The 57,671-nt window shown below is 72.6% G+C and carries 55 protein-coding genes and 1 tRNA gene (1 of these 56 running past the window's edge); 14 read left to right on the top strand and 42 right to left on the bottom strand.

The features are described 5' to 3' along the window. From VEW93_10200 to VEW93_10185, 4 genes are all read left to right on the top strand, one after another. A protein-coding gene (locus VEW93_10200; protein ID HYI62162.1) for a DUF4247 domain-containing protein crosses the window boundary here: on the top strand, nt 1–184 show its final stretch. 302 nt of this gene lie to the left of the window's left edge; only the last 184 of its 486 coding nucleotides appear in the window; its start codon lies off the left edge, out of view; it ends in the stop codon at nt 182–184. A gap of 141 nt (nt 185–325) precedes the next feature. After that, nucleotides 326–748, top strand: coding sequence for a DUF350 domain-containing protein (locus VEW93_10195; GenBank protein HYI62161.1), 423 nt, complete (start codon nt 326–328; stop codon nt 746–748). Nucleotides 749–788: 40 nt separating this feature from the next. Continuing rightward, nucleotides 789–2,585 carry a polyamine aminopropyltransferase gene (locus VEW93_10190; protein ID HYI62160.1) on the top strand — a complete coding sequence of 599 codons (1,797 nt, stop codon included), beginning with the start codon at nt 789–791 and terminating at the stop codon, nt 2,583–2,585. Nucleotides 2,586–2,783: 198 nt separating this feature from the next. After that, on the top strand, nt 2,784–3,143 hold the full coding sequence (locus tag VEW93_10185) for a TraR/DksA C4-type zinc finger protein (GenBank protein ID HYI62159.1): 360 nt from the start codon (nt 2,784–2,786) through the stop codon (nt 3,141–3,143). 47 nt (nt 3,144–3,190) lie between these two features. Here VEW93_10185 and VEW93_10180 read toward each other — a convergent pair whose 3' ends face one another. Further along, the gene (locus tag VEW93_10180; GenBank protein ID HYI62158.1) at nt 3,191–3,850 is read right to left on the bottom strand and encodes a hypothetical protein; all 660 of its coding nucleotides are present in this window, start codon (nt 3,848–3,850) and stop codon (nt 3,191–3,193) included. 647 nt (nt 3,851–4,497) lie between these two features. Between VEW93_10180 and VEW93_10175 the strand changes: the two genes are divergently transcribed. From VEW93_10175 to VEW93_10160, 4 genes are all read left to right on the top strand, one after another. Further along, the gene (locus VEW93_10175) at nt 4,498–5,520 is read left to right on the top strand and encodes a hypothetical protein (GenBank protein ID HYI62157.1); all 1,023 of its coding nucleotides are present in this window, start codon (nt 4,498–4,500) and stop codon (nt 5,518–5,520) included. An 18-nt stretch (nt 5,521–5,538) separates the two neighbouring features. Next, nucleotides 5,539–6,591: a hypothetical protein gene (locus VEW93_10170; GenBank protein HYI62156.1), complete on the top strand. Its 1,053-nt coding sequence runs from the start codon at nt 5,539–5,541 to the stop codon at nt 6,589–6,591. Between the two features lie 226 nt (nt 6,592–6,817). Next, complete coding sequence (locus VEW93_10165; protein HYI62155.1) at nt 6,818–7,063, top strand: helix-turn-helix transcriptional regulator; 246 nt, start codon at nt 6,818–6,820, stop codon at nt 7,061–7,063. A gap of 432 nt (nt 7,064–7,495) precedes the next feature. Next, nucleotides 7,496–9,079: a hypothetical protein gene (locus tag VEW93_10160; GenBank protein HYI62154.1), complete on the top strand. Its 1,584-nt coding sequence runs from the start codon at nt 7,496–7,498 to the stop codon at nt 9,077–9,079. Between the two features lie 43 nt (nt 9,080–9,122). Here the strand turns inward: VEW93_10160 and VEW93_10155 are convergent, their stop codons facing one another. The 8 genes from VEW93_10155 to VEW93_10120 form a co-directional block, all read right to left on the bottom strand. Next, on the bottom strand, nt 9,123–9,842 hold the full coding sequence (locus VEW93_10155; GenBank protein HYI62153.1) for a M15 family metallopeptidase: 720 nt from the start codon (nt 9,840–9,842) through the stop codon (nt 9,123–9,125). Between the two features lie 98 nt (nt 9,843–9,940). Next, nucleotides 9,941–10,375: a DUF779 domain-containing protein gene (locus VEW93_10150; GenBank protein ID HYI62152.1), complete on the bottom strand. Its 435-nt coding sequence runs from the start codon at nt 10,373–10,375 to the stop codon at nt 9,941–9,943. 18 nt (nt 10,376–10,393) lie between these two features. Next, the gene (locus tag VEW93_10145; protein HYI62151.1) at nt 10,394–11,905 is read right to left on the bottom strand and encodes an aldehyde dehydrogenase family protein; all 1,512 of its coding nucleotides are present in this window, start codon (nt 11,903–11,905) and stop codon (nt 10,394–10,396) included. Nucleotides 11,906–12,058: 153 nt separating this feature from the next. After that, entirely contained in the window at nt 12,059–12,976 is a 918-nt protein-coding gene (locus VEW93_10140; protein HYI62150.1) for an MBL fold metallo-hydrolase, read from the bottom strand. A gap of 10 nt (nt 12,977–12,986) precedes the next feature. Then, nucleotides 12,987–13,868 (bottom strand): NUDIX domain-containing protein, encoded by an 882-nt coding sequence (locus VEW93_10135; protein HYI62149.1) that lies wholly within the window; start codon nt 13,866–13,868, stop codon nt 12,987–12,989. Nucleotides 13,869–13,899: 31 nt separating this feature from the next. Beyond that, nucleotides 13,900–14,403 (bottom strand): FxsA family protein, encoded by a 504-nt coding sequence (locus VEW93_10130; protein ID HYI62148.1) that lies wholly within the window; start codon nt 14,401–14,403, stop codon nt 13,900–13,902. Between the two features lie 91 nt (nt 14,404–14,494). Then, nucleotides 14,495–14,755, bottom strand: coding sequence for a WhiB family transcriptional regulator (locus VEW93_10125; GenBank protein ID HYI62147.1), 261 nt, complete (start codon nt 14,753–14,755; stop codon nt 14,495–14,497). 216 nt (nt 14,756–14,971) lie between these two features. Then, on the bottom strand, nt 14,972–16,324 hold the full coding sequence (locus VEW93_10120; GenBank protein HYI62146.1) for an NfeD family protein: 1,353 nt from the start codon (nt 16,322–16,324) through the stop codon (nt 14,972–14,974). A gap of 40 nt (nt 16,325–16,364) precedes the next feature. Between VEW93_10120 and VEW93_10115 the strand changes: the two genes are divergently transcribed. Both VEW93_10115 and VEW93_10110 read left to right on the top strand, forming a co-directional pair. After that, entirely contained in the window at nt 16,365–17,363 is a 999-nt protein-coding gene (locus VEW93_10115; protein HYI62145.1) for an ArsA-related P-loop ATPase, read from the top strand. After that, entirely contained in the window at nt 17,360–18,508 is a 1,149-nt protein-coding gene (locus VEW93_10110; protein HYI62144.1) for an ArsA family ATPase, read from the top strand. The genes VEW93_10115 and VEW93_10110 overlap by 4 nt, the downstream gene beginning before the upstream one ends. A gap of 47 nt (nt 18,509–18,555) precedes the next feature. Here VEW93_10110 and VEW93_10105 read toward each other — a convergent pair whose 3' ends face one another. Continuing rightward, nucleotides 18,556–18,903, bottom strand: a complete 348-nt coding sequence (locus tag VEW93_10105; GenBank protein HYI62143.1) for an STAS domain-containing protein — start codon at nt 18,901–18,903, stop codon at nt 18,556–18,558. Nucleotides 18,904–19,077: 174 nt separating this feature from the next. Between VEW93_10105 and VEW93_10100 the strand changes: the two genes are divergently transcribed. The 3 genes from VEW93_10100 (at nt 19,078) to VEW93_10090 (ending at nt 20,346) form a co-directional block, all read left to right on the top strand. Then, nucleotides 19,078–19,503 (top strand): response regulator, encoded by a 426-nt coding sequence (locus tag VEW93_10100; GenBank protein HYI62142.1) that lies wholly within the window; start codon nt 19,078–19,080, stop codon nt 19,501–19,503. 94 nt (nt 19,504–19,597) lie between these two features. Then, nucleotides 19,598–19,674 (top strand) — tRNA-Pro (locus VEW93_10095). A 198-nt stretch (nt 19,675–19,872) separates the two neighbouring features. Beyond that, a complete protein-coding gene (locus VEW93_10090) occupies nt 19,873–20,346 on the top strand; it encodes a VOC family protein (GenBank protein ID HYI62141.1) in 474 nt (157 codons plus the stop codon). A 51-nt stretch (nt 20,347–20,397) separates the two neighbouring features. On the opposite strand, the gene VEW93_10085 is transcribed toward VEW93_10090, so the two are convergent. Continuing rightward, nucleotides 20,398–22,512, bottom strand: a complete 2,115-nt coding sequence (locus VEW93_10085) for a YceI family protein (protein HYI62140.1) — start codon at nt 22,510–22,512, stop codon at nt 20,398–20,400. A gap of 136 nt (nt 22,513–22,648) precedes the next feature. On the opposite strand from VEW93_10085, the gene VEW93_10080 reads away from it, so the two are divergent. Further along, the gene (locus VEW93_10080) at nt 22,649–22,930 is read left to right on the top strand and encodes a MazG nucleotide pyrophosphohydrolase domain-containing protein (GenBank protein HYI62139.1); all 282 of its coding nucleotides are present in this window, start codon (nt 22,649–22,651) and stop codon (nt 22,928–22,930) included. Nucleotides 22,931–23,083: 153 nt separating this feature from the next. On the opposite strand, the gene VEW93_10075 is transcribed toward VEW93_10080, so the two are convergent. The 31 genes from VEW93_10075 to VEW93_09925 all read right to left on the bottom strand — a co-directional run. Beyond that, entirely contained in the window at nt 23,084–23,887 is an 804-nt protein-coding gene (locus VEW93_10075) for a CoA pyrophosphatase (protein ID HYI62138.1), read from the bottom strand. Nucleotides 23,888–23,894: 7 nt separating this feature from the next. Continuing rightward, nucleotides 23,895–24,224, bottom strand: coding sequence for a hypothetical protein (locus VEW93_10070; GenBank protein ID HYI62137.1), 330 nt, complete (start codon nt 24,222–24,224; stop codon nt 23,895–23,897). 240 nt (nt 24,225–24,464) lie between these two features. Next, on the bottom strand, nt 24,465–26,111 hold the full coding sequence (gene groL, locus VEW93_10065) for a chaperonin GroEL (GenBank protein ID HYI62136.1): 1,647 nt from the start codon (nt 26,109–26,111) through the stop codon (nt 24,465–24,467). Nucleotides 26,112–26,119: 8 nt separating this feature from the next. Continuing rightward, nucleotides 26,120–26,413 carry a co-chaperone GroES gene (groES, locus tag VEW93_10060; protein ID HYI62135.1) on the bottom strand — a complete coding sequence of 98 codons (294 nt, stop codon included), beginning with the start codon at nt 26,411–26,413 and terminating at the stop codon, nt 26,120–26,122. Between the two features lie 374 nt (nt 26,414–26,787). Continuing rightward, the gene (locus VEW93_10055; GenBank protein HYI62134.1) at nt 26,788–28,302 is read right to left on the bottom strand and encodes a DUF4214 domain-containing protein; all 1,515 of its coding nucleotides are present in this window, start codon (nt 28,300–28,302) and stop codon (nt 26,788–26,790) included. Next, complete coding sequence (locus VEW93_10050; protein ID HYI62133.1) at nt 28,299–28,712, bottom strand: hypothetical protein; 414 nt, start codon at nt 28,710–28,712, stop codon at nt 28,299–28,301. The genes VEW93_10055 and VEW93_10050 overlap by 4 nt, the downstream gene beginning before the upstream one ends. Next, nucleotides 28,658–29,968 (bottom strand): Ig-like domain repeat protein, encoded by a 1,311-nt coding sequence (locus VEW93_10045; protein HYI62132.1) that lies wholly within the window; start codon nt 29,966–29,968, stop codon nt 28,658–28,660. The genes VEW93_10050 and VEW93_10045 overlap by 55 nt, the downstream gene beginning before the upstream one ends. A gap of 578 nt (nt 29,969–30,546) precedes the next feature. Next, nucleotides 30,547–31,038, bottom strand: a complete 492-nt coding sequence (locus tag VEW93_10040; GenBank protein HYI62131.1) for a sigma-70 family RNA polymerase sigma factor — start codon at nt 31,036–31,038, stop codon at nt 30,547–30,549. 312 nt (nt 31,039–31,350) lie between these two features. Then, on the bottom strand, nt 31,351–32,031 hold the full coding sequence (locus VEW93_10035; protein ID HYI62130.1) for a response regulator transcription factor: 681 nt from the start codon (nt 32,029–32,031) through the stop codon (nt 31,351–31,353). 167 nt (nt 32,032–32,198) lie between these two features. Next, nucleotides 32,199–33,041 (bottom strand): response regulator transcription factor, encoded by an 843-nt coding sequence (locus VEW93_10030; protein ID HYI62129.1) that lies wholly within the window; start codon nt 33,039–33,041, stop codon nt 32,199–32,201. Between the two features lie 205 nt (nt 33,042–33,246). Next, a complete protein-coding gene (locus tag VEW93_10025; GenBank protein ID HYI62128.1) occupies nt 33,247–34,239 on the bottom strand; it encodes an ATP-binding protein in 993 nt (330 codons plus the stop codon). A gap of 171 nt (nt 34,240–34,410) precedes the next feature. Beyond that, nucleotides 34,411–35,106, bottom strand: coding sequence for a response regulator transcription factor (locus tag VEW93_10020; protein HYI62127.1), 696 nt, complete (start codon nt 35,104–35,106; stop codon nt 34,411–34,413). Between the two features lie 11 nt (nt 35,107–35,117). Next, entirely contained in the window at nt 35,118–35,999 is an 882-nt protein-coding gene (locus tag VEW93_10015; protein ID HYI62126.1) for a HAMP domain-containing sensor histidine kinase, read from the bottom strand. Nucleotides 36,000–36,521: 522 nt separating this feature from the next. After that, on the bottom strand, nt 36,522–37,223 hold the full coding sequence (locus VEW93_10010) for a sensor domain-containing protein (GenBank protein ID HYI62125.1): 702 nt from the start codon (nt 37,221–37,223) through the stop codon (nt 36,522–36,524). Between the two features lie 102 nt (nt 37,224–37,325). Next, nucleotides 37,326–37,985 (bottom strand): hypothetical protein, encoded by a 660-nt coding sequence (locus tag VEW93_10005; GenBank protein ID HYI62124.1) that lies wholly within the window; start codon nt 37,983–37,985, stop codon nt 37,326–37,328. Between the two features lie 275 nt (nt 37,986–38,260). Continuing rightward, nucleotides 38,261–38,923, bottom strand: coding sequence for a hypothetical protein (locus tag VEW93_10000; protein ID HYI62123.1), 663 nt, complete (start codon nt 38,921–38,923; stop codon nt 38,261–38,263). Nucleotides 38,924–39,121: 198 nt separating this feature from the next. Continuing rightward, the gene (locus tag VEW93_09995; GenBank protein ID HYI62122.1) at nt 39,122–42,382 is read right to left on the bottom strand and encodes a DUF4214 domain-containing protein; all 3,261 of its coding nucleotides are present in this window, start codon (nt 42,380–42,382) and stop codon (nt 39,122–39,124) included. Nucleotides 42,383–42,646: 264 nt separating this feature from the next. Continuing rightward, nucleotides 42,647–43,741 (bottom strand): SAM-dependent methyltransferase, encoded by a 1,095-nt coding sequence (locus VEW93_09990; protein ID HYI62121.1) that lies wholly within the window; start codon nt 43,739–43,741, stop codon nt 42,647–42,649. Nucleotides 43,742–43,978: 237 nt separating this feature from the next. Then, the gene (locus tag VEW93_09985) at nt 43,979–45,502 is read right to left on the bottom strand and encodes an NADH-quinone oxidoreductase subunit N (protein ID HYI62120.1); all 1,524 of its coding nucleotides are present in this window, start codon (nt 45,500–45,502) and stop codon (nt 43,979–43,981) included. 4 nt (nt 45,503–45,506) lie between these two features. Continuing rightward, nucleotides 45,507–47,054 carry an NADH-quinone oxidoreductase subunit M gene (locus tag VEW93_09980; GenBank protein HYI62119.1) on the bottom strand — a complete coding sequence of 516 codons (1,548 nt, stop codon included), beginning with the start codon at nt 47,052–47,054 and terminating at the stop codon, nt 45,507–45,509. Nucleotides 47,055–47,067: 13 nt separating this feature from the next. Then, entirely contained in the window at nt 47,068–49,440 is a 2,373-nt protein-coding gene (nuoL, locus tag VEW93_09975; protein HYI62118.1) for an NADH-quinone oxidoreductase subunit L, read from the bottom strand. A gap of 4 nt (nt 49,441–49,444) precedes the next feature. Then, entirely contained in the window at nt 49,445–49,744 is a 300-nt protein-coding gene (nuoK, locus tag VEW93_09970) for an NADH-quinone oxidoreductase subunit NuoK (protein ID HYI62117.1), read from the bottom strand. A gap of 2 nt (nt 49,745–49,746) precedes the next feature. Beyond that, entirely contained in the window at nt 49,747–50,328 is a 582-nt protein-coding gene (locus VEW93_09965; GenBank protein HYI62116.1) for an NADH-quinone oxidoreductase subunit J, read from the bottom strand. 24 nt (nt 50,329–50,352) lie between these two features. Next, entirely contained in the window at nt 50,353–50,898 is a 546-nt protein-coding gene (locus VEW93_09960; protein HYI62115.1) for a 4Fe-4S binding protein, read from the bottom strand. After that, complete coding sequence (locus VEW93_09955; GenBank protein HYI62114.1) at nt 50,898–51,941, bottom strand: complex I subunit 1 family protein; 1,044 nt, start codon at nt 51,939–51,941, stop codon at nt 50,898–50,900. Before VEW93_09955 ends, VEW93_09960 begins: the two co-directional genes overlap by 1 nt. A 118-nt stretch (nt 51,942–52,059) precedes the next feature. Continuing rightward, nucleotides 52,060–53,232, bottom strand: a complete 1,173-nt coding sequence (locus tag VEW93_09950; protein HYI62113.1) for an NADH-quinone oxidoreductase subunit D 1 — start codon at nt 53,230–53,232, stop codon at nt 52,060–52,062. Then, nucleotides 53,229–53,990: an NADH-quinone oxidoreductase subunit C gene (locus tag VEW93_09945; protein ID HYI62112.1), complete on the bottom strand. Its 762-nt coding sequence runs from the start codon at nt 53,988–53,990 to the stop codon at nt 53,229–53,231. Before VEW93_09945 ends, VEW93_09950 begins: the two co-directional genes overlap by 4 nt. Continuing rightward, nucleotides 53,980–54,531, bottom strand: a complete 552-nt coding sequence (locus VEW93_09940) for an NADH-quinone oxidoreductase subunit B family protein (protein ID HYI62111.1) — start codon at nt 54,529–54,531, stop codon at nt 53,980–53,982. The genes VEW93_09945 and VEW93_09940 overlap by 11 nt, the downstream gene beginning before the upstream one ends. A 4-nt stretch (nt 54,532–54,535) precedes the next feature. Further along, nucleotides 54,536–54,901, bottom strand: a complete 366-nt coding sequence (gene ndhC, locus VEW93_09935) for an NADH-quinone oxidoreductase subunit A (protein ID HYI62110.1) — start codon at nt 54,899–54,901, stop codon at nt 54,536–54,538. A gap of 79 nt (nt 54,902–54,980) precedes the next feature. Beyond that, nucleotides 54,981–56,525, bottom strand: coding sequence for an NADH-quinone oxidoreductase subunit N (locus VEW93_09930; protein ID HYI62109.1), 1,545 nt, complete (start codon nt 56,523–56,525; stop codon nt 54,981–54,983). Continuing rightward, a partial coding sequence (locus tag VEW93_09925; protein HYI62108.1) for an NADH-quinone oxidoreductase subunit M occupies nt 56,522–57,671 on the bottom strand: 1,150 nt, incomplete at its 5' end. The genes VEW93_09925 and VEW93_09930, both read right to left, overlap by 4 nt.

The raw sequence follows: 57,671 nt of genomic DNA, 5'->3' as shown, positions 1-57,671 counted from the left end.
CCCGGGCGCCCCGACCACGGCCAGCACCCCGCGCCTGCCCACGTCCGGCGGCCGGACCACCATCGAGATCGACGGTGCCCGCACCGGCCGCCAGCGGCACTTCTTCTTCATCGGCAACCGCTGGGGCCGCTACCAGAGCTACACCGACGTGGCCCGCGGCGGCGGCCCGGGGTCCGGCAAGTGACCGGCCCTCGTCCGGGCCGGCCCGGCTCGGCCCGCCACCCGGCCTGACACCGCGTCGCACCCCGACCCCGCACGCCCCCTCGCCCCGACCCCGCACCACCGCCTCTCCACCCCGACCGACGTCCCGACGAAAGCAGCGCCCATGTCCGACGTGCTCAACGACATCCTCGATGCCCTGGCCTTCGGCGCCGTCGGCATCGCCGTGCTCGGCCTCGGCTACCTGGCCCTGGACCTCCTGACCCCCGGCAAGCTGGGTGAGCTCATCTGGGGCCGGCGAAACCTCAACGCCGCCATCGTCCTGGCCTCGGGCCTCACCGCCCTGGGCGGGGTCGTGGCCACCGGCATCTGGAGCGCGGACGGCGACCTGGGTGAGGGCCTGGCCCGGGCCGCGGGCTACGGCATCCTGGGCGTGGTCCTGCTCTCGGTGGCCTTCCTGCTCATCGACCTGCTCACGCCGGGGAAGCTGGGCGACATCATCACCGAGGAGCGCTTCCACCCCGCCTCGCTGGTCACCGCGGCCAGCCACCTGGCCATCGGCGCGGTGGTCGCCGCCTCCGTCACCTGACCGTCGTGGCCGGACCCGACCCCCGCTCGGGAGAGGCCCGGTGACCGACGCGCCCCGGGGGCCGGCGGCGCCGCCTCCCGACCGGGACGCGCCGACGGCTCCCTCCGGGGGCCCGTCGAGCCATCCCGGCGACGAGGACGACGGCCCCCCGGAGGTCACCGCGGTGGCCGCCGGCGGCGTGGCCGTGGCCGCCGACACCCCGGCCGGCGACGGGCCGGCGGCGGGGCCGGCCGGCGACCCGCCCCTGCGGCTGCCGGTGGGGCGGCGCATCTCGCGGTCGGTCGTGCTGGGGGCGGTGTTCGTGTGCGCGGCGTGCGGGCTGGTCTACGAGCTGGCCCTGGTGGCCCTGGGCAGCTACCTCATCGGCAACAGCGTCCACCAGGCATCCATCGTCATCTCGGTCTTCGTCTTCGCCATGGGCATCGGCTCGCTGGCGGCCAAGCGCCTGGCCCGGTGGCCGGTGGCGTCCTTCGCCGTCATCGAGCTGGCCCTGGCCCTGCTGGGCGGCCTGTCGGTCATGGCCCTGTACGCCTCCTTCGCCTGGCTGGACCTCTACCAGCCGGTCCTGGTCGTCGTGGCCAGCGCCATCGGCGTGCTCATCGGGGCCGAGATCCCGGTGCTCATGGCCCTGGTCCAGCGCATCCGGGCCCAGGCCGCGGCCGATGCCGCCGCCGACCTGTTCGCCGTGGACTACATCGGCGCCCTGGTGGGAGGCCTGGCCTTCCCGTTCCTGTTGCTGCCGGCCTTCGGCCAGATCCAGGGGGCGATGCTGGCCGGCGCGGTGAACGCCCTGGCCGCCGCGGTGGTGTGCCTGTGGCTGTTCCGCGCCGAGCTGTCCCGGCGAGGCCTGGCCGGGGCGGTGGCGGCCTTCGCCGCCGTGATCGGCGTGCTGGGGCTGGCCGCGGCGCGCGCCGACCAGTTCGAGGCCTCGGCCCGCCAGGCCCTCTACGGCGACCCGATCGTGCACGCCGAGCGGAGCCCGTACCAGGACATCGTGCTCACCGAGCGGGGTGCCATCCTCGGGGGGCGGAGCGACGTGCGCCTGTTCCTCAACGGCGACCTCCAGTTCTCCAGCGTCGACGAGTACCGCTACCACGAGGCCCTGGTGCACCCGGCCATGGCCGGGCCCCGGGACCGGGTGCTGGTGCTGGGCGGGGGCGACGGCCTGGCCCTGCGGGAGGTCCTCCGCTACGACGACGTCGACGAGGTGGTCGAGGTGGAGCTCGACCCGGCGGTGATCGAGCTGGCCCGCACCGACCCGCGGGTCCGGGACCTGAACCAGGGCTCCCTGGACGACCCCCGGGTGTCGGTGGTGACCCGGGACGCCTTCTCCTGGCTCCGGGACCGGCCCTGGCTCGACGGTGCCGGGGACGGCGCCGGCCGGACGGGGGCGGCGGGCTTCGACGTGATCGTGGTCGACATGCCCGACCCCGACGATGCCGCCACGGCCAAGCTCTACTCGGTCGAGTTCTACGGGCTGGCGGCCCGGGCCCTGGCCCCCGGGGGCCGGATGGTGGTCCAGGCCGGCTCGCCCTACTTCGCCCGGGACGCCTACTGGTCGATCGGCGCCTCGATCGACGAGGCCGGCCTGGAGGCGGTGCCGTACCACGTCGACGTGCCCAGCTTCGGCGACTGGGGCTTCTTCCTGGCCGGCCCGGACCGGCCCGAGCCGGGTGTCGACCCGGCCGTGGCGGACGAGCTGCGCTTCGTCGACGAGGCCCTGCTGGAGGCGGCCCGGGTGTTCCCGCAGGACCAGGGGCCGACCGACGTCGAGGCCTCCACCCTGGTCGACCCGGCCATCCTCGAGTACGAGCGGGACGGCTGGAAGGACTACTGAGCCGGACCCGGGCCGGCGGGGTGGGCCTCGGTCTCGGGGTGGGCCAGGGCGATCCGGCGCACGTCGTCCTCGGTGGCCAAGGGCCGAGCCCACGGCTGCCCGGGGCCACCGGGCCGACGCCGAGAGCCGCAGTGGCCCGGCCGGGCGATAGGTTGCCCGTCCCCCCTCATCCCCGGAGCCCCCTCCTTGACCACGCAGATGACCGTCTCCCACCACCGGCGCCGCCTCGATGACCTGCGGGCCGCCACCGAATCCCGCATCTCCCGCCTCACCGCCGACTACGACGCCCTGGCCGAGGCCGGCACCGATGTCGGGTCCGGGGACGACGAGGGCGGGTCGGAGTCCGACGGCACGTTCGTGGAGCGAGACCGCATCCGAGCCCAGATCCAGGAGGACCAGGAGCTGCTGGACCAGATCGAGGCCGCGACCGAGCGATCGCGCACGAAGGCGTGGCGCCTCTGCACCCGCTGCTCGGAGCCCATCGGCGAGGCCCGGCTCGAGGCCCTGCCCACCACCACCGTCTGCGTCTCCTGCAAGGCCTCCGGCACCAGCTGGTGAGCGGCGGCAGCTGGTGAACGGCCGCCACGTCGCCCCGGGGCGGGCTATCAGCCGAAGCGGGACCGGAGCTCGGGGATGAGGGCCGGGAGGACGTAGGCGTCATCGGCGGCGATGGACACCTCTATGGGCGGGCCCGAGGTCGGGATGACCACGGACCGGCGCTCGACCACGGGATCGCCGATGTGGCCCCAGGGCTCGATCGGGTTCTTCTTCCAGGCCACGCCGATGCGGGTCAGGCGCAGGCCACCCACCACCACCTCGGCCCCCTGGCCGATGCGCTCGATCACGCGGGCCCGAGGACGGGACCCGGCGGCGTCGCCGAAGACGTCCCACAGGTAGCCGAGGGCGCTGACGATCTGCTCGGCCCGCCGGGTCGAGAGGGCGTTGCGGGCCGTGGCCCGCACGGTGGTCCCGTCGATGCGGGTGAGGGCGATCGACATGCGGGCCGATGCCGCCCGGCGGAACAGGGCGGCCTCGACCTCGAGCTTGAACCGCACCGACTCGACCTCGTCGAAGGCGACCGCGGCGCCCTCCAGCTCCACCCCGGTCGAGCCGACCCGGATGGTGGTGGTGCGGCCGATGGCGCTGGGGAGCGTGACCTCCCACCGGTACGGCCCGTCGCAGGGCACGAAGGGCGGCTCGGGGGCGACGGGCAGCCGGCGGGCCCCGAAGGAGCGGGTCAGGGCATCGGTGATGCCGACCGTCATCTCGGGGCGACCGGGCGCCACGGCCGGCGCAACCGAGGCCGGTGCCGGGACCGGGGGGCTCGGGTGGTGGGGCGCCGCTCCGGCTCGTCGGAACGGGGAGCGCCGGGCCGGCCGCTCACCCTCGGGCGCGGCCATCACCGACGCTCCGGCCCGGTCCGACCGGGGATCGGAGGGACCGGCCGACTCGGACCGGACGGTCGACGCGCTGGCCGCCTCCGGCCCGGCGACGGGGGCTCCGGTGGGCTCAGGACCGCCGGCCGGGTCGCCGACGGCCTGGGGCTGCGGCTCCGCGGGACGCCGCTGGTCGCTCGCACGGCGGGCCGGGGGGGTGGCACCGGTCCGGGGCGGGCTCCCGAGGCCCCGACGGGCCACAGCCGGGGGCCGACCGTCGACGCGCGGTCGCGGCCGATCGTCGTCGGCGGCCCCTGACGGCCGGCTCTCGTCCCCGTCGCGGTCGATCACCTCCGGCCATCGGCACGACCTGGCCGACTTCCACCCTCCGCACCGAAAAGATCCGGACCACGGCCAGCCAGACCGCCCCGGGCGGACCGGCGCCGGCCGTCCACGAGGCGGGTAGCCTCGCGTCCCCTCACACCCCCCGTCGGCGACGACGGGGGGTGCCGCCGCGCGTCTCCCGGAGAGTCACGATGCCCCCGCCGCACCCGCCCGACCCGATCCATCCCGAGCTCGCCCTCGAACAGGCCCACGTCCACGCCAGCTACGCCGGCCTGGCCGCCATGGCCGCCGCCACCCGCAGCGCCCTCGATGCCGCCAACCGGGCCGGCAGCGCGGGCGAGACCGACAGCACCATCGCCGCCGGCCACCTCGCCCAGCGCCTCCGCCACCTCGACCCTGACGTGCCCGGCCTGGTCTTCGGGCGCATCGACGGCGACGACGGCTCGTCGTGGCACGTGGGCCGGCGCCACGTCGAGGACGGGGCCGGCGACCCGTTGGTGGTCGACTGGCGGGCCCCGGTCTCGGTCCCCTTCTACCGGGCCACGCCGGCCGACCCGCTCGAGCTGGCCCGTCGGCGGCGCCTGCTGTTGGACGGCGCGACGGTGACCGACCTCTTCGACGAGGTGTTCGACGACCCCGACCTGGCCGGCGAGGTCCGGGCCGCCGGGATCCCCGACCCGCTGCTGGCCGAGCTGGAGCGGGCCCGGACCGGCGCCATGCGGGACATCGTGGCCACCATCGCCGCCGAGCAGGACGAGGTCATCAGGGCCGACCTCGGCACCTGCCTGATCGTGCAGGGCGGACCGGGGACGGGGAAGACCGCGGTCGGCCTCCACCGGGCCGCCTTCCTGCTCTACGAGCACCGCCAGCAGCTCGACCGCGACGGCGTGCTGGTGGTGGGCCCGAACCCGGTCTTCCTCCGCTACATCAGCCAGGTGCTGCCCTCCCTGGGGGAGGCCGCGGCCCGCCAGTCGACCATCGAGAGGCTGGTGGCGGGCACGGTCGGGGGACGGGTCCGCGACGTCGACCGTCGGGACCGGGCCCGCCTGCTGGGCGACGCCCGCATGGCCGAGGTGGTGCGCCGGGCCGTGACCGGGCAGCGCCGGGACCCGGCCGAGGACCTCGTGGTGTCCACGCCCTGGGCCCGGGTCACGCTCCGGGCCGACGCGGTGAGGGCAGTGCTGGACGAGGTGGCCGCCCGCGACGTGCCGTAGTCCGTCGGGCGGGCCGCGGTGCGGACCCGGCTGGTGGCCATGGCCGTCGAGGCCCACGGGGACCGGGGCGCCGCCGACGGGCTGGACGCCACGGTGCGGAGCTCCGAGGACCTGCGCCGGGCCCTGGCCCGCTGGTGGCCGTCGGCCAGCGCCGTCGCCCTCGTCCGCCGGCTCCTGACCAGCCCCACCGCCCTGCGCCGGTCCGCAGCCGGTGTCCTCGACACCGACGAGCAGGCCCGGCTGCTCAGGTCGGCCGCCGCCCGCCTGGAAGCCGAGCGCTGGACCGTCGGTGAGGCGGTGGTGGTCGACGAGGCCGTGGCCCAGGTCGACGGCGTGCCCCCCACCTACGGCCACATCGTGGCCGACGAGGCCCAGGACCTCTCGGCCATGGCCCTGCGAGCCCTGGCCCGGCGGTGCCCGTCGGGGTCGATGACCATCCTGGGCAACCTGGCCCAGGCCACCGAACCGGGGGCGGTGACGTCGTGGGAGGGAGCCCGGGCCCACCTGGGTACCGGCGCGCCGGTCCGGCGTGAGGACCTCACGGTGGGCTACCGGGTGCCGGCCGCGGTGATGGACCTGGCCAACCGCCTGCTGCCCCGGGTGGCGCCCGGCCTGGCCCCCGCCCGCTCCGTCCGAGCGGAGGGCCGGCCCCCGGAGCGCCGGGCCACCACGGCCGAGGGGCTGGTGCCGACGACGGTGGCCGCGGCGGCGGACCTGGCCGAGGAGTGGGCCTCGGTGGGGGTGATCGTCCCACCGGCCGGCGGGTTGGACGACGAGGTGGCCGCGGCCCTGGCCGATGCCGGGATCGAGGTGGGGCGGGGGTCTCGGGCCGTGACCGGCGCCGTGGTGAGCCTGGTGGCCCCGGCCGAGGCCAAGGGCCTGGAGTTCGACGGGGTGGTGGTGGTGGAGCCGGCGGCCTTCGCCCCCAGCGGCGACGGGGCGGACCGTGACCACGCGGGGGGCGGCGACGAGGACGGCGCCGCGGGCCGCCTCCTCTACATCGCCCTGACCCGGGCCGTGCAGGAGCTGGTGGTGGTCCACCACCGCGACCTGCCGGTCGAGCTCGCCTGACGGCGGGCCGTGGTGCCAGCGGGCGCGGGTGGGCCCGCCGTGCCAGACGGGTGGATCTACCACTCGGGATGGTGGCCAGGGCCGATCGCGCAGGGGACGCAATGCTTGCTACTCAAGAGTAGCGCTCCGTCGACCGAGCGGGACCGTCCCCTGGCAGAGAGGCAGATCAGCGCGTGCGGTGCACAGATCCCAGGCATCCCACCCCCCGGCGGATGGGAGGGCGGAGATGAGCGACGTCGGCGACGACGACGACGAGCCCGACATCCCCCTCGACCTGTGGGCCGCCCTCGTCTACGAGGCGCGGCGGGGCCGGAGGATGACACAGCCCCAGCTGGCCCGGGCCGCCGGCGTGGCCCAGCAGACCATCAGCAAGCTGGAGCGAGGCCGGCTGTGCCCGCACGACCGGGTCAAGCTCCGGCTCGCGCCGCCCTCGACGTCCAGCCCTCGATCCTGTTCCCCTGGCCGTCCCTGAGCGAGCTGGGCGTGAGCCCCCGGTCCGAGTGAGGTGAGGCAGGCCGCCCCCCGACCTCGAGGCGGGCCCCTGTCGCCACACAGGGTGAGAAACGCCCGCCGAACATTGCATCGCGCATGAACGACAACCTATGACAGGGTAAGGGTGGCCGGCGTGCCCGCAGCGCCCCCGCCCACCGCTCCGGGCGCTGGGGACCTGGCCGCCGATCTGGTTCCCGGCCCCCGTCCCGGCGGCGACGGTGAGCCCGAGCCCGATCCGGTCGGAGCCGACCCAGTCGGAGCCGAAGCGGTCAGGGCTGACGTCGCCACGGGCGGCCGAGCGGGGGCAACTCGCGCCAGGGAGTCGGGGCCGAGCCCGGTCGGGGCCGAGGTCGCCGCGGCCACGCTCGAGCCGACGCCCGAGGGCGCCCATGCCGCCAGGCGACGCCGGCAGGTGTGGGCCTGCGCGCTGGTGGCCGCCGCCCCGGCGCTGGTCCTGGCCTTGGCCTCGGTGGGGTCCGACTGGGTGCCGATCGGCGACTACGGGCCCCTGGAGGTCCGGGTCCGGGACGTCTTCAGCACCCACCCGCCGATCCTGGGGGCCTTCTCCCGCCTGGGGGCCAACCACCCCGGACCGGCGGTCTTCTACGCGCTGGCCGTCCCCTACCGCCTGCTCGGCTCCGAGCCGTGGGCCCTCGTCACCGGAGCCGCGCTGCTCAACGCCGCCGGCATCGCCCTGGCCGTCCGCATCGCCGGCCGCCGAGGCCGGGTGGGCTCGGCCGCGCTGCTGGCCGGGCTGGTCCTGGCCTGCATGTGGGGGCTCGACATCGACGTCCTGCGCGACCCCTGGAACCCTCACCTGGCCCTGGTCCCCTTCCTGGTCGCCGTGGTCGCCACCTGGGCGGTGGGCGTCGGGTCCCGGCGGAGCCTCCCCGTCGCGGTGGCCGCCACCTCGTTCTGCGCCCAGGCCCACGTGGGTTACACCCTGTTGGCCGCCGTCCTGGCCGCCTGGTGGGTCGTCGCCCTGGTGCGGGAGCGGCGGGACCTCCAGGCCTGGCGCTCGGCCCTGGTCGCCTCCGCCGGCGTCCTGGGCCTGATGTGGGCCCTGCCGGTGGCCCAGCAGCTCGTGGGCGACGAAGGCAACCTGGCCCGCATCGTGACCCGGGCCGGCACCGAGGAGGGCGAGGCCCGTTACGGGTGGCAGGGCGTCCACGACTTCGTCCTCCCCCACCTCGGCCCCACCCCGGCCTGGCACCGGTGGTCGCCGGCCGACCCGTTCGAGCTGGGCGGGCGGAGCGGCCTGCCCTGGCCGCCCCTCGGCCTGGTGGCGGCGGGCGCCGGGTGGGTGGTGGCCCGGCGGCGCCGGGACCGTGACGCGCTCCGCCTGCTGGCCCTCACCGCGTCGCTGTGGGTGGCCGGGGCGGTGAGCATCAGCCGGCTCAACGGGCTCCCGGCCCAGTACCTGTACCGCTGGGTGCGGGTGCTCGGGGTGGTCCTGTGGTGGGCGGCCCTGTGGCCCCTGGGCCGGGCCCTGCTGGCCACGGCCCGCCCACGCGTCGCGGCGCTCGTCCCCGGCCCGGCCCGGCCCGCCGTGAGGCGAGGGGCCGCCGGGGCGGCAGCGGTCCTGCTGGCCGGCACCGCCATCGTGGTGGCGGCCCGGGGCGACGTCGCCCCGTTCGCGGCGTGGCGGGACCGCGACGCCGGGGCGGGCGTGCTGGCCGACGAGGTGCAGGAGGCGGTCGACGCCCACCCGGGCCCGGCCGACGTCGTGCAGGTCACGTGGTCCGGTCCTCTGACCTGGGCCGTCCCGGTGGTGATCGCCGAGCTCGAGCGGCACGGCACCCACGTCCTCGTCGATCCCGGCGGCGGGCCGGGCTGGGGGGCGGCGCGCGTGCCCGGTCAGGCCCGACCGGACCTCACCGTGGCCATGGGCATCGAGGCCCGGGGCCGGCCCCCCGGGGGCCGCCAGGTGGCCGTGGTGCCCGATGTCGGCCCCGGTGGCGAGCAGGCCATCGCCTGGCTGGTCCCGGGCTCCTGAGCCTTCGCCGCTCGGGCCGGGAGCCGCCAGGCGGCCCCGCGGGTCAGCGGCCGGTGGTGCTGAAGTGCTGGTAGTCCTTCGACGACTGCCAGTAGCCGCCCCACCGCCAGCCCTGCTGGGCGAAGGCCCGGACCACGGCGTCGCCGTCCACGATCATCCCGGGGACCACCGAGCCCCGGTTGGTCCAGTCCCGGCCGGCCGGCGGGTCGACCGACGATCCCTTCACGTAGGGGTTCTGGACCGGGTTGATGTCGATGGCTCGCCCGTAGCTGTGCTCGGACCACGAGGACGTGCCGGCCACCGGCCGGCAGTTGAAGGCCGAGGTGTTGTTGGCGGCCATGGACCGGTCGTCGTCGGCCCCGTAGCGGTCCACGGGGTGGATGCGCCGGACCTGGAACCGGGCGGCGTAGAGGGAGCCGAAGACGCTGCGGATGGCGGTGGCCCGGCTGTCGTGGACCACGACGTGTCCCACGTGCCGGGCCCCGTCGTAGCCCCAGTGAGCCACGCTGAGGACGCTCAGGTCGTGCCAGTGGACGGGGCAGCCCGGGCGCCACGACAGGGCCACGTCGTCCTGGGTGGCGGCCCGCACCGACGAGGAGTAGCCGGGGCCCCGTCCCGGAGCCGGCGGCCGCCGGCCGTCGGTGGGGTCGGGGTTGCACGCCACCAGCGCCACGACGGCCAGGACCCCGGCCAGCAGGGCGAAGGCCCGGCGCCGGATCGGCCTCGACGGCGCGGGGGGTGCGGCTCGGGGGAGGTCCGCCATGGGACCATGGTCGGCCGCCACCCCGCCCCGGTCAAGGAAACGGGCCGGAGGGGCGGGCCGTGGCTGTCCCCGGGGCCACGCCCTGCACGACGAGATCGTCAGCGGAGGCGGAGGCCCTGCAGCTCGGGAGGCGGGCGACCCACCACCGAGCGCTGCACGGCCGGTCCCGACGGTGGGGCCGACACCGCGCACTCCTCCGGCTCCCCGGTCGAGTCGAGTCCGGTGCCCCGCAGGACGAGGCGCACCCCGAGCTCGGTCTCCACCGACAACGACTCGGCCAGCTCGTCAGCCACCTCCAGGCGGGGGCCCTGGTCGCCGGGGTAGAGCCGGCGCAGGTACTCCGGGGCCCAGATGGCCACGTCCTCGACCTCGCCCACCGGCGCCATGTCGGCGCCGGGCAGGAAGTCCTCGTACAGGAACGGGGCGGTGGACTCGCAGCACCCGGTCCCGATGGTGACGGTCAGCGTCCCGGCCCGCCGGGTCGCCATCTCGGCGACGACCTCGGCGGCCCGGGCGCTGGCGGTGATCCTCATGGCCCAGCGGCGCCGAGGTCAGATGTTGCCGCTGAGTGCGGCGAAGTGCATGTAGCCGTCGCGGCCCGTCGACGGGTTGGTGTGGATGTGCTTGGCCTGCCGGTAGATCTCGTAGCCGGCGGTGCCCAGCTCCCGGCCGATGCCGGACTGCTTGTAGCCGCCGAAGGGACGCTCGGGCGAGATCATGTGGTAGTCGTTGATCCACACGGTGCCGGTCTGGAGGCGGGCGGCGATGGCCTTGGCCCGCTCCACGTCGCCGGCCTGCACGCCGCCGCCGAGGCCGTAGATCGAGTCGTTGGCGATGGCCACGGCCTCGTCGTCGGTCTCGAAGGGGATGACGCACAGCACCGGGCCGAAGATCTCCTCCTGGGCGATCCGGGCCGAGTTGTCGACCCCGGCGAAGATGGTGGGGCGGTAGAAGTTCTCGGTGACCAGGCCGTCGGCCAGGCCCTCGGGCTCGCTGCCGCCGCACACCGGCTCGCCGATCTCCTCGCGGCCCAGGGCCACGTAGCGCCGCACGGTGTCGGCCTGGGCCCGGGACACCAGGGGCCCGAGGTCGGAGTTGAAGTCGAGCTGGTTGCCGATGACCATCTTCCCGGCCCGGTCCACCAGCAGGGACACGAACTCGTCGTAGATGCTCTTGTGGACCAGCGCCCGGGTGCCGGACTCGCAGACCTGGCCGTTGTGGAAGAACGTGCCGAACAGCACGGCGGCGGCGGCGATGTCCAGGTCGGCGTCGTCGAGGATGATGTTGGCCGACTTGCCGCCCAGCTCCAGGGTGACCGGCTTGATGGTGCCGGAGGCCAGCTGCATGATCCGGCGCCCGACCTCGGTGGAGCCGGTGAAGGCCACCTTGTCGACCATCTCGTTGGAGGCCAGCTCCTCGCCAGCGGTGCCGCCGGGCCCGGCGATGACGTTGAGCACGCCGGGGGGCAGGTCGGCCTCCTGGGCCAGCTCACCGAGCATGAGGGCGGTGATGGAGGTGTACGACGCCGGCTTCAGCACCGAGGTGTTGCCGGCGGCCAGGGCCGGGCCCAGCTTCCAGCAGGCCATGAGCAGCGGGAAGTTGAAGGGCACGATGCCGGTGCACACGCCGTAGGGCTCGTAGCGGACGTAGTTCTCCGACGGCGGGAAGGGCGAGCCCTCCAGGACCTGCTCGTTGGGGCGCTCCTCGGCCATGCGGGCGAACCAGCGCAGGGCGCCGGCCGAGCCGGGCACATCGGCGAAGGTGGCCTTCTTGATGGTGCCGCCCGAGTCGCGGGCCTCGGCCTCGGCGAAGCGCTCGGCGTTGGCCTCCAGCAGCTCGGCCAGCTTGTTCAGCTTGGCCCCCCGCTCGGCGCCGGAGAGCTTGGGCCAGGGACCCTCGTCGAAGGCCTTGCGGGCGGCGGCGATGGCCCGGGCCGCGTCGGCGCGGTCGGCCTTGGCCACCTCACCGATGGGCTGCTCGGTGGCGGGGTCGGTGGTGGTGAACGTCTCGCCGGATGCGGCGTCGACGTACTCGCCGTCGATGAAGAGCTGGTAGTCGGCCATCGGGGTCCCCTTGGATCGATACTTGACCTGTCGGTCAAGCAACCTACACCGGCCGCTGCACCGGCGACAGGGGCCCCGGACGGCCCGGGCGCCGGGCGCCGGGCGTGCGGCCCGGCAGCCTGGCGACAGGGGCGGCCGCCGCTCCAGTCGGCCTCAGCCCGAGGCTCCGGCTCCCGTTCCGGCGGCGGTGGCGTCGGTGGCGACCCACGTGGTGTCGGGGTCCTCCACCTCCGCGCCGTGGGCCCGGCCCTCGGTGGCCAACTTGCGCAGGTGGGCCCACACGCTGAAGCGGGCCACCGGGTGCAGCAGCTCGTGGACGTCGACGTACACCGCCTTGACCAGGGCCTCGGTGTCGGCCCCGGCGGGCCCGGCGGCGGCCAGGGCCGCAGCCACGCTGGCCTCCCGGGCCAGGCGGTGGTCGATGTAGTGCTGGAGGTAGGCGTCGGGCTCGGTCAGGAGGGGCCCGTGGGCCGGGGCCAGGGCCTCGGGCTGCAGGTCGCGGACCCGCCGGAGCGAGGCCAGGTAGGCCCCCATGTCCCCGTCGGGCGGGGCGATGACCACGGTGGAGCCCGACATCACGTGGTCACCGGTGAACAGCAGGCGCCGACCCTCGTCCCAGAAGCACAGGTGGTTGGAGGCGTGGCCCGGGGTGTGCACGGCCCGCAGGGCGCCGTCGCCGGCGCCCGCCACCTCGCCGTCGCCCACCAGCCGGTCGGCCTCCAGGCCGTCCCGGGAGGCGAAGGCCACCACCTCGGCCCCGGTGCGCCGGGCCAGGGCCGGGGCCGCGGGCCAGTGGTCGATGTGGGTGTGGGTCAGGGCGATGGTCCGGATCCGCCCCTGCCCGGCGGCCACCAGCCTGTCGAGGTGACCGGTGTCGTCGGGGCCGGGGTCGACCACGGTGACGGCCTCGGTGCCGACCAGGTAGCAGTTGGTGCCGGGCCCGGTCATCATCCCGGGGTTGGGCGCGGTGAGGCGCCGGACCCCGGGGCGCAGCTCGTCCAGGCGGCCGGCCACCACGTCGCCGACCATGCCCTCGGGCATCGAGGGGAGGGCGGTGCGGTCGTCGCTCACGGCGGGCTGCTCAGGCCCGGGCGCTGCGGTCGTCGACCGAGGGCCAGGAGCCGATCGAGCCGTCCCCCCGGTAGGCCTCGTCGTACTCGGGGTCGCCGGGCATGACGATGCGGACCCCGCCCTGGTCCTTGATGACCCGGGGCTGGACGGTGGGCACGTCGACCAGCTCGGCCGCCGCGGCCAGGGCCTCGGCCGCGGTGGCGCTGGGCTCGATGGCCCGCAGGGAGGCCAGGGTGGGCGGCAGCATGGCCAGCTCGCCGGCGGCGTGACGGGCCAGGGCATCGGCCGGGCGGATCCACAGGTTGGCGATGACCTCGCGGTCGTCGTGCACCGGGGTCTGCCCCGGGGGGGCGGCGGCCAGGAAGAAGCGGGTGTCGTAGCGGCGGGGGGCGCCCTCGGGGGTGATCCAGTGGCCGAAGTACCACATGGTGTCGACGGCCAGGGTCAGGCCCTCCTCCTCGCACACCGAGACCAGGCTGCGCTCGCCCCGGTCCACGGCCCGGCGGTGGGCCACGAAGCGCTCGGCGGTGGCCGGGTCGTCCAGGCGCACCAGCTCGCCGGCCCCGTCGTAGGCCAGCAGCACGCCCGACTCCTCGAACGACTCGCGGATGGCCGCCACCCAGAAGGCCAGGCCGCCCTCGGCGATGCCCAGCCGCTGCGAGGCCTCGGCGTCGGTGCGGCCCCGGCACCACCGCTCCAGGTCGAGGCCCCGGTCGGGGGGGTCGACGGCGCCGCCGGGGAACACGTAGGCGCCCCCCACGAAGTCGGACTGGAGGTTGCGGCGCAGCATGAACACCTCGAGGCCGCCGCCGTCGTGCTCGTCGCGCACGATCAGGACGGTGGCCGCGTCCCGCAGGGGCACGGTGTCGCCGGGGGCCGGATGGGCACTCATCGGGCCGTCGGGCCCGGGGCCGGAGCCGGGCTCATCGCGCCCCGTCACCGGGGCCGAGGGGGGTGGTCCCCGGGCGGGGTCGGGGCCGCTCGGTGGCGGTGGTGTCGACGGGACCGTCGCCGCCCCGGCCGGGGCCCCGGCCGAAGCGAGGGGCCGACACGAAGGCGAAGCCCTCGCCCAGGCGGGCGGTGAAGCGGCGCAGCAGCGCCGCTCGGGCCACGGCCCGGGTCGGGGGGAACAGGAGGGCGAAGCCGACCAGGTCGGTGAGGAACCCGGGGGTGAGCATGAGCACCCCGGCCACCAGGACCAGGAAGCCGTCGGCCAGCTCCTTGGTGGGCAGCTCGTGGCTGCGCAGCCGCTCGTCGAGGCGGCGGACCACGGCCCGGCCCTGACGCTTGATGAGCCACCCGCCGAGCGCCCCCTCGACCAGCAGCAGGGCCAGGGTCTCCCACCCCCCGATGAGCTCGGCGGTCTGCAGGATCACCCACAGCTCGGCGATGGGCCCGACGACGAGGAGGAGCACGACCCACAGCACCCGGCCAGGGTACCGGCGCCCGCCCTCCCCGGACCGAGCACGACACAGCCGATGTCCCGGCTCTTCCGTGCCCGGTTGCCGGGACCGGGGGTCAGGTCCGGCTGGCGATGATGTTGCGGCGCTCGCTCTCGCTCAGGCCGCCCCAGATGCCGTGGTTCTCACGGATCTTGAGGGCGTAGTCGAGGCACGGGGACTTGACCGGGCAGGTGCGGCAGATCTCCTTGGCCCGCACCTCGCGGGCGGCCTTCTCGTCCCGGCGCTCGAAGGTGGTCGGGGGATAGAAGACGGCGGAGTGGGGACCCCGGCACGCAGCCCGGAGCTGCCACTCGTCGTCGACTCTCAATGCGCTCACTGACGAACCCCTCTCGGAGCTCTCGGCCTCACGGCAGGAGGCTCCCAACGGGTGGGGGAGACGGGTGGCGTCTCCTGCTGGCGGTTCGACGTTAGGACTGCGGTCTGACCCTTACAAGGGAAACCTTCGCGAGCGCGCCGCTGCCTGGCGCGAGCCTTCGGCAAGGTTCATTGCCTGGTCGGGGCCACCCGGTTCCCGGGATGGCCGGAGGGCCCGTCAGGACGGGTCGCGACGCTGGCGATGGTCCCGGGCCGCCCCCTCCACGGGCTCCACCTCCAGCAGCAGGCCGTCGACCTCGACCACCCGCACCGCCTCCCCCGCCGGGACCGGGGTGGCCCGGTTGGTCCGGGCCCGCCACGGCGCCCCCCGCACCTCGACCACGCCGTCGGGGTCGATGGCGGTGACCGCAGATCCCTGCTCCCCCACCATCCAGCCCCGCCCGATGGTCGGGGTCGAGAACCGGGTGCGGACCATGGCCGGCATGGCCCCGATGACGAACAGGAGCATGCCTCCGATCCCGGCCAGCAGCGTGATCCACGACAGGGCCAGGCCGTCGTAGAGGGCCAGGGAGCCCACGACCAGGGCCACGGTGCCGAGGGCGGTCCACAGCCGGGGCACACCGGTCTGGACGTCGACGGCGTAGGCCACCACGGTGGCCACCAGGAGGGCCACCGCCCATCCTCGGGCCGGCAGGGCGGCCAGGCCGTGGCAGGCCAGCACCGTGCACCCCGCCCCCACCAGGCCGGCCACGCCGATCCCGGCGGTGTAGAGCTCGAACACGATGAGGGCCAGGCCGGCCAGCAGCAGCAGGTAGGCCACTGCCGGGCTGGACACGGTGTGGAGGAGCTGGTCGAAGATCGGCAGCTTGGAGAACACCGGCACCGACGGCTCGGCCACCGCGGTCTGGTCCCGCCCCTCGTCGTCCTTCACGGTGCGGGTCTCGACCCCGTCGAGCTGGATCAGGAACGGCCCCAGCACCTCCGAGGCCCGCAGGGACAGGCCCAGGTCCTCGGCCGTGGCCGCGTCCACCGAGCCGGTGGTCAGCCGGTCCAGGTGGCGCTGGAAGGGCTCGCTGAAGCGGGAGGGGTCGACCACCGGGTCGCCCAGGCGGCCCAGCCGGCTGCCGGGGGCGACGCCCACCCGGCAGGCCACCGCCGCGATCTGGGCCACGCCCTCGAAGGCCCGGGTGCCGGAGGGCCCGACCCACACCGCCACCGGGACGGTCGAGGCCCGGACCCGCTCCACCATCTCGGCCACCCGGGAGTCGGGGACCACGGTGCCCTTGCTGTTGACCTGGAGGACCAGCCAGGCCACGTCGGCCTCCTCGGCGGCGTCGATGCTGTCCTCCACGAAGCGGGCCAGCACCGGGTCGAGCAGGCCGCTGACGGTCACGATGGAGAGCCGGCCGGCCTCCCGGCGGGGGGCCTCGGCGCAGGCCCGGCCCTGCCCCCCGGCGTCGTCCTGGGCCCCGGCCGGGCTCCCCACGGCCCCCCCGGCCAGCAGGGCGGCGACGCCCAGCGCGACCAGCGGAGCGCCGATGGCTCGGGCGATGGTCGATAGCCTGCGCACCGAGATGCCTCCACGGGACCGACGACGGTGAGGGACACGAGTGGACCCTGAGCGGTTCTTCACCGCCTCTCGGGTCGTCATCGTCGCCGGGAAGGGGGGCGTCGGCAAAACGACGGTGACCGCGGCGCTGGCCCGGGCCGCCTCCCGCTCGGGGCTGACCCCGCTGATCGTGGAGCTGGAGGGCAAGTCGGGGATGGCCTCCATGTTCGGTCGGGAGCCGCTGGACTACACCGAGGTGGAGCTGGCCGGGGCCGGCGGCGGCCACGGCGCCATCCGGGCCCGGACCCTCACCCCCGACGACGCCCTCCTGGAGTACCTCCAGGACACGGGGCTCAAGCGGCTCTCGAAGCGCCTGGTGTCCTCCGGGGTGATCGACATGGTGGCCACCGCCATCCCCGGCATCCGCGACATCATCGTCCTGGGCAAGGTCAAGCAGATCGAGCGGGCCATGGCCGCCGGCGCCGACGGGTCGCCGGACCTGGTGCTGATCGACGCCCCCGCCGCCGGCCACGCCATCACGTTCCTGCGCTCGGCCCGAGGCCTGCTCGACGCCGTGCGGGTCGGGCCCATCCGCTCGCAGGCCACCGACGTGCAGGAGATGCTCACCGAGCCGGCCTCGGCCCAGGTGGTGCTGGTCACCCTGCCCGAGGAGACGCCGGTGAACGAGCTGGTGGAGACCGCCTTCAGCCTGGAGGACGAGGTGGGGGTGAGCCTGGGCCCGGTGGTGGTCAACGGCCTGTACCCCGACGTGGCGGGGCTCGACGCCGACCCCGAGGAGGCCGCCGGCGCCGCCGGGGCGTCGCTCCGGGGCGGCGAGGCCGGTGAGCTGGAGGCGGCCGCCGCCTTCCGCCGCCACCGCATCGCCCTCCAGGAGGAGCAGGTCGAGCGCCTGGCCGAGTCCCTGCCGCTGCCCCAGCTGCGCCTGCCGTTCCTGTTCACCTCCGAGCTGGACCCGACCGGCCTGGAGCGCTTGGCCGACGCCGTCCTGGCCGGCGTCGGGGCCACCCCCGACCTGGACGAGGCCGAGGCCGCCCCGTGACCGGCACCGAGGGGAACGAGGAGACCGGGAAGACCGAGGGGCCCGAGGCGGCGCGGGCGGTGCCGGGGTCGGTGGCCGAGCTGGTCCGCGACGCCGAGATCGTCATCTGCTGCGGCTCCGGTGGCGTGGGCAAGACCACCACCGCCGCCGTCCTGGCCCTCCAGGCGGCCCGCGACGGGCGGAGGGCGGTGGTGGTCACCATCGACCCGGCCCGCCGCCTGGCCGACGCCCTGGGCCTGGAGGGCATCGGCAACACGCCGACCCCGATCGACGGCCCGTGGCCGGGCCAGCTCTCGGCGGTCATGCTCGACACCAAGTCGACCTTCGACTCGGTGGTGCAGCGCTACGCCGCCGACGACGAGCAGGCCGAGCGCATCCTGGCCAACCGCTTCTACCGCAACATCTCCGGCGCCCTGTCCGGCACCCAGGAGTACATGGCCATGGAGAAGCTCTACGAGCTCCAGGCCGACGACGCCTTCGACCTGGTGGTGGTGGACACGCCGCCCACCCGGCACGCCCTCGACTTCCTCGACGCCCCCGCCAACCTGACCCGGTTCCTCGACCACCGGCTCTACCGGGTGCTCACGGCCCCCACCCGGGGGGTGATGAAGGCGGTCAACGCTGCCGCCGTCACCTTCGTCCGGTCGGTCTCGAAGGTGGTGGGAGCCGAGGTGTTCGACGACGCCATCGCCTTCTTCCAGGCCTTCGAGGGCATGGAGGCCGGGTTCCGGGAGCGGGCCGCCGCCGTGCTGCAGCTCCTCGACGACCCCCGCACCGCCTTCGTGCTGGTCGCCTCGCCCCGCCGGGACGCGGTGGCCGAAGCCCGCTTCTTCGCCGACCGGCTGGAGGAGGGGGCCATCCCGGTGGCGGCCCTGGTGGTGAACCGGGTCCACCCGACCTTCGGCGACGGGGACCCAGACACGCTCCGGGCCCGGGCCGAGACCTTCGCCGGCACCGACCTGGGCGGCCTCTACGCCAACCTGGCCGACTTCGCCGCCGTGGGGCGCCGGGAGGCGGGCCACCTCGCCGGCCTGGCCGAGCAGGTGGCCCCGGCCCCGGTGGCCCGGGTGCCGTTCCTGCGCTCCGACGTGCACGACCTGGACGGCCTGACCGAGATCGCCGGCCACCTGTTCGCCCCGGCCTGACTGGCCCGGCGCTTCACCCCCGGGCGACGGCGCCCGGGCGACGTCGCCTAGCTGCTCTCCACCGCGGCCAGGACGGCGGCCGCGCTCTCCAACGTGTCCTCCACCGGGACGATGCGGTCGAAGCCGGTGGTGTGCAGCAGCCGGGTCAGGGTGGGGCGCCCGCAGGCCACCGCCACCTCGCCCCCGGACTCCCGGGTGCGCCGGATGCCCCCGATGAGGGCGCCCAGGCCGGCCGAGTCCATGAACGGCACGTTGGACAGGTCGATGAGCACCCGGTCGGCCCCGGTGACCGCGCCCAGCGCCTCCCGGAAGTCGTTGACGGTGTAGGCGTCCAGCTCCCCGACGGGACGGCACAGCGTGTAGGCGTCGGTCGTGGCGACCTCGATCTCGAGCACGGAGAACTCCTCGGCCGGGGCGGTGCGGTCGACGGCCCGGGAGGGGCGCCGCGTCGATGCGACTGTCGGGGGGCCCCGCACCACCGGGACGGCCGCATGGTACCGGTCCGGCCGTCCCCGCCCCATCGCCCGAGCACGTGGAGCGGGGCGCCGATGCCCGGGTAGCCTCCGGCCGTGCCCGCCGCCCGGACCGTCCTCCTCGCCACCGACGCCGACTGGATCGCCGACGAGGTCGACGCCGCCCTGGCCGACGAGGCCACGGAGGTGCTCCGGGTCCGCACCGGGGCCGAGGTGGTGCCCGTGACCGCCGACATCGAGCCCGACCTGGTGATCCTCGACCTCCAGATCGGCAACATGGGGGGCATGGCCACCTGCATGGCCCTCCGCCTGGAGGAGGGCGCGGGCCGGCTGGAGCCCGTGGCCGTGCTCATGCTCCTGGACCGGGTCCACGACGCCTTCCTGGCCCGCCGGTCCCAGGCCGACGGGTGGATCACCAAGCCGCTCGACCCCTTCCGCCTCCGCCGGGCCGCCACCACCCTGCTGGGCGGGGGCGAGTGGCACGACGGCGAGGAGCCCGTCGCCGACGCCGTCGCCCCCTGACCACCGGTGGTCCGGCCCTCCGGGCGACCGACCGGAGCGGCCGCCGAGACGCGTTGGAGGGCGGCCCCCCGACGCGGGTAACGTCGACGGTTCACGGGGTGTGGCGCAGCTTGGCAGCGCGCTTCGTTCGGGACGAAGAGGCCGTGGGTTCAAATCCCGCCACCCCGACCAGGAGGCTCACGTGCGCACACCGTCCGGACCTCCGGGCGGTGTGCGCCTCTTCCGGGCCGGCCGCCGCCCCCGGCCCCGGCACAGGACCGATGACGGCCACCGGCGCTCCGCCACGGTGAGCCACCGGCGATGAGTTCCGGGCCCGGACCCCGTCGGAAGGGGTGGCACCCACGCCGCCCCGAGTGACAGGAGAGTCCCGTGCCCCAGATCACCCCCAACCTCTGGTTCGACACCCAGGCCCAGGAGGCCGCCGAGTTCTACGTGTCGGTCTTCCCCAACTCGAAGATCACCGACGTCACCTACTACGGGGAGGCCGGCCCCGGTCCGGCCGGGACGGTGCTGACCGTGGCCTTCGAGCTCGACGGCCAGGCCTTCGTGGCCATCAACGGCGGGCCCCACTTCACCTTCGACGAGGCCGTCTCGTTCGAGATCGCCTGCCACGACCAGGCCGAGGTCGACCGCTACTGGGAGACGCTCCTCGACGGCGGGGAGGCGAGCCAGTGCGGGTGGCTGAAGGACCGATACGGCCTGTCGTGGCAGGTCGTCCCCACCGGCATGATCGAGCTCCTGAACGACCCCGACCGCGAGCGGACCGATCGGGCCATGCGGGCCATGCTCGGCATGGTCAAGATCGACCTGGCCGCCGTCCGAGCTGCGGCCGACGCCGCCTGAGGCCGCGAGAGGCCCCGACCGCCCCGGCCGCCGGGCGGTCGGGGGCTCGGGTCACTCCTCGTCGGACCGCGTCTCCTCGTCGGGGAGCAGCGTGTAGGTGCTGAAGCACATCTCGTCCTCGGTGCCCTCGGCGAAGAGCAGGTACTTGGGCTCCTCGTCGTAGCGGAGGCCCCGGTCCCAGGTGCACTCGATGCGGAGGGTGTCGCCCTCCTCCACCCGGATCTCCTCGACGGGCTGGTAGTTCAGCTGCCAGTCGAAGTTCCAGGTCGGGATGTCGAGCAGGACCTTCTCGCCCGGCGTGCCGGGGTTGAGGGTCATGCGGAAGCTCCGGCCCAGCTCGTGCATGTGGCCCAGCACGTCGATGATCTCGCCGCTGCCGTGGACGTCGTAGTCGCACGACGTCGACCCGATGCCGTCGGTCTGGCCGGCGTACTCCTCGATCTCGCGATCGCAGGCCTCGAGCACGGCGCCGGGGATGGCGGCGGCGATGCCGTCGTAGTCCTCGAGGATGCGCTCCAGGGCGGCGTCCCGGTCGCACAGGGGGCCGTCGTCGGCGCCCTCGGGGCACGGGATCTCCACCGGGGCGATGGGGTTGGCCACCTCGAGGGCCCGCACCTCGGCGTCGTCCGGCGCCAGCTGGAGGCGCAGCTCGGACTGGTCGGCCGGGGTGTCGGCGTGGTCGTAGTGGTAGTGGATCTGGGCGATCAGCACGTCGCCGGGCTCGAACAGGAAGCCCCGGTCGTCACCGAAGTCGAGGGGCCGCTGGCCCGGCACCCATCCGGCCACCAGGTCGGACTTGCCCTCCAGGCCGCCGTCGAGGGCCGGCGCGGTGCGCAACCCGGTGCCCACGTAGCACTCCCAGCCGGGCCGGCCGCCCTCGCCCTCCTTCTCCATGGCCTCCTGGTGGGCCTCGGCGTCCACCTTGTAGACGAGGGCGTGGTGCACCACCGACATCTCGTCGGGCACGAAGGAGTAGCCCGTCATGTAGGTGGGCTCGGTGAAGCCGGGGTCGAGGGTGAAGCAGCGGTAGTCGTTGGGGTTGTCGATGGAGCCGGCGTAGGGCTCGGCCATCTTCAGGGCCAGGTCCGTGCGGGGGGTGGGGACATCGGCGTCGGGCACCGGCTCCAGCGGGGTGCGGGCGGCCACGTCCAGCGGGGCCCCGGCATCGGCCCAGGCCTTGACGGTGGCGATGTCCTCGTCGGAGAGGGTGCGGGGGTGCCGGAGGGGGATGCCCTCGTCGGAGGCCGGCCACGGCGGCATGTAGCCGGCGTTGACGGCCACGGAGATGCCATCGGCGTACTCGGCGGCGTCGCCGGCGGTGTCGAGGCCCAGGACGTGCGAGCCGATCTGGCCCTCGTTGTGGCACGAGGCGCAGTTGGCCTCCAGGATGGGCTGGACGGCCCGGGCGAACGACGGCCCACCGGTGGCCCGCTCGTCCTCGGGGAGGGGCGGCAGCTCGGTGGGGATGTCCCGCTTGGTGGGATCGGCGGCCACCAGCTCCAGGGTCAGGGTCACCTCGTCCTCGGTGCGGACCAGGCCGGCGATGCTGATGGGGCCGATCTCGTAGTCGGACATGGCGATGGTGGTGGTGGCGGTGGCGGTGAGCTCGTCGCCCACCATGTGGCCGGTGACGTCCCACTCCGCCGGGAGGGTGGTCTCCTTCACCGTGAGGTCGCCGGCCAGGGTGAAGGACACCTCACCGCTCTCGGGCAGCGAGGCGGGCAGGTCCTCGACCGAGGTGGTGGCGAACCGGGCCAGGGGGTGGTCGTCGGAGGCCAGGAAGTCGGCCCGGAGGCGCCGGTCGCGCAGCGAGTTGTCCGAGCGGAGCTGGCGCAGGTCGATGACGATGTCGCCCACTCGGCTGCGGGCCGGCCGCCCCCGGTTCAGGGCGATGTCGCCGGCGATGGCCTGCGTGGTGCCTTCGGCCGTGCCCGCGCCCCGACCGACGATGGTCTCCGCCACCGCGTAGGTGGCCGAGGACTCGGTGGCGTCGATGCGGTAGATCGTCTCGCCCGGCTCGGCCGTGAGGCGGGGGGCCTCGGGCAGCGTGCGGCTGACCTCACCGTCGGGCAGGCCCACGAACGGGCGGACCTGGTTCCAGGCGTAGCCGCACCCGGCGAGCAGGACGACGAGCGCCAGCGCGGCACGGATGGGATGGGTCCGCACCCCTCGACCGATCTTCGTCCCGACACGGCGCACCACGTCGCCAATCATCGCACGAACCATGCAAACACCGGAGGGGTCGCCGTTCAGCCCCGGTTCAGGCGCCCGGCGCCGATGACGCCGGCCATAGGGTGCGGCGGTGGACATCGCCGACTTCCAGCGCCGGATCGGTGAGGCCTTCGGAAGCCGCGACGCGGCCCGGGGCCGGCCGGCCACCGTGGCCTGGCTGGCCGAGGAGGTGGGCGAGCTGGCCCAGGCGGCCCGCAAGGGCACCCCCGAGCAGCAGCTCCACGAGCTGGGCGACGTGCTGGCCTGGCTGGCCTCGCTGGCCGAGCAGCTGGGCCTGTCCCTCGACGACGCCGCCCAGCGCTACGCCGCCGGCTGCCCCACCTGCTCCTACACCCCCTGCGCCTGCCCCTGACCCCCGCTTCCCGTTCTGAGGCGCCACCGCACGCTCCCACGGGCCGTGGCGCCTCAGAATCGAGGCCGGGCGGGTGTCCCGCTCTTCTGAGGCGCCAGCGCACGTCCCGATGTGCGCTGGCGCCTCAGAAGTGACCTGGACCGGTCGTCGCCCTCAGTCGTGGCCCATCTCGCCCCGGGCCACGGTGCCGGTGACGAGGCCGAGGAGCTGGCGGAGCATGGCCGCGGTGGCGCCCCACACCGTGTCGCCCACGATGTCGAAGAAGACGATGGGCCGGCTGGTGGTGGGCCCGAACGACCAGCGCTCCTCCCGGAAGACCCCGGGGCTCATCAGCTCCGAGAGGGGGACGTGGAGCACGGTGTCGACCTCGGACGACTCGGGTCGCAGCTCCGGCGGGCCGGCCATGACCCCCACCCACGGGACGATGAAGGAGCCGCTGGTGAGGGTGGCCAGGTGGTCCAGCTCCCCCACCACCTCCACGGTGGCGGGATCGAGGCCGATCTCCTCCTCGGCCTCCCGCAGGGCGGTGGCGACCAGGTCCGCGTCGCCGACCTCGGCCCGGCCGCCCGGGAAGCTGACCTCGCCGGCGTGGGCCCGCATGGCCAGGCTGCGCCGGGTGAGCACCACCCAGGCCTCGCCGTCCCGGTCGTAGAGCGGGGCCAGCACGGCCGAGGGCACGGCGGCCACGTCCTCGGCCCGGGCCAGGGCCCGCACCTCGGCCGGCAGGCTGGCGACCGAGAAGCCGTGCCGCTCGACCGGTGACGGGCGGGCCGGGCCGGCCGCGGCCAGGGCCCGACGGACGTCGTCCACCGAGGGGCGGCGAGCCTCGTCGGGCAGGTCCGCCCACGGGGCCGGCGCTCCCGGGCCGACACCGCCGGGTGGCCGGGGGATGCGCTGGGGGCCACCCCGTCCGGCCAGGGGGACGGCCAGGGCCGGAGCCTCCTCCCGGGCGCTCATCCGCGGCTCACCCCTCGGGCGGGGCACTGGCCGCAGCCGCCACGGCGGCGTCGACCAGCGCGTCGAGCAGGCCGCGGCCCCCGGCCTCGGCCATGGCCACCAGCACCGCACCGGGTGGGGTGTCGCCGGTCTCCCACTCCATCCAGACCGCCAGCAGCCGGGTGGCGTCGGCCCCGCCCGGGGCCTCGGTGCCGGCCTCGGCGGCCAGGTGCTCCAGCACGACCCGGAACCCGCCGGTCTTCAGGTTGCTGACGACGCGGCCGGGTGGCGTCTCGCCCGTCTCCCACTCGATCCAGGCCGTGCGGAGCTTGGCCGGGTCGGCCGGGGGTCGGTCCATGGCCGCCGATCCTACGGCCACCCCCGGCGCTCCTCCGACCCGGATGCCGGCACCTGTCCTGTCATGGCCGCGCCGGTGACGGCGCTCCCGTGGACCGAACCGATGTGGCCGCTCGCCGCCCTCGGTGCCCAGGGCCACGCCCGGACGGTGCGTTCGGTGGGCAGAACGGACGAGGCCCGGGCGCTGGGCCCGGGCCTCGTCGTGGATCAGGTGCTCAGGTGAGCGGCGTCCCGGGGGACGTCACATCATCCCGCCCATGCCTCCCATGCCACCCATGCCTCCGGCGCCACCGGGCATGGCCGGCTCGTCCTCGGGCTTGTCGGCCACGATGGCCTCGGTGGTGAGCAGGAGGCCGGCGATGGACGCTGCGTTCTGCAGCGCGGCCCGGGTCACCTTGGCCGGGTCGAGCACGCCGGCCTTGAGCAGGTCCTCGAACTCGCCGGTGGCGGCGTTGAAGCCGTGGGCGCCCTTCTTGGCCTCCACGTCGCGCACGATGACCGCACCCTCGAAGCCGGCGTTGTCGGCGATGAGCCGGGCCGGGGCCTCCAGGGCGGTGAAGACGGACTTGGCTCCGGTGGCCTCGTCGCCGTCGAGCTTCTCGGCCACGTCGGCCACCCGGGGGCGGCTGCGCAGCAGGGCGGTGCCACCACCGGGCACCACGCCCTCCTCGATGGCGGCGCGGGTGGCGGAGAGGGCGTCCTCGATGCGGTGCTTCTTCTCCTTGAGCTCCACCTCGGTGGCGGCGCCGACCTTCACCACGGCCACGCCGCCGGCCAGCTTGGCCAGGCGCTCCTGGAGCTTCTCGCGGTCCCAGTCGGAGTCGGTGTCCTCGATCTCGCGCTTGATCTGGTTGATCCGACCCTTGACGTCGTCCTCGGAACCGGCCCCTTCGACGATGGTGGTGTCGTCCTTGGTGACCACGATCTTCCGGGCCCGGCCCAGCAGGTCGATGGTGACGCCGTCGAGCTTGAGGCCCACGGTCTCGGAGATGACCTGGCCGCCGGTGAGGACGGCCATGTCGGCCAGCATGGCCTTGCGGCGCTCGCCGAAGCCGGGGGCCTTGACGGCCACCGAGTTGAAGGTTCCGCGGATCTTGTTGACCACCAGGGTGGCCAGGGCCTCGCCCTCGACGTCCTCGGCCACGATCAGCAGCGGCTTGCCGGTCTGCATGACCTTCTCCAGCACCGGGAGCATGTCCTGGACCGAGGAGATCTTGCCCTCCACGTAGAGCACGTAGGCGTCCTCGATGACGGCCTCCTGGCGCTCGGCGTCGGTGACGAAGTACGGCGAGAGGTAGCCCTTGTCGAACTGCATGCCCTCGGTGAACTCGAGGTCCATGCCGAAGGTGTTGGACTCCTCGATGGTGACGACACCGTCCTTGCCCACCTTGTCGATGGCGTCGGCCAGGACCTCGCCGATGGCGCTGTCGTTGTTGGCCGAGATGGTGGCCACCTGGGCGATCTCGGAGCGGTCGTCGATGTCGCGGGCCTGGTCGCGGACGGCCTCGACGGCGGCCTCGACGGCCTTGTCGATGCCCCGCTTCAGGGCCATGGGGTTGGCCCCGGCGGCCACGTTGCGGAGGCCCTCCTTCACGAGGGCCTGGGCCAGGACGGTGGCGGTGGTGGTGCCGTCACCGGCGACGTCGTTGGTCTTGGTGGCGACCTCCTTCACCAGCTGGGCGCCCATGTTCTCGTAGGGGTCCTCCAGCTCGACCTCGCGGGCGATGGACACGCCGTCGTTGGTGATGGTGGGGGCGCCGAACTTCTTCTCCAGCACCACGTTGCGGCCTCGCGGGCCGAGGGTGACCTTGACCGCGTCGGCCAGCTTGTTGACGCCGGCCTCCAGGCCGCGGCGGGCCTCGTCGTCGAACTTGAGCATCTTGGGCATGGGGGCTCCTACTTGGTGATCTTGGCGAGCACGTCACGGGCGTTGAGGATCAGCAGGTCCTCACCGTCCGAGGTGATCTCGGTGCCGCCGTACTTGGAGTAGACGACGGTGTCGCCCACCTCGATGCCCACGGGGATGCGCTCGTCGCCATCCTCGTTCCAGCGACCCTCGCCCACGGCCAGGACCTCGCCCTGCTGGGGCTTCTCCTTGGCGGTGTCGGGGATGACCAGCCCACTGGCGGTCGTGGCCTCGGCATCACCGGGGCGGACGACGATGCGATCGTCGAGCGGCTGAAGGTTCATTGCGCCTCCGTAGTCGGCTGGGCCCCCACGCTGGGGACCGAGGTTCATCTCCCCGAGATCGGGGCGGCTGGCACTCTCTCGTGCCGAGTGCCAACCCTACGACCGCCGTTTGGCACTCGCAAGCCCCGAGTGCCAAAGGTCCGCCGACCGTTCCCCTCCGGGGGGGCCGGCACGGGAGGGCCGCCCGCCCCGGGGGATGGGGCGGGCGGCCGGTCCGTGAGCCGCTGGTGGTCCGGCGCCGGCAGGAACGCACGGACCGGGCTCGATCGGTGGGCCGGCACAGGAGGCCGACCCACCGAGATCACATCGCCCCCCAGGCGGTCGCCCGGTCGAGGAACGGGCCTCGACCAGGCCACCCGGCGGGGGGACGGGGTTCAGTCCTCGGGGTTGGGGAGCCTCTGGGCCCGGGTGACGAACTCGGCGGTGCCGATGAGGCGGCCGTAGAGGGCGGAGCGGTTGCCGTCGGCCCGGAACCGCTCGACCTGGTTCTCGATCTCGGTTGCGGTGGGGGCCCGGTCCAGGATCTCGTCGTAGGACTGGACCACGATCACCCGGGCCGGCTCCACCAGGCGGGTGAACGTGCGCAACAGCACGAACCGAGCCTCACCACCATCGAGGCGGCTGGTCCAGTAGGCCAGGCCCGCGGCATCGGGATCCCGTTGCAGGACCCGCTGGTAGGTCCGGGTCACGAACCCCTCGTTGGTGGAACCAGCCTGGGACCAGTACTCCTCGGTGTCACCGATGGCGGTCAGCAGCTCGTCGTAGCGACCCGTCCGCAACCGCTCGGCCCAGAACGCCAGGCCGGCCGGGTCGCCGTCGCGGCCGAGCATGGTCCGGTAGGCGTCGTTGGCCACCACCCGCCGCGCCTCGGCCGATGCCGAGATCACATCAGCGAACGCCTGCTGCGACGTCCCACCCTCCAAACGGGCCAGCCAGTGATCGAACCCGGCCTGATCCGGGCAACGGCCCAACAGTTCCAGGTACACCAGGCGCACCACTGCCCCGGAGCCCTCGGCCACGAAGCCCGGGCACTCGTGCTCGGGCAGAACGGTGAGGGGCACCGTCTCGGAGGAGGTGGAGGCGGCCAGGAGGCCCCCGACGTGACGAGCCCGCAGCTGATGCTCACCGGCAGCCAGGTCCGTGGTGACCAGCGAGGCAGCGCCGCCCTCCACGGCCACGAACCCGATGGTGGTGTCCCCATCCAGGAACTCGACGTACCCGTCGTCCGGCGCCGTCGTGGCGGTGAGGGTCACCGGGTCGCCGCCCCGGGTGGGCCGCGGCGCGTCCACCACCAGAGTCGTCCCGGCGATGGTGACCCGACCCAGGACGGTCGCCTCGTCCCGCGGCGTGCAGGTGATGGTGCTCGGCAACTCGAAGCTGTCGATGGTCTCGATGGTCACCGAGGCCAGCTCCACCGGCGCCACCTCACCGGGAGCCCCTTCGATCACCGGCGCCCCCGTCTCCCCCAGGAACCCGATGATCGCATCGGGGTTGGCCGGATCGGCATTGTTCATCTGGGTGCCGGTGCGATCGACGTGGGTAGCCGTGCCCGTCCCTCCAGGCTCGAAGCCGAAGGTCACTCGCTGGACGCCCGTCACGCCGTCAGGTTCCGCCGGGTTGGGCCCGGTCTCGAGGACATCGGTCGCCAGGCTCTGAGTGTTGACGCCCCGCCCGTAGAAAAGGGCCACGCTCAGGTGGTCGACCGGGACGGCCCCGGCGGGGGCCGTCCCCGGCAGGTTGCCCAGGGCGACGAGGTTGGCGTTGAACCGGTTGGCGGCCGATCCGACGATGCGGCAGGTGTAGATCGGGCCGATCGAGGGCTGCACCGTGAGGGTGGCCGTGTTCTGGCCGGGCAGGAACAGGGCGTCACCGGAGTACTTGAACGTCACCTGGTACGAGCCCGGGACGATGTCGGCCGGCAGGTCGAGTTCCCCTTGATGGTGCCGTTCACCACGGGGATGTCGCGCCGGACGTCATCGGTGGTGTTGGCCACCTGGACGTCGATCCGCCGCCCGTTCAGCCAGATCTCTGCCGTCCCCGAGGCTCCGGCCCCCCCGATGCCGGTGACATTCGCCAACACTTGGACCGTGTTGCCCTGGCGGACGACCGGAGGAGAGACCGGGCCGCCGAAGAAGGGGGCGGGGAAGGTGATGGTGGCGGGCCGCCGGTTGGCCTCGACCAGGAGGGAGGGGCTCTGGGCGGTGGCCACGGTCCGGACGGCGTTCCCGCCCCCGTCCAGCTCGGTCACGGCGTAGGTGAGGCGGACAGGGCCGGGGCTGGTGGCGACGGTCCGGCCCACGGCGATGCGCAGGGTCTCGACCGCGTCCGCGCCGGCGGCCAGGTCGGTACCGCTGCTGTCACCGACCTCGAAGGCCCCGGTGAGGGTCCCGGACCCGTCGAGCGGCAGGGCCACCCAGGCGTCGCCGACCTTGCGTTCCACGGTGACCCGGTCAGGGGTGAGGGACCGTTCCCCAGCGTGCGGGCCAGGGTGAGGTCCAGGCGGGCCCGCTCGATGCCGGCGCCGAGATCGACGTTGCGGGCGGTGACCTGGAGCTCGACGGGGGCGGCGCCGATCTCGATGAAGGCCGGCAACGTGGACGTGATCGTCGGCGGCGCGGCCACCAGGTAGGGCACGGCCGGCGAGGCCGAGCCGGAGAACGGTTCCTGGCCCCGGTAGGAGGCCCGCAGGGAGCGGTGCCCGGCCAACAGGTCCTCGGTGGTCAGGGTGGCGGTGCCGTCGGCGGCCAGGGCCAGCGTCTCGACCAGGGTGGCCCCGTCGTAGAGGTCCACGAACCCGGCGGGGGCACCCTCGGCCTCGACGCACTCGGGCACCGCCGCCGCGGCCGGGTCCTCGATCACGGTGGCGGTGAGCGTGACCGGGTCGTCCAGGCGCGAGCCGGTCGCGGGATCCACGGCCAGGGTGGTCACCGTCGGGCACCCGGGTGGGGGCGGCAGCTCGATCTCACCGGCCAGGGTCATGGTCAGGGCGTGGCCGGCGCCGGCCAGCTGCGCGTTGATGGTGGGGCTGACCTGGGTGTTGCAGTCGGGGGTGGTCGGGATGGTGGGGATGGTGAAGTCCGGGTCGGCCAGGGTCACCTGCCCGCTGTCGGGGTCGTAGGGAGCGGTGGATTGCAGGGCCAGGTGCACCGGGGTGGCCGCGCAGTCGGCCCAGTAGAAGGCCGGGTCACCGATCTCGATGTGGAGATCGACCCGCACGTCCACGTTCACCAGGACCGCGCCCTCGGGGGTGATGGAGCCGGTGATGGCGCCGACCTGGGTGAAGGAGGCGTCGATGTACGCGGTCTCCACCAACGGGGAGGTGATGTCCTGCTCGATCGACAGCGTCGGCGTCGAGAACGTCGCGCCGGAGATCACCCCGGTGCCGCCCAGGCCGGTGTCGTAGGTGCCGGCGATGGTCGTCGGCTGCTCGAGAGCGCGGGGCTCCTCGGCGTCTCGGAGGAGGATCTGACCGTCGACCAGGGAGAGGGAGAGCTCCTCTGCGACCCGGGCGTCAGACCCTTCGGAACCTACCGCCAGTCCAGGGGGGGAGGGCAAAAGCGAAGGCGCGCATCGCGACCACGAGCGTGGTCAATGCGATGAGCGAACGTCTGGACAACATGATTAGGGATCCCCCCTGTCGATGAACACTTCCGCACGACACCACCCCCGGAACCACAGTCCGGGAGAAGTGCCTGCACTCACCATGTCCGAGCCAACCTTGCCGAACCTGCGCCTAATGGTCTCCGCAGCGAAGTTTCGGCGGCTGCCAGGTGAGGGAGCCGCCCGCACCCGGGGGAAAGGTGGGTACGGGCGGCCGCCCCTGAGCCATGGACGGTCCGACGCCGGCAGGAACGCACGGACCTGGCTCATCGGTACCCCGACGCGACAGGACGGAGCACCGAGGCCTATGAGGGTCGAGGGGGAGGCACCGCTCAACCAATCGGAAGGGTACCAACCAGGGATGTCGGCGGCCAGTGCCTCGCCTGTGGCCCCACCCATCCACGGCCCGATCGCCGCCCGCTCGGGGACGAGCGTGCCGGCCTCGCCCCTGGCCGGCTGGGGCGGGGTTCGACTGTGGACGGGCGCGCCGAGCGGGCGGCGACGGCAGATCGCCCCCGCCGGCCCGCGGCGCGTCAGAGGGAGTTGACCTCGGCGGCCAGGCGGCGGCGGGCGCGGCTGAGCCGCGACCGCACGGTGCCCACCGGGATGCCCAGGTGCTCAGCGATGGCCCGGTAGGTCACGTCGGGCTGGGCGGCCAGCACCAGGACCTCGCGGTCGGCCCCGTCGACCTGGCCCAGGGCGACCTGGACGGCTGCGGTCCTCTCCACGGTCGACATGGCGTCGGACACCTCGTCCTGCAGCGAGTCGGCCAGCGTGGTGAAGCGGCGTTGGGCGGCCAGGGCCATGTGGGCCCGGGCTCGGCGCCGCTCCTGGCGGAGGTGGTGGCGCAGGACGTTGGTGGCGATGCCCAGCAACCAGGCCACCTGCGAGCCCCGCTCGGGGTCGAAGGCGTCCCGGCGGGCCCACGCCTCGACGAAGGTCTGAGCCGTCAGCTCCTCCCCCATCTCGAAGCCGACCCGCGAGGCCAGGTAACGGTGCACCGTGGCCACGTGGGCGCGGTACACCTCCTCACCGTCCTCGCTCGGCGGGCGCCCGCGCGCCAGGCCGGGACGGGTCCCGTGCTGTCGTCGGCCACACGGGACCGACCGATCGATTGGCTCTGTCCGGCCGCCGCCCCGCACCAGGCTCATTCCCGGCGCACCCACTCAGCAACCTGCCGACGAACTCGAGCTACTGCCTTGCATCGTCTACCCCCTGGCTTGCCGCCACTCCTCTGACGGGTCCGCTCGCCATCAGACCATGCCAGACCTTGCCGGATGTGCGCGGCGGAAGGTCCATGTACCCACCCTAGGGGTACGACGAGCCATCCGTCACGCTCAGAAGCCGGAAGGAGACGCTTCGGGGTCGACGACCCGCAGTCGGTAGCCCACGCCCCGGGTGGACTCGATCCGCACCGCTCCCTGGAACGCCTTCCGCAACCGCGAGATCTGCGGCGGCAGGGGGTTGGCCCGAGCCGGATGGTTCCAGTCCCAGCAGTGCTGGAGCAGCTCGGCGGCGCTGACGATGCGGCTCCGGTTGGCCAGCAGGTACTCGAACAAGGCGTATTGGATCGGCGTCAGGCCGATGCGCCGGCCGTCCACGGTGACCTCCCGGCGGCCGCGGTGGAGGGCCACCCGGCCGAGGCGCTCGGCGGCGTCGGCGGGCCGGGGCGACGACCCCCGGACGATCAGCTTGCGGACCCGCAGGGACAGCTCGTCGAGCGACACCGGCCGGGCGATGGAGTCGTCGGCCCCGGCCTCCAGGGCCTCGATCCGCCGATCGGCGTCGTCGCCTCCCGACACGACCAGGACCGGGCGGGTGGGCCTCTGCCGGCGCGCCTCGGCGATCATCTCTCGGGGGCCGCCGTCCGCCGCCAGGGTGCCGACCACGACGCAGTCGTAGTCCACGTCCACCAAGGCGGCCCGGGCCCCGGGCAGGCTGCGCGCCTCGTCCACCGCGTGGCCGTCGGCCCGCAGCCGCGCCGAGTAGCTCCGGCACACGCGCATCTCGTCATCCACCACCAAGACCCTCACCGCCTGGCCCTCCACCCGACGATCATGGGCCTACCTGCTCGTCCGACCCGGCGGTGCGACGTCTCTCACCTCGACGTCGGTCCCGCGGGGGCGTCGGCGGGCATGGCCCCGGCCCGAGACCACGATGGTCGTCGGACCGCCCTCGCTCCCGGTCATTCTCCTGTGTGCCGGTGCCGCCCGTCAGAGGTCACCCGGACCCTCCCCCGGCACGGGGTCGCTGGCGGCGCCACCTCGTCCACCTTCAGGACGTAGCCCGCGCCCCGCACCGACTCGATCCGGAGCCGGCCGGCGAAGATGCGCCGCAGCCGGGTCACCTGCGAGTGGAGCGGGTTGGCGAACAGCGGGCGACCGCCGTCCCAGCAGTGCTCCAGCAGCTCCTCGGTGGCGATCATGCGCTCCCGGTGGGCGACCAGGTAGTCGAGCACGGCGTGTTGATGTGGGGTCAGGTGCACCTCGGCCCCGTCCATGGTGACCCGATCCCGCTCGCGGTCGACCACGACCCCTCCGAGGTGCACCGGACCCCACTCCGACGACTCGGCCTTCTCGGCCAGGTTCCGTACCCGGAGAGCGAGCTCCTTGAGCCGCACCGGCTTGGACACGTAGTCGTCGGCGCCCACCGCCAGGCCCTTGACGCGCTGGTCGACGGCCCCCAGGCCCGACAGGACCAGCACCGGGGCCCGGCCCGGTTGGTCGCGCTGCTCGGCCACCAGCTCGAGGGCATCGCCGTCGGGGACGATGCGATCGAGGACGAGGCAGCCGTACTCGGCCTCGGCCAGAGCAGCCCGGGCGCCGGCCAGCGTCGAGGCCTCGTCGACGACGTGGCCCTCGCTGCGCAGCCGGTTGGCGAAGGACCGGCGGAGCACCGGATCGTCCTCCAGCACCAGGACGCGCAGGGCGTCCGGGTCGACGAAGGTCGCGTCGTCCGAACCCGGATCGGGGATGGGAGAGGAGGAGGAGGCTACGTCGTGCAAGGCGCTCGAGAGATGGGGAGCCATCGTGTTGCGTCGTCCTGGTTCGTCGGCGGGTAGCTCGGTCGCGCCCCACGCTGGTGCGCCGCAGCACACCCGAGGGGTGCGGAGTGCGTCACCCGCCCGTCGGCGGGTGACAGCCTTCACATCCGTATTGCCCGAAGTGCTCAGGTGGTTCGCAACTCGCCTCTGACCTGCGACAACAGGAGGGCGGCGGGACCCCTGGGAGTGGTCAGGGGCCGGCCGGCGGCGGCTCGCCGGCGGGCTCGGCCACAGCCTCCCGCAGCTCGACGGGCACCACCAGCTGAGCCTCCAGACCACCCTCGGCCCGGTTGGCCAGCTCGAGGTGACCGCCGTGGACGTCCGACACCCAGCCGGCCAGCGCCAGGCCCAGGCCCGAGCGGGCCCGCCGCAGGCCCCGGGGGATGTCACGCCGCAGCTCGTCCAGGCGCTCGGGTGGGATCCCCGCGCCCTCGTCGGTGACCGTCACGCCGTCCGCTGTGACCTCGATGTGCACCACCCCGCCCCGACCCCCGTAGGCGTGGCGGATCGAGTTGCGCACCAGGTTGCTCACCGCCAGCCGCAGGAGGCGCGGGCTGCCGACCAGGGTGGTGGGAGGGGCCTCGACCACGATGCGCACGTCGCCCCTCGTGTGGCTCCGGGCCACCGCGCCGACGACCTCGTCCACCCGCACCACCTCGGACGGCAGGACCATCGCCCCCGACATCACCCGGGCCGCCTCCATGAGGTCGTCGATCAGCTCGCTGAGCGTCGACGCGTCGATGGCTGCCTCCTTGACCGCCAGCTCAGTCGGCACGGTCCCGTCGATGCCCTCGTCCAGCCTCACCAGCAGCCGGGCCAGCGGGCTGCGGATCTCGTGGGCGACGGCCAGCATCAGACGGTCCTCGTGGCGGAAGACGTCCTCGACCACCCGGGTGCTGCGGCGGGCCACCGCATAGGCCAGCAGCCCGAGCCCGGCGAAGACCACGAGCTGGGTCAGGCCGAGGGCCACGACCAGGTCACCCATGGCCTCGCCGTCGGAGTCGGACCGGCCGATGACGCGCCGGCCGACGACCGCGCCGGCGACCCACGACGCCAGCGCGGCCAGGCCCAGGAGGGCCAGCAGCACGGCCAGGGCGGACCGCCGGACCCAAGCCAGGAGCCGGGGTCGGGCGGGTGCCGGACCGATGGGGTCGGCCTGGGAGAGCCGTGAACGAGGGGCCATGCGCCCTATCCGAGTGTCGTGGGTCCGGGGACGAGCCCCGGGACTGGTGCGATGGAGGAGGTGGCCGTCGGGGGGAGGAGCCCGCCCGCGCCAGCCGCCACGTAGGTGTTGCCCGCATGTCCGGGAGCGGTTCCCGATCTCGCCGGTCCGCTCCTCATGAGAGGCATCCGCTTACGAGGCCTCGCTGGACGCGATCTCGTCGTCGGCACCGTCGTCCTTGCTGATGACCCGCATCTCGTAGCCCTGCCCCCGCACGGAGGCGAAGACGATGTGACCCCGGAACGTCGAGCGCAGCCGGGTGATCTGCGAGTGCAGCGGGTTGGCGAACAGGTGCCGGTTGCAGTCCCAGCAGTGCTCCAGCAGCTCCTCGGTGGTGACCAGGCGGTGCCGGTTGACCACCAGGTGGTCGAGCACCGAGTACTGCTGCCGGGTGAGGTGCACTGTCCGCCCCTCGATCTCGACGTGGTGGCGAGACCGGTCGATGGTGACCCGGCCCAGGCGGACCGGCGCCGCCGAGCCGCCCGTCGAGCGGACCATGAGGTTGGACACCCGCAGGGCGAGCTCGTCGAGGCGCACCGGCTTGGGGACGTAGTCGGCCGCCCCGGCCTGCAGGCCCCGGACCCGTTCGTCACCGTCGCCCAGCGCCGACAGCAGCAGGATCGGGGGCCGCTGGCCCGCCTCCCACATCTCGGCCAGGAGCTCGAGCGAGTCCCCGTCCGGCACCAACCGGTCGAAGACCAGGCAGTCGTAATCGACGTCCATCATCGCCGTGCGGGCCCCCTCGAGCGTGTCGACCTCGTCGACCGCGTGCCCCTCGGACCGCAACCGACGGGCGTAGGGGCCACGCAGGTCGGGATCGTCTTCCAACAGCAGAAGTCTCACAGGACGTCGTCTCCTTCTCCGGACATGTCGCCGACGAGCTGCGTCGGCAGCTCGATGTGGGCGCGGAAGCCCGCGCCGTCCGGTCGGTTGGCCAGCACGAGGCGTCCGCCGTGCAACTCGGCCACCCACCCGGTCAGTCCCAGGCCGAGGCCCGAGGTTCGATGCTTCAACGGGGTCTCGTAGCGCAGGGCGTCCAGCTTCTCCTCCGGGACGCCGGGGCCGTCGTCCTCGACGACCACCCCACCGGCCCGGACCTGGACCCGGATGGAGCCCGGGCCCGCGGAGTAGGCGTGCTGGGCGGCGTTGCGCACCAGGTTGCTCACCGCTCGGCGCATGAGCCGGGGGCTACCGACCACCGTGTGGGGCTCGAGGTCGAGCTCCACGGTGGCGGCGCCGAAGGAGCCGGTGTGGACGATCCGGGTCGACACCTCGTCCAGCCGCACCTCCTCGGACGGCATGGGCAGGGCGCCGGACATCACCCGCGCCGTCTCCAGCAGGTCGTCGATGAGCTCGGCCAGGGCCTCGCCCTGGCCCATGGCCTGCTTCATGGCCGCGTCGGGCACCAGGTCGCCGGAGCTGCCCTCGTCCAACGCCACCAGCATGCGGCTCAGGGGGCTGCGCACCTCGTGGGCCACGGCCAGCATGAGCTTGTCCTCCTGCTGGAAGACCGACTCGACCACCTTGGTGCTGCGCCGGGCCACCAGCAGGGCGACGGCCCCCATGACGAGGAAGGCGGCCACGTGGGCCAGCGTGAAGCGGGTCATCAGGGCGGCGTCGGGGCGGCCCACGAACTGGGCGATGGCCACGCTCACCAAGGTGGCCACCCCGAGGACGGCGATGAGGGCGACGAAGGCCGAACGACGGACACGGGTGATCAACCGGGGCCGAGCGGGCGTGGGAGCATGCGGTGGGGGCGCCCCGGGGTCGCCATCGAGTCCACCGTGTCCACGCGCCATGGTCGAGCTCCCTGCGTCAGCCGTCATGCGTTGCAGGTCAGCACGGTGGCGGATGCTTCCCCCGATGTGAGTACCTGCTGAGGAGAACCAGCCCCCGCGACCGGCGAACTGCCAGCCCACCCCCCCGCAGGGGAACGGCCGCGCGGCCTGCTGTTGTGACAAGTGTACCTTGCCGAAGATGCGCGATGCACCGTTTTCTTGCATCTCGTCATCGAGTGGCGCTAAAGAGCCTGGTGAGGGCGTCGTGCTGACGGCAGTTCGCCGCCGAGCAAGGGGCCCGTGCGGTCAGGCCGTCAGGCGATCCCGTGCGGCTCACGCCGGCTGCGCCGCAAGCCGCGGGGCCACCGGTCGGCGATCGGCGATCGGCGATGCAGCGCCAGCGGGCGCGGGCAGCGGGCAGCGGCCGGGTTCAGCGCCGCCCTGCTCGGGCGGCGGGCGCGGCGCCTACTCGGGCAGGAGCTCGGCCATCTGGGTCAGGAGCTCGGGGTCGACCACGGCGTTGAAGTCGACCTCGGGCGCCCCTGAGGCCTCCAGGTAGGCCACGTGGGACCCCTGGCGCAGCAGGGCACCGGCGGCCGTCGGAGGGCCGCCCTGGGCCGCGGTGAACCGGGAGGTCCGCTCGGCCACGTCGGGCACGTCCTCGATCTGCACCGAGGGGTCGCAGGCCCGCACCGCGGCCACCATCGAGTCGACGAAGGTGTCGGCCACATCGGCCGAGGAGAAGGCCAGCACCGACTGCTTGACGATCAGGGTGCCGGCGCCACCGGTGCGCAGCAGGGATTGGGAGGCCTGGTCGTCCCAGGTCACCTCGATCTCCTGGCCCGGGCACACATCGGGGCGGAAGTCGCCGGCACCGATGGTGTCGGACACCTCCAGGCCCTCGGCCACCGCGGCGGGCTCGACCAGCGAATCGACCAGGTCGCTCTCGTTCAACGGGCGGCCGGAGCCGCCCTCGGTCGTGGTCGACGAGTCCGACCCGCCGGCGGTGGTGCTGGCCGCGGTGGTCGTCGTGCCGTCCCCCTTGGGCTCGTCGTCGTCGCTGCACGCCGCCGTGAGCAGCAGCAGCCCGGCCACCCCCCCGACGAGCAGCCGGCGAGCCGGTCGAGAGCGGACAGAGCGGGCGGAGGGGTCGCGCAGCACGTCCACCTGTCTAGAGCCTCCAACCCTGCCGGTTCTGCGCGGCCCCCGACGGGCGGTGCCGGCCCCCGTCGAGGCCGGCACCGGGAGCGATTGGAGGTATCGGGCGCCTCACTCCTGTTCGAAGATCGCACCGGGCGGGGTGGGAGACGCTCCTGTGTTAGGTCCGAGCGTCAAGGAGGCTCCATTGAGCAAGAAGAACCACACGAAGCTCGGGCACGTGGCGAACGTGACGTTGCTGATCTCCCCGGCTCCGTTGATGTAGATTTGTTCACCTGTCGACAACGGCAACGTTGCTCCGTTGTGCAGTCCTCCGTCGAAGGTGAAGGTCGACGTGCCCATGCACACCTCGGTCGAGGGCTGGCAGGTCTCCGTGTCGAACTCCGAGATCGTGAACGTGTTGTCCCCGAACTCCAATCCGGTGAATTGCTCCGCCCCAGCGTTGTAGGTCCCGTGTGAGGTCGAGGTGCCGATGACTTCGGCGACATAGGGCTGGCTGTCCACGGGAGAGACGAACGGCACGAAGACCTCGTACGTCCCGGCCACTGTGCCCGTTGTGTCATCGATGGTGCCTGTGATCTCGGTGGAACCAGGGCACTCCTCGATGCCGAAACCTGGCGTTTCGATCATCAAGTCATTGACGTCCAAGGACCCTTCGACCATAACGACATCGAAGCCGTGCACCGTAGCCCCTCCAGGATGAGCCATCGCCCATGACAGGGTTGCCACGAGGAGGGCAATCAGTACACCAAAGGTCGGTGGCTTCTTCATGTCTGGCTCCGTTTACAATTGAGGGTTAGAGGTGCTTCGTCTGCCCGAGGCACGTAGCCAGGCGCCGACAGCGAATCTGAGTCCACTTAGCCTCAGACGTCAGGGCCGCAAGAGCGCGCCACGGCCCTCAAATTTCAACATATGACGCCTTGCATTCCGTGCGCGGGGGGTGAGGACTGGGCGGAAACTCGCTCGGAGCCCGACGATGGGCCCGAGGATCGTCCCTCGGGCCCATCGCCATTGCCTCGTTCAGAGGCGTTTCAATTGATCAACGATCACAGCTGCTCGAAGATGGCTCCGGGCGGGGTGGGGGTCACGTCTGTGTTCTCACCAATCGACAGGTCCGCCCCACTCAGCAGGAAGAACCAGACGAAGCTGGGGCAGGAGCTGAACGTGACGTTGGTCACGCCACCCTCACCGTTCACGTACATCTGCTCCCCTGTGGCGAAGGGCAGGGTGGCCCCGTTGTGCAGGCCGCCACCGACGTTCAGTGTGGCGGTGCCGGTGCACACCTGGGTGCCTGTGGTGCAGGTCTCTGTGTTGAACTCGGCGATCACGAAGGTGATGTTCGTGAAGTGCAGGTTGGCAAAGGTGCCCGCACCCGCGTTGTAGGTGCCGTGTGTATCGGCAGTGCCGGTCGCCTCAAGGACGTAGTCCTCGCTGTCGATGGGCGACACGAACGGTGACTCGATGTCCAGGACACCGGTCACTGTGTTGGTTGTCGTGTTGACGGTGCCGGTGATCGAGGTGCCACCGGGGCACTCCTCGATACCGACACCCGGGGTCTGGAACATGGTGTCGTTGACGTTGATCGACCCCTCAACCATCTCCATGTTGTAGCTGTGCACGGTGGCACCGCTGGGGGCCGCCATCATGACGGACACAGCGGCCGTCATGACCAGGGCCAGGAACGCGTAGCGTCCAGAGCGCATCTTCATTGGTTCTCCTCCAAGGAGTGTTGGATGTGTGTGATGGACCGGGTGAAAGCCGGTCCATCACGCATTACATAGGAGAACTGATTGCAGTCCATGCGCGAAGCGGGAGAGTGCCACTTTCGTGCCAGAACAGGACGAGCCCGGGACCTGACCCCCGGGCTCGTTCCCCTGTCTGGTGGACGGAGGGATCCTCCGCTGGAGCTAGAAGGTGGGGAAACCTTGGGCTCGGGTGTCGAACTCCGGCGTCCCGATCAGCTGGGCGTAGAGGGCAGCCAGATCCCCGTTGATCCCCAGCTCATCAGTGGCGTCGGCCAGCTCGGCAGGCGAGGGCGGCCGATCCAGGATCTCCTGGTAGGCGCCGATGACCAGCCGCTCACGAGGCTCGACCTGAGTGGTGAACGATCGGGCGACCTGGCCGCGGTTCCTCCCGGCCTCCAGCCGGGCCACCCAGTAGGCCAGGCCCTCGGCATCAGGGGCCCGCTCCAGCACCCGGTCGTACAACCGGGTGACGAAGCCCTCGTTGGTGGAACCGGCCTGGACCCAGAACTCGTCCTCCCCCGCCAGCGCAGCCAACAGGTGGTCGTACCGGTCACCTCCCTGGAGGCGGCCGACCCAGTAGGCCTGCCCAGCGGCTTCCGGATCCCGGCCCAGCATCATCTGATACGCCTTGGCCACCAGGCGGCCCTGGGCCTCGTCCGTGTTCGAGATCGCCGCCGCGAACGCCTCGGGTGACGTCCCTCCGGCCAGACGACCGACCCAGTAGTCGAAGCCAGCCTGGTCCGGGCAGCGGTGGAGGAGCTCGATGTAGACGAGACGCACCACCGCGCCGTCCCCCTCGATGGCGAAGGGCTGGCAGTCGAACTCGGTCAGCACCACCAGCTCGACGGGCTCCGAGGTGGTCGAGATCGACCCGAGGTTGCCGAAGAAGCGGGCGGTCAGGGTGTGAGTGCCCGCCTCCAGGCTGTCGGTGATCATCGATGCCGTGCCGCCGGTCCCCAGCTGGCGCACACCGATGGTCTCGGTCCCGTCCCGGAACTCGACGGTGCCCACCGCTCCGACCGGTGCCACGGAGGCGTTCAGGGTGACCTCGTCACCGGCACGGGTGGGGTCAGGGGCCTCGACGGTGAGGGTCGTCCCGGCCACGGTGACCTGGCCGAGCACCAGGGCACCGCCGAGGGGCGTGCAGTCGACGCTCAGGTCGCCACCGATGAACGCCGTGAGGCCGACCGCCTCGAGGCTGACGGGGACGACCTCGCCGGGGGCGCCCTCGATGGTCACCGACCCGGTCTCCCCCTCGAACCCGACCACCTGGTCGGGGTTGGGATCGACGGGGCGCGTGGCGTCGGTCATCAACGTGCTGTTGGCGAACGTCACCGAGGTCGACGTGCCACCGCCCCCGCTGAAGCCGAAGTCCATGCTCCGGATGCCGGGATCCGTGGACCCGGGGGGGAGGACCGGGTTGCTCGCCGAGAAGAAGACGCCGAAGGCGTCCACGCTGTTGCCCCGGTCGGTGTAGAGGGTGACGTCCAGCTGGTCGAGGTCCACCTCGGTGCCCGACGCCACCGCCGAGGGGAGGCTGACGTTGGCTTCGACGTTGACCGTGAAGCGGTCGGTGAAGAACGGCGTGACCTCCTTGCAGGTGTAGGTCACGCCCCGGGAGGCCAACACGCTGATGGTGTTGGTCCACTGCGCGGGTAGGAAGAAGCGGTCACCGGAGTAGCGCACGGTGATGGTCCTGGTCCCCGTGGCCCCGTTGATGGGCACGACGAACTCGGCGTTCTGCGTGTTGATGCCGGCGGGCACGGTCGGCTGGTACCCCAGCTCGGGCACGGTGGCGTCGGTGCGCACCGGCACCGGCACCCCGTCGAGCAGCACCTCGAAGGTCCCGGACGGCCGCAGGCCGTTGACCGTGCCAGGCGTGGTGGTGATGCCGTGGACCCGCACGGTCTGGCCCTGGCGCACGGTGTGAGGGCGCAGCCCGGACACGTTCACGGCGGTGGTCCGCCGGGGCACGTTCACCAGGTGCGTCCGCACCACGGACTGGGCCACGGTGGCCGCCGAGGGGTTCAGCGTCGGCGCCGGGAGGCCCGTCACGGGATCGACCTGGGTCAGCATGAACGTCACGTTCATGGCTGCCGGGTTGGCCGTGGGCTTCACGGTGAGGCGGACCCGGCGGGTGAAGCTCTCCCCCACCGGCAGCGGCGCACCGGTCGACGGGCTGATGGCGGCGAAGGCGTCGGAGGCCCCCGACATGACCACCGGCACCCAGGTGACGCCGTCCAGATACTCCAGGGTGAAGTTGGGCGGGCCGACGTTGTTGCCGCCACCGGTCACCCGCCGGAAGGCGAGGTCCAGGCGGCCGTTGATGACGTCGGAGCCGAAGCCGGTGTTGGTCACGGTGACGTCGAACTCCACCGGCGGGCCCCCGATCTGCAGGTTCTCGGGGATGTCCGACACGATGGCTGGGGGCGCCGAGACCCGGTGGGTGACCACGTCCGAGGTCGAGGGGCTGTAGGGGTCCAGCCCGCGGTAGCGGGCGGTCAGGTTGCGCACGCCGGCGGGCAGATCCGCCACGGAGAAGGCGGCCACGCCGGAGCCGTTGAGCTCGGCGGTGCCCAGCACCTGGTTGCCGTCACGGAACTCGACGAAGCCGCCGGGCGTGACGCCGATGGCATCCTCGCAGAGCTCGTCGTCGGCGAAGGCGGGGTCCATGACCACGGTGGCCGTCAGGTTGACCGCGGTGCCGAGGGTCGATGCCGGCGGGGCTGCGGCCAAGTCGGTGAGCGAGGGGCACCCGGGCGGCTCAGGCGGCATCAGCTCGCCCTCCATGGTCAGGGTCAGCGAGTGGCCGGATCCGGCCAGCTGCTCGTTGATGCCGTCGGCCACGATCGGCGGGCAGTCCGGCGTCACCGGTGCCGCCGGCACGGTGAAGTTGGCGTCGGCCAGGGTGACCCGATCGGTGACCTCGTCATAGGGCGCCACCGAGTCCAGGGTGACGTTCACCGGGGTGGTCCGGCACTCGGCCACGATGAGGGGCGGGGAGCCCACCTCGATGTCGAGCGTGGCGGTCAGGGCCGTGTTGAGCACGACGTTGCCGTCGGGGTCGATGCCTCCGGTCCCGGAACCGGGGGTCACCTGGGAGAAGGCGGCGTCGACGAAGACCGGGAAACCCTGAGCCTCGGTCTCGAAGGACACCACCGGCGTGCTGAAGGTGGCGCCGGAGATGGCCCCGGTGCCCTCGTCGCCGGTGTCGTAGCTGCCGGTCAGGGTGGTGGGCTGCTCGAGGGCCAGGGGCTCCTCGGCATCCCGGATCCGCAGCTCACCCTCCACCATGGAGAGCTCGAAGGGCTCGGCGACCCGGGGCTGCCCCGAACCGGGGGGAGCCTGGGCGGCACCCACCGTCGTGGAGGCGACCGGGAGGAGCACGAGTGCCACCCCTCCGGCCACCAGAGCCTTGGCCACGCGGGCCATCCGTCCTTGCATGTCGGGGTCCCCCCTGATGGAGATGGGTCACGGGTGTCTCGAACGACGAGCGCGCACAGGGTGCGCTCCCCCCACGTGAGACGGCCGACACTGTCGCAAATGGAGGTTGCGACAGATGCGCGATCGACCCTGACAGGAGTAAAAACCCCCTCCGGGGGCGGCGTCCCCGATCCCAGGTCAAGAGCGGTGACCGGTGGTAACTCGCCATGACCGTCACCCGACCGCCCGCAGCTCGGAGAGCGGTCAGGCGACCGCGGGGACGGCCCACTCCAGGACCCGGAAGGCCCCCAGGCCATCGGGGGCGCATAGGGCCTCGGCCTCGGTCACGCGGCTGCGGGCTCGGAGGGTGGCCAGGTCGGGACCGGGCGCCCGGGCGGCCCAGGCCGCTCGGCCCTCGGCCACCAAGTCGTCGAGGCCCCAGGCCCGAAGGGCCTCGGCCTGGGGCCGGTCCAGGTCCGGGGGGCGGGCCGCGGCGGCGACCTGGTCCGCGCACACCTCCACCGTGACGTCCTGGGTGCCCAGCCCTGCCAGCGGCGGGCCGCCCCGGGTGTGGCCCCGGTAGGTGCGAAGCCACTCCGTCACCGGACGCGCCGCCAGGGCCGCGGTGGTCGAGGCGTAGTCGAGCACCACCAACCGCCCCCCCGGGGCCAGGCCGGCCAGGACCGCGGCCACCCAGGCCCCGGCGGCCCGCTCGAGCGGGGCCCGGGCCCCGGGCCCGGCGTCGGGGGCCAGGGCCGCCAAGGTGGCGGCATCGTCGGGGCCAGCCGGCACCAGGACCTCGTCCCGGTCGGGCCCCTCCCCCACCACCCGGACCTCGGCCCACCCCTCGGCGGTGGCCTCGAACAGGTCGAAGGGCAGGTTGTCCAGCAGCTCGTTGGCCAGCACCACGTGCGCCGGCCGGGACGGCGACGCCCCGGCGCTGGCCACCAACGGGCCGCCACCGGGACCCGCCCACCGGCCGAGCGGACCGCCGGGGAGCAGACCGACGTGGGGGAGGTGGGCGGGGTGGAGGCGGCGCTGGGCCGCGGACCGCTCGACCAGGGTCCAGCGCAGGGCAGGGGCACAGGCCGGCTGGGCCACCAGGACGGTGCGGGCCAGGGTGCCGGGACCGGCGCCGTGCTCGTCGACCAGGAACGGGTCGGGCCGGCCCTGCTCGACCCACCAGCGGTCCAGGGCCCGGGCCAGGACCGCCCCGAACAGCGGGCCCACCTCGGGGCTGGTCAGGAAGTCACCCCGACGGCCAGCCTGGCCCCCGGTCTCGTAGAACCCGGCGCCCGGGGCGTACAGAGCCTCCTCCACCACGGCCGAGAACGGCCGGGCCGGCTCCCCCCTACCCATCGCCCCGGCCCGAACGGCGCGCCTCCGGGCGCCGGCACCCGGCCCCGCCGGCCCGCGGGGCCGCTCGACCGCCCCCCGGCCACCGCGGTCCCGTCGTCCGCTCGAGGGGGGCCTGAACCGCCTGGTGGCCGAGGGGCGTCATGGGCCCATCGTGGCGCGCCGACCGGGACGGCGAGGACCGACGGAGGGGCGTCCAGCCCCGGCCGCGCCGGCGAACGGCAGGAGCCGGGCGAACGGTCAGGGGCCAGCCAGGGCGAACAGGTCGGTGGCCACGTCGCCCAGGTGGCCGACGGTGCCCGGGAAGAAGCCGAACACCAGGGTGGCCATCACCGTGGCCCCCAGGGCGATGGCGATGGAGCCGGGGATGCGCACGGGCGTGCGGTCGCCGTCGGGCACGGTCTCGAACCACATCTGCTTGGCCACGTTGGCGTAGTAGTAGAGGGCGATCACCGAGTTCACGGCGACGATCACGCCCATGACGTAGCCGGCGGTGCTGCCCGCGCCCACCACGGCCCTGAACACCTGGAACTTGGCGAACCACCCCCCCAGGGGCGGGATGCCGGCCAGGGCGAAGAGGAACACCGTCATCACCGCGGTCAGCCCCGGGGCGTACTCGAACAGGCCCCCCCAGGTGCCCAGCTCGCCGCTGCCGGTCTTGCGGGCCACGGCGATGATCACGGCGAAGGCGCCCATGTTCATCACCGTGTAGATGAGCAGGTAGATGACCACGGCCCGGATGGCGTCGGTGGCGGTGGACGCGCTCTCCCCGGCCACGGCCAGGGGGGCCAGGATGAAGCCGGCCTGGGCGATGGAGGAGTAGGCGAAGAGCCGCACCACGTTGGTCTGGCGCAGGGCGATGAGGTTGCCGACGGTCATGGTCGCCGCGGCCAGGACGAACATCAGGGGCCCGTAGATGTCGTCGCGGCCGTAGAAGGCCACGAAGATGAGCTCCAGCAGGGCCACGAAGCCGGCCGCCTTGGACGCCACCGACAGGAAGGCGGTGATGGGCGTGGGCGCCCCCTCGTAGGTGTCGGGGGCCCAGTTGTGGAAGGGGACGGCCGACACCTTGAAGCCGAAGCCGACCAGCACGAACACGATGCCCAGGGCCGCCACCGGGGTGTCGCCGAAGGCGCCGTCGATCTGGTCGCCGATGCCCGAGAGCAGCGTGGTGCCGGTGCCGCCGTAGACCAGCGACATGCCGTACAGCATCACCGCGGTGGCGAACACGCCCATCAGGTAGTACTTCAGGCCGGCCTCGTTGCCGGTGAGGGCCCGCTTGCGCCACCCGGCCAGCAGGTAGGCGGGGATGGACAGCAGCTCCAGGGCCACGAACATGGTGACCAGGTCCCGGGCCGAGGCCATCACGCTCATGCCCAGCACCGAGGCCAGCAGCAGCGTGTAGTACTCGCCCTCCCAGTAGTCGCCCTCGGCGATGTAGTTGGTCGACAGCAGCACCGTGAGGTAGCCGGCCACGATGAACAGGGCCTTCATCACCAGGGCGAAGTCGTCGACCACGAAGGCCCCGCCGAACATCGACCGGTCGGACCCGTCGACGGCCAGGGTGAGCAGCGGGACGGCCGAGCCCAGGAAGCCGAGGCCGCACAGGGACGACGTCAGCCACTTGTTGTGCTGCTCGGTGAAGAGGTCGACCAGCAGCACCAGCACGAACGTGCCGGTGAGCACCAGCTCGGGCGCGAGGGCGTGCCAGTCCAGCGTGGGCGACGCGAAGGGCGGGGCGGCGGCGAGCAGGGACGGGAGCACGGGCCTAGTTGGCGCCGATGGCGCTGAGGGACTCGATCACGGCGCCGTCGGTCACCCGGAACACGAGGTCGGGGTAGATGCCCAGGACCAGGATCAGGACGACCATGGGGACCCAGGCGATGTAGTCGGTGACGTGCATGTCGTGGACGTGCTCCTCGGCGAACTCCTCCTTGGGCGTCCCGAAGGCCACCCGCTGGAGCAGCCACAGCAGGTAGCCGGCGGCCAGGATGGTGCCGATGGCGGCGATCACCATGTACACCCGGAACAGCTCCTCGGAGGAACCGCCGCCCGGGTTGTAGGCCGAGAGGATGGCCGGGAACTCGCCCCAGAAGCCGGCCAGGCCGGGCAGACCCAGGCTGGCCATGCAGCTGAAGCCCAGCAGCCACCCCAGGCGGGGGGCCTGGACCAGGAGGCCGCCCAGGCGCTCGATCTCCAGGGTGTGGTAGCGGTCCTTCACCGACCCGGCGATGAAGAACAGCATCCCGGTGATGAGGCCGTGGGCCACCATGCCGAAGATGGCGGCGTTGATGCCGAAGTCGGTGAGGGTGGCGATGCCCAGCATCACGTAGCCCATGTGGGCCACCGAGGAGAAGGCGATGAGCCGCTTCATGTCGGTCTGGGCCAGGCACCCCAGGGCGCCGTAGATGATGCCGATGACGGCCAGGCCGCCGATCCACGGGGCCCAGTCCCGGGCCGCCTCGGGCAGGATGGGGATGGCGACGCGGATGAAGCCGTAGGTGCCCAGCTTCAGCAGCACCGCGGCCAGGATCACCGAGCCCTGGGTGGGGGCCTGGGTGTGGGCATCGGGCAGCCAGGTGTGGAACGGGAACATGGGCACCTTGATGCCGAAGCCCATGAACATGCCGCCGAAGATCAGCACCGCGGTGGTCGAGGCCAGGCCGGCGCCGCCCCACTCGGTGAGGGCTCGCATGTCGAAGGTGTTGAGCGGCTGGCCGTTCGGCCCCTCGGCCAGGAAGTACAGCGACAGGAAGGCCACGATCATCAGGGCCGAGCCGAACAGCGTGTAGAGGAAGAACTTGATGGACGCGTACTGGCGCTGCTCGCCGCCCCACACGCCGATCATGAAGTACATGGGCAGCAGGACGACCTCGAAGAACACGAAGAAGAGGATGAGGTCCTGGGCGATGAACGTGCCCACCATGCCCGTCTCGAGGATGAGGATGAGGGCCAGGAAGGCCTTCGGGTTGTGGGGCTCGGGGAAGTGGTTCCACGAGTAGACGATGACCAGCGGGACGATGAACACCGTCAGCAGCAGCAGCGGGAGCGACATGCCGTCGACGGCCACGATGTAGCGACTGTTGATGATGTCGATCCACGACTTGTCGACCTCGTACTGCAGCACCCTGGTGGCGTCGTAGTCGAAGGACACCGCCACCCCGACGGCGATGACGAAGCTCACCAGGCTCGCCACCAGGGCCACGACCTTGTGCAGGGCCTCGTGGGCCCGGGGGATCACCATGAGCGCCACCGCGCCCACCAGGGGCACGAAGGCGGTGAGGGTGAGGCCCCAGCCGTTGAGCAGGTCTTCCACGGTCTCTCCTCTGTCAGCTCGCGCTGGCGATGATCACGAACACGGCGGCCAGCACGGTGGCCGCGCCGAACAGGTAGGCGCCGTAGGTCTGGACCTTGCCGGTCTGGGTCCGGCGCAGCAGCTGGCCCGACCCCTCGGCCCCGGCGCCGGAGCCCTTCACCACGTTGTCGATGATGCCCTGGTCGACCTTCTCGTAGAGCCACCGGCCCCCGAAGCGGGCCGAGGACCCGGCCCCGTTGACCACCCCGTCCAGGACGTGCTGGTTGAACCAGTTGGCGGCGCGGGCGATCGGCCCCTTCACCGCCCCCACGATGATCGTGGTGTACAGCGTGTCGAGGTAGTACTTGTTCTCCAGCAGGCGGTAGCCGGCCCGGGCCAGCGCGTTGCGCTCGGTGAGGCCGTGGGGGCCCTTGCCCTTCCAGAACCAGGCGTAGGCCAGCCCGATGGTGAGCAGGGCCAGCACCGTGGTGGTCAGGGCGATGGCGATGGAGAACTCGGGGTGGTGGAACTCGGCGCCGACCAGCGCGCCGGACGGGAAGGCCGCGGTGGTGGGCTCGACGAAGTGCTCGAAGCGCAGGGCGAAGGTCTCGGGCACGAACGACAGGGCCCCGGTGTCGGGCAGGTTGGTGAAGCCGGCGAAGACGGCCAGCACGGCCAGGACCACCAGGGGCAGCACGATGCGGGGGCCCGATTCGTGCGGCGTGTGGGCCGCCGCCGCCCCCCGGGGCTCACCGAAGAAGCAGTACCAGATGACCCGGGTCATGTAGGCCGCGGTGCAGACCGCCCCCAGGACGCCCATGACCAACATGAGCTGGTAGCCGCCGTCCCCGCCGAGCTGGTTGGCCCCGGCCAGGATCTCGTCCTTCGACCAGAACCCGGCCAGCGGGAAGATGCCGATCAGGGCCGCGGTGCCGATCATGAAGGTGCGGTAGGTCCAGGGCATGGTCCGCCGCAGCCCGCCGTAGTCCTTCTTCATGTCGAAGCTGTGGTGGCAGGCGTGGCTCATCGAGCCCGCCCCCAGGAACAGGCAGGCCTTGAACAGGGCGTGGGTGAAGAGGTGGAAGGTGGCCGCCGTCCACGCCCCCACCCCGAGGGCCATGACCATGTAGCCCAGCTGGGAGACGGTGGAGTAGGCCAGCACCTTCTTGACGTCGTTCTGCACGAAGGCCAGCAGGGCACCGAAGAGCAGGGTCACCGAGCCCACCACGGCCAGCAGGTTGACGTTGGACTCCCCGATGGAGAGGCCGTGCCAGAACACCGGGTACAGCCGGGCCACCATGTACACGCCGGCCACCACCATGGTGGCGGCGTGGATCAGGGCCGAGACCGGGGTGGGTCCGGCCATGGCGTCGGGCAGCCAGGTGTGGAGGATGAACTGGCCCGACTTGGACATCACCGCGGTGAGCAGGCAGCACGACGCCACCAGCAGCACCAGGTGGTCGATCTCCCCGGCGTTGGCCATGGTGTTGATGGTGGTGATGTCGAACGTGCCCCCGGCCCCGAAGAACAGGACCGACACCCCGACCAGCAGGCCCACGTCGCCCACCCGGTTGGTGAGGAAGGCCTTGAGGGCGGCGTCGGAGTTGGGCTTCTCCTCCCACCAGTGCCCGATGAGGGCGAAGGAGCACAGGCCCACCAGCTCCCAGCCCACGATGAGCTGGAGCGTGTTCTCGGTCAGCACGAACATCAGCATCGAGGCGGTGAACAGGCTGAGGAAGGCGTAGTAGTGGGTGAAGCGCCGGTCGCCGGCCACGTAGTCGCTGCTGTAGACGTGGACCAGCAGCGAGATCAGGGTGACGACCAGCAGCATCATGGCCGTGAGCCCGTCGACCAGGGTGCCCACGGTGATGTCGTGGCCGCCGGTCCGGAGCCAGGTCATGTTCCGGATCACCGGCGGCACCTCGTGGTGCTCCTCGGCCTCGGCCCCGTGGGCCCCGGCGGCCGCCTCGCCGTGATCGCCCTCGGTCTCGGTGGCGCCCTCCGTCGCCGCCGCGCCGGTGCCGTCGTCCTCGCCGTGGGCGCCGCCCGTCGCCTCGGCGTCGGCCGCGGTGGCCTGGCCGTGGTCGCCCTCGCTCTCGCCGTCCTCGGCTGCGGTGGCGCCGGGCTCCTCGGCGTGGTCGCCGTCGGCCTCCGCTGCGGTGGGGCGCTCGGCGCCGTGAGTGCCGGCGGCCTCGCCGTGGGCCTCCTCGGCCGCGTGGGCCACCTCGGGCGGGTGGTTGGTGCGCTGGATCCAGCCCACCCCGGTGGCCAGGGCCAGCACGAAGCAGACGGCGATGGCGGCGATGCCGATCTCGGCCCCGCCCTTGGGCAGGCGCTTGCCCACGGCCAGGATGGCCAGGAACGACACGGCCATGACCAGCGGGATGATGAAGGCGTGGGTCAGCATCGGCTCAGCCCTTCATCACGTCGAGCTCGTCGAGGTCGACGCTCTTGCGGTTGCGGTAGATGGCCAGGACGATGGCCAGGCCCACGCCCACCTCGGCGGCGGCGATGGCGATGACGAACAGGGCGAAGACCTGGCCGGCGAGGTCGCCCTGCATGGCGGCGAAGGCGATCAGGTTGATGTTCACCGCGTTCAGGATGAGCTCGATCGACATGAGGATGGCCACGCCGTTGCGGCGGGCGATGACCCCGTAGACGCCGATCGAGAAGAGGATGGCCGAGAGCAGGAGGAACTGGTTCAGCAGCACGGCTAGTCCTTCCTCGCGATGACGATGGCGCCGACCAGGGCCGCGGTCAGCAGCACCGACACCACCTCGAAGGGGACCAGGTAGCTGGAGAAGATGGTGTCGCTCACCGCGGCGGTGTTGGAGCCGGCGTTGGGGTGGGCGTCACCCGCCGGGTCGCCGGCGGCCGGCAGGACCAGGCCGGCCTGGCGCTCCTCCGGCAGCTTGGCGTCCTGGAAGGTGTCGACCAGGCTGAAGCTGAGCAGGCCCAGCATGACCACGGCCACGAACGCCCCGCCGTACCAGTTCTTGCGGGTCAGCTCGGCGTCGGTGCCCAGGCGGGCCCGGGTGAGCATCACGCCGAACAGGAACAGCACCACCACCGCCCCGATGTAGACCATCACCTGGGTGACGGCCACGAACTCGGCGGCCAGCAGGATGTACTGGGCCGCGGCGCCAGCCAGCACCACCACCAGCCACATGGCCGCGTGGACCACGTTGCGGGTGGTCACCACCCGGAGGGCGGACACCACCATGACCAGGGCGATGACGCCGAAGCCGACCGTCTGGGAGACGTTGATCGGCGCGTCGGTCCCGGGGAGGGCCATCCGGGTGGAGGCGAGCAGCGACATCTAGCGCGGCACCTTCTTCACCTTCTGCTCCGACCCGGCCTCGTAGGGCTCGAAGTCGGGCACCGTGTCCATCCACTCGCCCAGCCGGGCCTTGTCGTGGAGCAGGTCGGCGATGCGGGGCTCGGAGTACTCGTACTCCGGGGTCCAGAACAGGGCCTCGAACGGGCACACCTCGACGCAGATCCCGCAGTACATGCACAGCGAGTAGTCGATGTCGAAGCGGTCGAGGGCGTTGACCTGCCGGGGCTTGCCGCCCGGCCGGCGAGGCGGTGCCTTCTCCTTGTGGCCCTCGATGTAGATGCACCAGTCCGGGCAGCTTCGGGCGCACAGCATGCAGGCCGTGCAGTTGCCCTCGTGGAGGGCGATGACGCCGCGGGACCGGGGAGCCGGGTCCTCCTTCTCCCGCGGGTACTGCACGGTGACCGCGCCGAGGGACGGGGCGGGGATGAAGGTCTTGATGCCCCGCCTGGGGAACATGGTCCGCATCAGCTCGACGAAGGTGACCCGGAGGCCGATGAGCATGCCGGGCACGCGTGGCTTGGGCATCAGAAGGCCACCTTCAGGATCATCGTGGCGAGGATGTTCACCAGGGCGAGGGGGATGAGCACGGTCCAGGCGAAGCGCTGGAGCTGGTCCTCACGGAAGCGGGGGTAGGTGAACCGGGCCCAGAAGATGAGGAAGGTGACCAGTACCATCTTCCCGAGCAGCACCAACGGGCCGACCACGTTCATGTAGTTGGCGTCCAGGTCCAGGCCGGGCAGGTAGTAGCCCCCGAGGAAGAGGGTGGAGGCGATGATGGCGAAGGCCCCGGCCGAGGCGAACTCGGCGATGAAGAACAGCAGGAACCGGATGCCCGAGTACTCGGTCATGTAGCCGGTGACCAGCTCCGACTCGGCCACCGGCATGTCGAACGGCGGCTGGGTCAGCTCGGCCTGGGTGGCCACCATGAAGATGGCGAAGCCCGCGAACTGGGTGAGGATGTAGGGGTTGCCCACCGCCTCCCACCCGAAGATGGCCCCGTCGGCCTGGGCCCGGACGATGTCGAACAGGTTGAGGCTGCCGGCCTGCACGCACACGCCCACCACGGCCAGCAGCATGGGGAGCTCGTAGGCGATGAGCTGGCCGGCCGCTCGCAGGCCACCGATGAGGGCGTACTTGTTGGCCGAGGCCCAGCCGGCCACCAGCACGCCGATGGCCGAGAGGGACGACACGGCCAGCACGTAGAAGATGCCGGCGTCGAGCTCGGCGAACCAGGCGTCGGGCCCGAAGGGCACGGCCACGTACACCAGCAGCACCGAGGCCACCACGATGTAGGGGGCCATGGCGAAGAGGTGGCGGTCGGCCTTGGACGGGAAGATGTCCTCCTTCTGGAGCCACTTCCCCACCTCGGCCAGGAGCTGCATCGAGCCGTAGGGGCCGGCCTCGTTGGGCCCGATCCGGCTCTGCATGAAGCTCATCATCTTGAACAGGAACAGGTAGACGATGGTCCCGGCCGGCAGCAGCACCGCGGCCAGCACGCCCACGCTGCGCAGGATGGTCTGCTGCCAGTAGGCCAGCTCGACCGAGAAGATCGCCGACGCGCCGCTCATGGGCGCCCCTCGACGTCGCCGATGGCATGGCCGCGGCCGGTGCCGGGGCGCCCATGAGCGATGACGGCTTCGCCGTCGGCACCCATGCCGTCCTGCCTGGTTCGCTCGCTGCGCTCGCTCACCGGTCGATGTCCCCGAGGATGAAGTAGAGCGAGGCCAGGATGGAGACGATGTCCGGGACGTAGACCCCCCGGAGCACCCACGGCAGCACCGAGATGTTGTTGAAGCTGGCCGAGCGGATCTTGAGCCGGAACGGCCCCAGGTCACCCTTGGACACCACGTAGTAGCCCATGGCCCCCAGCGGGTTCTCGGTCTCCACGTAGGCCTCGCCGGCCGGCACCTTGATGATGCGGGGGACCTTGGCCATGATCGGGCCGCTGGGCAGGCCGTCCAGGCACTGGTCGACCATGCGGGTGGCCTCGCGGATCTCCTGGATGCGCACCCACCAGCGGCTGAAGCAGTCGCCGTCGGGGTGGGTGTGCACCTTCCAGTCCAGCTCGCGGTGCACCAGGCCGCTGTGGCTGTCGCGCCGCAGGTCCCAGTCGACGCCGGAGCCCCGCAGGTTGGCCCCGGACAGGCCGTAGCTCTGGGCCACGTCGGCCGGGATGATGCCGACGCCTCGGGTGCGGGCCTGGAAGATCTCGTTGCCGGTGACCAGGTCGTCGATCTCGTCGCAGAAGGCCCGGACCTTCTCCATGGCCGTCTTGGTCTCGGCGATCCAGCCCTTGGGCAGGTCGTCCTTCAAGCCGCCGATGCGGTCAAAGTTGGGGTGGAAGCGCCCCCCGGAGACGGCCTCGATCTGGTTGAGGACGAACTCCCGGTCCCGGAAGCCGTAGAACGCCGCGGTCTGGCCGCCGATCTGCAGGGCGGTGTCCCCGGCGAACAGCACCAGGTTGGCGATGCGGCTCATCTCGAACATGGCGGTGCGGATCCACTGGGCCCGGGGCGGGGCCTCGACGTCCATGAGCCGCTCGGAGGCCAGGATGAAGGGCACCTCGTTGGCGAAGCTCCCCAGCCAGTCGATGCGGTTGACCAGCGTGTTGATCTGGGGGTAGGTGCGGGCCTCGCAGATCTTCTCGTAGCCCCGGTGCATGTAGCCGGCCACCGGCTCGGCCGTGATGACCTGCTCGGCGTCGAGCTTGGCCACGATGCGCAGCGTCCCGTGGGTGGCGGGGTGCTGGGGGCCGAGGTTGATGGTCATCCCCTCGGTCTCGATCTCGAAGTTGATGCGGGCATCCGCGGCCTGGGCCGCGATGTAGCGCAGCTGCTCGCGGTCGGACACGGCGGTCATGCCTCACCTCCCTCGGCGTCGCCCTCGTCGGCGGCAGGCTCGTCCTCGGCGGGCTCGTCCTCGGCCGGCATGGGCTCGACGTCGACGATGCCGGGCCAGGGCTTCACCATGCGGGCGATGAGGGGGAAGTCCTTGCGCAGCGGGTGGCCCTCGAAGTCGGCCGGCAGGTAGATGTGGCGCAGGCCGGGGTGGCCCTCGAAGGTGATGCCGAACATCTCCCACGTCTCCCGCTCGTGCCAGTCGGCCCCGTCGTAGAGGGGGACCCAGCTGGGCATCGTCATGTCGTCGCCGACGTCGGCCTTCAGGATGATGTCGGTGTGCTCGGCCAGGTTCACCACCCGGGCCAGCAGCTGGAAGCGGGCCTCGCCGCCGGCCACGCCCGTTTCGAACACAGGGCCGGCGGAGCCGGCACCGTCAGGGTGGCGGGTGGGGTCGGAGGACGTGATCTCGGTGTCGGGCTCGGCGGGCTGGTCGAAGCCGTCGTTCTCGTAGCGGCCCCACGGGGAGGGCAACCAGTCGACGCCGGAGATGAAGTCGAACCAGCGGCAGCCCAGGTGGTCGCGGGCCACCTGGCCGGCGGTCCGCCACGCCTCGGCCGTGACCCGCACCCACAGGGTGGAGCCCACGGCGATGTGGCTGTCGACCACGGCGTCGCCCAGCTCGGCCGCGAAGCGGTCCCGCAGGGCCTCGCGGGCCTCGTCACGGGGCGCGTCGTCGGCCGCCTCCACCTCGGGGGGAGCGTCGGTGTCAGGAGACAACGATCGGCTCCCCTCGCCAGCGCTCGGCCGGGTCCTCGGTGCGGATCCGCTCCTGCAGCAGGACGATGCCCTCGATCAGGGCCTCGGGCCGGGGCGGGCAGCCGGGCACGTACACGTCGACGGGGATGATCTGGTCGACGCCCTTGGTGACCGAGTAGCTGTCCCAGTAGGGCCCACCGCAGTTGGCGCAGCTCCCCATGGAGATCACGTACTTGGGGTCGGGCATCTGCTCGTAGAGCCGGCGCACCGACGGTGCCATCTTGTCGGTGACCGTGCCCGAGACGATGACCAGGTCGGCCTGGCGGGGCGAGGCCGGGAAGGGGATGACCCCCAGGCGCATCACGTCGAAGCGGGGCGACGCGAAGGCCGCCCCCATCTCGATGGCGCAGCACGCCAGCCCCCACTGGTACGCCCAGAGGGAGTACTTGCGGGAGATGTTGAGGAGGGCCGTGAGGGGCTTGGGCGACCTGCCGCTCTCGATGAGGCCCATCAGCGGGTGTCGCCGGGAGCCGGGGACGTGGACCCCGGGACAGGTGAGCAACGGATCAGATCCAACGGAGGACCTTCTTGCGCCAGGCGTAGAGCAGGCCCAGGGCCAGCACCACGATGAAGACGGACATCTCGACGACCCCGAAGGCGCCGTAGGCCTCGAGTCGGGTGGCCCAGGGGAAGATGAACACGGCCTCGACGTCGAACATGACGAACAGCAGGGCGAAGATGTAGTAGCGGATCTCGGCCTGGGTCCACCCGTCGCCCACCGGGTCGACGCCGCTCTCGTAGGTGAGCAGCTTCTCGGGCCGGGGCCGGTGGGGGCGGATGAACGAGCCCAGCCCCAGGACGGCCCCGACGAGGCCGACGGCGACGGCCCCGAACACGAAAACCGTCAGGTAGGAGCGGAGGAAGTCCGACACGTCGGCCGAATCTAGTGAGCGCCTTCACGACAGGCCAAAGGGGGGCCACATCCCCCTCGCGGCGGTGGGACGGCCCAGGTCAGGGCGATGGAGCGGGGTCCTCGGCCACGAGGTCGGGGGTGGCGTCGCGGGCCGTCCTAGTGAGGGGGTCCGGCACCACGCCGATGCCCACCGTGGCCATCAGGGCCAGGGCGATGGTGACCTTGGCGGCCAGGGGCACCCGGATGCGGCGGGCCGGCACCGCCGGCGGGCCGGCCTCCTCGCCGTCGTCGGGCCCCCCGTACATGGACAGGATGATCCGCAGGTAGAGGAAGGCCGACACCACGGCGGTGAGCATGGCCACCAGGCCCAGCCAGAACGAGCCGGCCTCGACGATGGCGCTCACGGCGTAGAACTTGGCCAGGAACCCGGAGGTCAACGGGGTGCCGGCCTGGGCCAGGAGGAAGACCACGAGGGCCGCGGCCAGCAGGGGCTCCCGCCGGGCCAGGCCCCGGTAGTCCTCCAGCGAGTGGTGCCCGTCGCCCTTGCGGCCCAGCACGGTCACGACCCCGAAGGTGCCCCCCACCAGCAGGGTGTAGGTGGCCAGGTAGAAGAGGGCGGCGGAGATGCCGTCGGTGCTGGCCGCGGCCACCGCCACCAGGACGAAGCCGGCGTGGTTGATGGACGAGTAGGCCATCATCCGCTTCACGTCGGTCTGCACCACGGCCAGCACGGCGCCCACCACCAGGCTGGCCACGGCCAGGCCGTAGACCACGGGCTGCCAGTCCAGGCGGTGGGTCGAGAACGTCACCACGATGACGCGGAGCATCCCGGCGAAGCCGGCCACCTTCACCGACGAGGCCATGAACGCCACCACCGGCGACGGCGCCCCCTGGTACACGTCGGGGGTCCAGGCGTGGAACGGGGCGGCCGCCACCTTGAAGCCGAAGCCCACCAGCATGAGGCCCACGCCGGCCAGCAGCAGCCCCTCGTCGGTGAGGCGGTTGGTGGCCAGGAACTCGGCGATGCCCACCATGTTGGTGGTGCCCGTGGCCCCGTAGACCAGGGCGATGCCGTAGAGGAAGAAGGCCGACGAGAAGCCGCCCAGCACGAAGTACTTGAGGGCGGCCTCGCCCGAGCGCATGCGCCGCCGGTGCAGGCCGGCCAGCACGTAGGCGGCGATGGAGAGGATCTCCAGGCCCAGGAACAGCACGATGAGATCGGCGGCCGAGGCCATGATCACGCCACCGGCCGCCGAGACCAGGAACAGGATGGAGGGCTCGGGGCCCTCCAGGTCCTCCCGGCGCAGGTAGCCGTCGGTGAGCAGGGCGCCGATGATCAGGCCGACACAGATCACCACGATCAGGAACAGGGAGAAGCCGTCGACGGCGTAGGCGCCGCGGACCACGGTGCGGGTGCCGCTCTCGGGCAGGTCCCGCCACAGCAGCACGGCGGCCACGATGGCGGCCAGGGCGGTGGCCACGGTCCACAGGGCCGGCCAGCCCACCTTGGTGCGTCGGGGCAGGAGGCCGCCGGCGCCCAGCAGCAGGGTGGCCCCACCCACCAGCACCAGGAACGGCGAGAGGGCGGCCCAGGCCACGCCCGGCGTCTCGATCGACTGCAGCTCGGCCAGCAGCGCCATCATCCGCCCCCCTCCTCGTCGTGGGCGCCGCCGTCGGTGGCCGGCGCCTCGCCCTCACCCTCGGTGCCCGCCCCGCCGTGGCCCTCGCCCTGCGACTCGGCCTCGGCGTACACGTCCGAGCGGGCGGCCGGGCCGGTCTTGTCGACCGCGGGCTCGCGGAAGTCGCTGTTGCCCTCGACGTGGGCCACCAGGGCGGTGATCGAGGGCTCGATCCGCTCCAGCACCGGCTTGGGGTAGACGCCCAGGAACACGATCAGGCCCAGCAGCGGGGCCATCACCAGGCCCTCCCGCAGGGAGATCTCCCGGAAGCCCTCGTTGTCGGGGTCCGGCTCGCCGTGGAAGGTGCGCTGGTAGGCCCACAGCAGGTACAGGGCGGCCAGGATCACCCCGGCGGCGGCCACCACCGACCACCACCGGGCCGAGGTGAACGAGCCCAGCAGGATCAGGAACTCGCCCACGAAGCCGTTCAGGCCGGGCAGGCCGAGCGACGACATCATCACCACCGTGAACACCCCGGCGAAGACCGGCGCCACCTTCTGCAGGCCCTTCAGCGCCGCGATCTCGCGGGTGTGGCGGCGGTCCGAGATCATCCCCACCAGCAGGAACAGGGCGCCGGTGGAGATGCCGTGGTTGACCATCTGCAGCACCGAGCCCTCCAGGCCCTGGGTGGTGAGCGAGAAGGTGCCCAGGACGATGAAGCCAAGGTGGGCCACCGACGAGTAGGCCACCAGCCGCTTCAGGTCCTTCTGCATGGTGGCCACCACGGCGCCGTAGATGACCCCGACGGTGCCCAGGGTGACCATGGCCGGGGCGAACCAGGCCGACGCCTCGGGGAACAGGTAGAGCCCGAAGCGCAGCAGTCCGTACGTGCCGAGCTTGAGCAGCACGCCGGCCAGGATCACCGAGCCGGCGGTCGGCGCCTCGGTGTGGGCATCGGGCAGCCACGTGTGCACGGGGAACAGCGGCACCTTGACGGCGAAGGCGACGGCGAAGCCCAGGAAGAGCCAGCGCGCCGTGTCGCCGGTGACGGACTGGGCCTCGGCCAGCTCCACGAGGTCGAAGGTGATCCGGCCGACGCCGTGATCGCGGGCGAGGAAGACCGTCGCCAGCATGCCGACGAGCATGAACGCCGAGCCGAACATCGTGAAG

This window comes from Acidimicrobiales bacterium, assembly GCA_035630295.1.
Lineage (GTDB): Bacteria > Actinomycetota > Acidimicrobiia > Acidimicrobiales > Iamiaceae > Iamia.
The sequence above is the reverse complement of the archived record's forward strand: the minus strand, read 5'-3'. Positions and strand labels throughout refer to the sequence as shown.

What these genes read in the sequence shown, in the direction of transcription:
- groL (HYI62136.1), bottom strand. Translation starts at nt 26,111, where the DNA reads ATGCCCAAGATGCTCAAGTTCGACGACGAGGCCCGCCGCGGCCTGGAG.
- VEW93_09955 (HYI62114.1), bottom strand. Translation starts at nt 51,941, where the DNA reads ATGAGCGGCGCGTCGGCGATCTTCTCGGTCGAGCTGGCCTACTGGCAG.
- VEW93_10175 (HYI62157.1), top strand. Translation starts at nt 4,498, where the DNA reads ATGCCCCCGCCGCACCCGCCCGACCCGATCCATCCCGAGCTCGCCCTC.
- groES (HYI62135.1), bottom strand. Translation starts at nt 26,413, where the DNA reads ATGAACCTTCAGCCGCTCGACGATCGCATCGTCGTCCGCCCCGGTGAT.
- VEW93_10075 (HYI62138.1), bottom strand. Translation starts at nt 23,887, where the DNA reads ATGAGCGCCCGGGAGGAGGCTCCGGCCCTGGCCGTCCCCCTGGCCGGA.
- VEW93_09990 (HYI62121.1), bottom strand. Translation starts at nt 43,741, where the DNA reads ATGGGTAGGGGGGAGCCGGCCCGGCCGTTCTCGGCCGTGGTGGAGGAG.
- VEW93_10165 (HYI62155.1), top strand. Translation starts at nt 6,818, where the DNA reads ATGAGCGACGTCGGCGACGACGACGACGAGCCCGACATCCCCCTCGAC.
- VEW93_09950 (HYI62113.1), bottom strand. Translation starts at nt 53,232, where the DNA reads ATGACCGCCGTGTCCGACCGCGAGCAGCTGCGCTACATCGCGGCCCAG.
- VEW93_10000 (HYI62123.1), bottom strand. Translation starts at nt 38,923, where the DNA reads ATGAAGATGCGCTCTGGACGCTACGCGTTCCTGGCCCTGGTCATGACG.
- VEW93_10030 (HYI62129.1), bottom strand. Translation starts at nt 33,041, where the DNA reads ATGGCTCCCCATCTCTCGAGCGCCTTGCACGACGTAGCCTCCTCCTCC.
- VEW93_09965 (HYI62116.1), bottom strand. Translation starts at nt 50,328, where the DNA reads ATGGCCCTCCCCGGGACCGACGCGCCGATCAACGTCTCCCAGACGGTC.
- VEW93_10180 (HYI62158.1), bottom strand. Translation starts at nt 3,850, where the DNA reads ATGACGGTCGGCATCACCGATGCCCTGACCCGCTCCTTCGGGGCCCGC.
- VEW93_10135 (HYI62149.1), bottom strand. Translation starts at nt 13,868, where the DNA reads ATGAGTGCCCATCCGGCCCCCGGCGACACCGTGCCCCTGCGGGACGCG.
- nuoL (HYI62118.1), bottom strand. Translation starts at nt 49,440, where the DNA reads ATGCTGACCCACGCCTTCATCATCCCGCTGGTCATGGCCGTGTCGTTC.
- VEW93_10155 (HYI62153.1), bottom strand. Translation starts at nt 9,842, where the DNA reads ATGGCGGACCTCCCCCGAGCCGCACCCCCCGCGCCGTCGAGGCCGATC.
- VEW93_09960 (HYI62115.1), bottom strand. Translation starts at nt 50,898, where the DNA reads ATGCCCAAGCCACGCGTGCCCGGCATGCTCATCGGCCTCCGGGTCACC.
- VEW93_10005 (HYI62124.1), bottom strand. Translation starts at nt 37,985, where the DNA reads ATGAAGAAGCCACCGACCTTTGGTGTACTGATTGCCCTCCTCGTGGCA.
- VEW93_10145 (HYI62151.1), bottom strand. Translation starts at nt 11,905, where the DNA reads ATGGCCGACTACCAGCTCTTCATCGACGGCGAGTACGTCGACGCCGCA.
- VEW93_10150 (HYI62152.1), bottom strand. Translation starts at nt 10,375, where the DNA reads ATGAGGATCACCGCCAGCGCCCGGGCCGCCGAGGTCGTCGCCGAGATG.
- VEW93_10185 (HYI62159.1), top strand. Translation starts at nt 2,784, where the DNA reads ATGACCGTCTCCCACCACCGGCGCCGCCTCGATGACCTGCGGGCCGCC.
- VEW93_10195 (HYI62161.1), top strand. Translation starts at nt 326, where the DNA reads ATGTCCGACGTGCTCAACGACATCCTCGATGCCCTGGCCTTCGGCGCC.
- VEW93_10070 (HYI62137.1), bottom strand. Translation starts at nt 24,224, where the DNA reads ATGGACCGACCCCCGGCCGACCCGGCCAAGCTCCGCACGGCCTGGATC.
- VEW93_10025 (HYI62128.1), bottom strand. Translation starts at nt 34,239, where the DNA reads ATGGCCCCTCGTTCACGGCTCTCCCAGGCCGACCCCATCGGTCCGGCA.
- VEW93_09930 (HYI62109.1), bottom strand. Translation starts at nt 56,525, where the DNA reads ATGATGGCGCTGCTGGCCGAGCTGCAGTCGATCGAGACGCCGGGCGTG.